This is a genomic window from Microbacterium sp., assembly GCF_040394595.1.
GTDB lineage: Bacteria > Actinomycetota > Actinomycetes > Actinomycetales > Microbacteriaceae > Microbacterium.
In genome coordinates this window covers 55,946-111,828 of record NZ_JBEBSA010000006.1, presented here as the reverse complement: position 1 = coordinate 111,828, position 55,883 = coordinate 55,946, and the positions used below count along the sequence as shown (strand labels likewise).

General features: G+C 71.4%; 50 protein-coding genes (2 of these 50 running past the window's edge). 27 read left to right on the top strand and 23 right to left on the bottom strand.

Annotated features, from left to right (window positions below):
* The 3 genes from xylB to ABWO84_RS09225 form a co-directional block, all read right to left on the bottom strand.
* Positions 1 to 475, bottom strand: partial view of a xylulokinase gene (xylB, locus tag ABWO84_RS09235; RefSeq protein WP_353114234.1) — the 5' portion only. Its footprint begins 1,016 nt before the window's first position; the window shows 475 of its 1,491 coding nt (coding positions 1-475); its start codon is at positions 473 to 475; its stop codon lies off the left edge, out of view.
* Positions 476 to 484: 9 nt separating this feature from the next.
* On the bottom strand, positions 485 to 1,060 hold the full coding sequence (locus ABWO84_RS09230; protein ID WP_353114233.1) for a glucose-6-phosphate isomerase family protein: 576 nt from the start codon (positions 1,058 to 1,060) through the stop codon (positions 485 to 487).
* Between the two features lie 167 nt (positions 1,061 to 1,227).
* Positions 1,228 to 1,791 (bottom strand): CGNR zinc finger domain-containing protein, encoded by a 564-nt coding sequence (locus tag ABWO84_RS09225; protein ID WP_353114232.1) that lies wholly within the window; start codon positions 1,789 to 1,791, stop codon positions 1,228 to 1,230.
* A 48-nt stretch (positions 1,792 to 1,839) separates the two neighbouring features.
* Here ABWO84_RS09225 and ABWO84_RS09220 point away from each other — a divergent pair, with 48 nt between their 5' ends.
* The 5 genes from ABWO84_RS09220 (at position 1,840) to ABWO84_RS09200 (ending at position 7,296) form a co-directional block, all read left to right on the top strand.
* Positions 1,840 to 2,814 carry an EamA family transporter gene (locus ABWO84_RS09220; protein ID WP_353114231.1) on the top strand — a complete coding sequence of 325 codons (975 nt, stop codon included), beginning with the start codon at positions 1,840 to 1,842 and terminating at the stop codon, positions 2,812 to 2,814.
* Between the two features lie 75 nt (positions 2,815 to 2,889).
* Positions 2,890 to 3,543, top strand: coding sequence for a GntR family transcriptional regulator (locus ABWO84_RS09215; protein WP_353114230.1), 654 nt, complete (start codon positions 2,890 to 2,892; stop codon positions 3,541 to 3,543).
* 24 nt (positions 3,544 to 3,567) lie between these two features.
* On the top strand, positions 3,568 to 5,094 hold the full coding sequence (locus ABWO84_RS09210; RefSeq protein WP_353114229.1) for an MmgE/PrpD family protein: 1,527 nt from the start codon (positions 3,568 to 3,570) through the stop codon (positions 5,092 to 5,094).
* 71 nt (positions 5,095 to 5,165) lie between these two features.
* On the top strand, positions 5,166 to 6,065 hold the full coding sequence (gene prpB / locus ABWO84_RS09205) for a methylisocitrate lyase (protein WP_353114228.1): 900 nt from the start codon (positions 5,166 to 5,168) through the stop codon (positions 6,063 to 6,065).
* A gap of 43 nt (positions 6,066 to 6,108) precedes the next feature.
* On the top strand, positions 6,109 to 7,296 hold the full coding sequence (locus ABWO84_RS09200; RefSeq protein WP_353114227.1) for a bifunctional 2-methylcitrate synthase/citrate synthase: 1,188 nt from the start codon (positions 6,109 to 6,111) through the stop codon (positions 7,294 to 7,296).
* A gap of 61 nt (positions 7,297 to 7,357) precedes the next feature.
* On the opposite strand, the gene ABWO84_RS09195 is transcribed toward ABWO84_RS09200, so the two are convergent.
* The 6 genes from ABWO84_RS09195 to ABWO84_RS09170 form a co-directional block, all read right to left on the bottom strand.
* A complete protein-coding gene (locus ABWO84_RS09195) occupies positions 7,358 to 8,179 on the bottom strand; it encodes an HpcH/HpaI aldolase/citrate lyase family protein (protein ID WP_353114226.1) in 822 nt (273 codons plus the stop codon).
* A complete protein-coding gene (locus tag ABWO84_RS09190; RefSeq protein ID WP_353114261.1) occupies positions 8,176 to 8,664 on the bottom strand; it encodes a MaoC family dehydratase in 489 nt (162 codons plus the stop codon). Before ABWO84_RS09190 ends, ABWO84_RS09195 begins: the two co-directional genes overlap by 4 nt.
* Positions 8,665 to 8,666: 2 nt before the next feature.
* Complete coding sequence (locus tag ABWO84_RS09185) at positions 8,667 to 9,815, bottom strand: acyl-CoA dehydrogenase family protein (RefSeq protein ID WP_353114225.1); 1,149 nt, start codon at positions 9,813 to 9,815, stop codon at positions 8,667 to 8,669.
* Between the two features lie 19 nt (positions 9,816 to 9,834).
* Complete coding sequence (locus ABWO84_RS09180; protein ID WP_353114224.1) at positions 9,835 to 11,901, bottom strand: ATP-binding protein; 2,067 nt, start codon at positions 11,899 to 11,901, stop codon at positions 9,835 to 9,837.
* Between the two features lie 2 nt (positions 11,902 to 11,903).
* Positions 11,904 to 13,511 carry a carboxyl transferase domain-containing protein gene (locus ABWO84_RS09175; protein ID WP_353114223.1) on the bottom strand — a complete coding sequence of 536 codons (1,608 nt, stop codon included), beginning with the start codon at positions 13,509 to 13,511 and terminating at the stop codon, positions 11,904 to 11,906.
* Positions 13,512 to 13,640: 129 nt separating this feature from the next.
* On the bottom strand, positions 13,641 to 13,982 hold the full coding sequence (locus tag ABWO84_RS09170; RefSeq protein ID WP_353114222.1) for an ArsR/SmtB family transcription factor: 342 nt from the start codon (positions 13,980 to 13,982) through the stop codon (positions 13,641 to 13,643).
* Between the two features lie 123 nt (positions 13,983 to 14,105).
* On the opposite strand from ABWO84_RS09170, the gene ABWO84_RS09165 reads away from it, so the two are divergent.
* Positions 14,106 to 14,342, top strand: coding sequence for a TFIIB-type zinc ribbon-containing protein (locus ABWO84_RS09165; protein ID WP_353114221.1), 237 nt, complete (start codon positions 14,106 to 14,108; stop codon positions 14,340 to 14,342).
* A gap of 52 nt (positions 14,343 to 14,394) precedes the next feature.
* Complete coding sequence (locus ABWO84_RS09160) at positions 14,395 to 16,368, top strand: heavy metal translocating P-type ATPase (protein ID WP_353114219.1); 1,974 nt, start codon at positions 14,395 to 14,397, stop codon at positions 16,366 to 16,368.
* A gap of 51 nt (positions 16,369 to 16,419) precedes the next feature.
* On the opposite strand, the gene ABWO84_RS09155 is transcribed toward ABWO84_RS09160, so the two are convergent.
* Entirely contained in the window at positions 16,420 to 17,193 is a 774-nt protein-coding gene (locus ABWO84_RS09155) for a thioesterase family protein (RefSeq protein ID WP_353114218.1), read from the bottom strand.
* Between the two features lie 141 nt (positions 17,194 to 17,334).
* Here ABWO84_RS09155 and ABWO84_RS09150 point away from each other — a divergent pair, with 141 nt between their 5' ends.
* Both ABWO84_RS09150 and ABWO84_RS09145 read left to right on the top strand, forming a co-directional pair.
* Positions 17,335 to 18,195 (top strand): helix-turn-helix domain-containing protein, encoded by an 861-nt coding sequence (locus ABWO84_RS09150; protein ID WP_353114217.1) that lies wholly within the window; start codon positions 17,335 to 17,337, stop codon positions 18,193 to 18,195.
* A 105-nt stretch (positions 18,196 to 18,300) separates the two neighbouring features.
* Positions 18,301 to 19,434, top strand: a complete 1,134-nt coding sequence (locus tag ABWO84_RS09145) for a bifunctional 2-methylcitrate synthase/citrate synthase (RefSeq protein ID WP_353114216.1) — start codon at positions 18,301 to 18,303, stop codon at positions 19,432 to 19,434.
* Between the two features lie 9 nt (positions 19,435 to 19,443).
* Here ABWO84_RS09145 and ABWO84_RS09140 read toward each other — a convergent pair whose 3' ends face one another.
* On the bottom strand, positions 19,444 to 21,924 hold the full coding sequence (locus ABWO84_RS09140; protein WP_353114215.1) for a CDP-glycerol glycerophosphotransferase family protein: 2,481 nt from the start codon (positions 21,922 to 21,924) through the stop codon (positions 19,444 to 19,446).
* 56 nt (positions 21,925 to 21,980) lie between these two features.
* Positions 21,981 to 22,568, bottom strand: coding sequence for an antibiotic biosynthesis monooxygenase (locus ABWO84_RS09135; RefSeq protein WP_353114214.1), 588 nt, complete (start codon positions 22,566 to 22,568; stop codon positions 21,981 to 21,983).
* A 122-nt stretch (positions 22,569 to 22,690) separates the two neighbouring features.
* On the opposite strand from ABWO84_RS09135, the gene ABWO84_RS09130 reads away from it, so the two are divergent.
* The 6 genes from ABWO84_RS09130 (at position 22,691) to ABWO84_RS09105 (ending at position 29,119) form a co-directional block, all read left to right on the top strand.
* Positions 22,691 to 23,869 carry a thiolase family protein gene (locus ABWO84_RS09130; RefSeq protein WP_353114213.1) on the top strand — a complete coding sequence of 393 codons (1,179 nt, stop codon included), beginning with the start codon at positions 22,691 to 22,693 and terminating at the stop codon, positions 23,867 to 23,869.
* 268 nt (positions 23,870 to 24,137) lie between these two features.
* Positions 24,138 to 25,637 (top strand): CoA-acylating methylmalonate-semialdehyde dehydrogenase, encoded by a 1,500-nt coding sequence (locus ABWO84_RS09125; protein WP_353114212.1) that lies wholly within the window; start codon positions 24,138 to 24,140, stop codon positions 25,635 to 25,637.
* Between the two features lie 41 nt (positions 25,638 to 25,678).
* Entirely contained in the window at positions 25,679 to 26,821 is a 1,143-nt protein-coding gene (locus ABWO84_RS09120; protein ID WP_502915407.1) for an acyl-CoA dehydrogenase family protein, read from the top strand.
* Positions 26,821 to 27,708, top strand: a complete 888-nt coding sequence (gene mmsB, locus ABWO84_RS09115) for a 3-hydroxyisobutyrate dehydrogenase (protein WP_353114210.1) — start codon at positions 26,821 to 26,823, stop codon at positions 27,706 to 27,708. The genes ABWO84_RS09120 and mmsB overlap by 1 nt, the downstream gene beginning before the upstream one ends.
* Before the next feature lie 188 nt (positions 27,709 to 27,896).
* A complete protein-coding gene (locus ABWO84_RS09110) occupies positions 27,897 to 28,673 on the top strand; it encodes an enoyl-CoA hydratase-related protein (protein WP_353114209.1) in 777 nt (258 codons plus the stop codon).
* Positions 28,670 to 29,119: a putative immunity protein gene (locus ABWO84_RS09105; RefSeq protein ID WP_353114208.1), complete on the top strand. Its 450-nt coding sequence runs from the start codon at positions 28,670 to 28,672 to the stop codon at positions 29,117 to 29,119. Before ABWO84_RS09110 ends, ABWO84_RS09105 begins: the two co-directional genes overlap by 4 nt.
* A 78-nt stretch (positions 29,120 to 29,197) precedes the next feature.
* Here ABWO84_RS09105 and ABWO84_RS09100 read toward each other — a convergent pair whose 3' ends face one another.
* Both ABWO84_RS09100 and ABWO84_RS09095 read right to left on the bottom strand, forming a co-directional pair.
* Positions 29,198 to 29,638, bottom strand: coding sequence for a DUF1905 domain-containing protein (locus ABWO84_RS09100; RefSeq protein ID WP_353114207.1), 441 nt, complete (start codon positions 29,636 to 29,638; stop codon positions 29,198 to 29,200).
* A 112-nt stretch (positions 29,639 to 29,750) separates the two neighbouring features.
* The gene (locus ABWO84_RS09095; protein ID WP_353114206.1) at positions 29,751 to 30,284 is read right to left on the bottom strand and encodes a MarR family winged helix-turn-helix transcriptional regulator; all 534 of its coding nucleotides are present in this window, start codon (positions 30,282 to 30,284) and stop codon (positions 29,751 to 29,753) included.
* A gap of 108 nt (positions 30,285 to 30,392) precedes the next feature.
* Here ABWO84_RS09095 and ABWO84_RS09090 point away from each other — a divergent pair, with 108 nt between their 5' ends.
* The 5 genes from ABWO84_RS09090 to pntB all read left to right on the top strand — a co-directional run bounded on the left by ABWO84_RS09090 (position 30,393) and on the right by pntB (position 36,766).
* Positions 30,393 to 31,166, top strand: a complete 774-nt coding sequence (locus tag ABWO84_RS09090; protein WP_353114205.1) for an electron transfer flavoprotein subunit beta/FixA family protein — start codon at positions 30,393 to 30,395, stop codon at positions 31,164 to 31,166.
* Positions 31,167 to 31,168: 2 nt separating this feature from the next.
* A complete protein-coding gene (locus ABWO84_RS09085) occupies positions 31,169 to 32,137 on the top strand; it encodes an electron transfer flavoprotein subunit alpha/FixB family protein (RefSeq protein ID WP_353114204.1) in 969 nt (322 codons plus the stop codon).
* 2 nt (positions 32,138 to 32,139) lie between these two features.
* A complete protein-coding gene (locus tag ABWO84_RS09080; RefSeq protein WP_353114203.1) occupies positions 32,140 to 33,663 on the top strand; it encodes a cytochrome b/b6 domain-containing protein in 1,524 nt (507 codons plus the stop codon).
* Positions 33,664 to 33,827: 164 nt separating this feature from the next.
* A complete protein-coding gene (locus tag ABWO84_RS09075) occupies positions 33,828 to 35,369 on the top strand; it encodes a Re/Si-specific NAD(P)(+) transhydrogenase subunit alpha (protein ID WP_353114202.1) in 1,542 nt (513 codons plus the stop codon).
* Positions 35,366 to 36,766 carry a Re/Si-specific NAD(P)(+) transhydrogenase subunit beta gene (pntB, locus tag ABWO84_RS09070; RefSeq protein WP_353114201.1) on the top strand — a complete coding sequence of 467 codons (1,401 nt, stop codon included), beginning with the start codon at positions 35,366 to 35,368 and terminating at the stop codon, positions 36,764 to 36,766. Before ABWO84_RS09075 ends, pntB begins: the two co-directional genes overlap by 4 nt.
* Positions 36,767 to 36,837: 71 nt before the next feature.
* On the opposite strand, the gene ABWO84_RS09065 is transcribed toward pntB, so the two are convergent.
* Positions 36,838 to 37,344 (bottom strand): GNAT family N-acetyltransferase, encoded by a 507-nt coding sequence (locus tag ABWO84_RS09065; protein WP_353114200.1) that lies wholly within the window; start codon positions 37,342 to 37,344, stop codon positions 36,838 to 36,840.
* 119 nt (positions 37,345 to 37,463) lie between these two features.
* Here ABWO84_RS09065 and ABWO84_RS09060 point away from each other — a divergent pair, with 119 nt between their 5' ends.
* The 4 genes from ABWO84_RS09060 (at position 37,464) to rocD (ending at position 44,010) form a co-directional block, all read left to right on the top strand.
* Entirely contained in the window at positions 37,464 to 38,024 is a 561-nt protein-coding gene (locus ABWO84_RS09060; protein WP_353114199.1) for an acyl-CoA thioesterase, read from the top strand.
* Between the two features lie 71 nt (positions 38,025 to 38,095).
* A complete protein-coding gene (locus ABWO84_RS09055; protein ID WP_353114198.1) occupies positions 38,096 to 41,776 on the top strand; it encodes a proline dehydrogenase family protein in 3,681 nt (1,226 codons plus the stop codon).
* Positions 41,777 to 41,950: 174 nt separating this feature from the next.
* Positions 41,951 to 42,826, top strand: a complete 876-nt coding sequence (ddaH, locus tag ABWO84_RS09050; RefSeq protein WP_353114197.1) for a dimethylargininase — start codon at positions 41,951 to 41,953, stop codon at positions 42,824 to 42,826.
* On the top strand, positions 42,823 to 44,010 hold the full coding sequence (gene rocD / locus ABWO84_RS09045; protein WP_353114196.1) for an ornithine--oxo-acid transaminase: 1,188 nt from the start codon (positions 42,823 to 42,825) through the stop codon (positions 44,008 to 44,010). Before ddaH ends, rocD begins: the two co-directional genes overlap by 4 nt.
* A gap of 43 nt (positions 44,011 to 44,053) precedes the next feature.
* Here the strand turns inward: rocD and ABWO84_RS09040 are convergent, their stop codons facing one another.
* From ABWO84_RS09040 to ABWO84_RS09005, 8 genes are all read right to left on the bottom strand, one after another.
* Positions 44,054 to 45,913 carry a BCCT family transporter gene (locus ABWO84_RS09040; RefSeq protein WP_353114195.1) on the bottom strand — a complete coding sequence of 620 codons (1,860 nt, stop codon included), beginning with the start codon at positions 45,911 to 45,913 and terminating at the stop codon, positions 44,054 to 44,056.
* Positions 45,914 to 45,962: 49 nt separating this feature from the next.
* Complete coding sequence (locus ABWO84_RS09035; protein ID WP_353114194.1) at positions 45,963 to 46,472, bottom strand: GbsR/MarR family transcriptional regulator; 510 nt, start codon at positions 46,470 to 46,472, stop codon at positions 45,963 to 45,965.
* A 41-nt stretch (positions 46,473 to 46,513) separates the two neighbouring features.
* Positions 46,514 to 48,118 carry an ABC transporter permease gene (locus ABWO84_RS09030; RefSeq protein ID WP_353114193.1) on the bottom strand — a complete coding sequence of 535 codons (1,605 nt, stop codon included), beginning with the start codon at positions 48,116 to 48,118 and terminating at the stop codon, positions 46,514 to 46,516.
* Positions 48,115 to 49,074 (bottom strand): ABC transporter ATP-binding protein, encoded by a 960-nt coding sequence (locus ABWO84_RS09025; RefSeq protein ID WP_353114192.1) that lies wholly within the window; start codon positions 49,072 to 49,074, stop codon positions 48,115 to 48,117. The genes ABWO84_RS09030 and ABWO84_RS09025 overlap by 4 nt, the downstream gene beginning before the upstream one ends.
* Before the next feature lie 71 nt (positions 49,075 to 49,145).
* Entirely contained in the window at positions 49,146 to 50,702 is a 1,557-nt protein-coding gene (locus tag ABWO84_RS09020; RefSeq protein ID WP_353114191.1) for a molybdopterin-dependent oxidoreductase, read from the bottom strand.
* Positions 50,703 to 50,761: 59 nt separating this feature from the next.
* Positions 50,762 to 51,955 carry a multidrug effflux MFS transporter gene (locus ABWO84_RS09015; RefSeq protein WP_353114190.1) on the bottom strand — a complete coding sequence of 398 codons (1,194 nt, stop codon included), beginning with the start codon at positions 51,953 to 51,955 and terminating at the stop codon, positions 50,762 to 50,764.
* 4 nt (positions 51,956 to 51,959) lie between these two features.
* Entirely contained in the window at positions 51,960 to 53,297 is a 1,338-nt protein-coding gene (locus ABWO84_RS09010) for an MFS transporter (protein ID WP_353114260.1), read from the bottom strand.
* 5 nt (positions 53,298 to 53,302) lie between these two features.
* The gene (locus tag ABWO84_RS09005) at positions 53,303 to 53,761 is read right to left on the bottom strand and encodes a MarR family transcriptional regulator (protein ID WP_353114189.1); all 459 of its coding nucleotides are present in this window, start codon (positions 53,759 to 53,761) and stop codon (positions 53,303 to 53,305) included.
* A gap of 92 nt (positions 53,762 to 53,853) precedes the next feature.
* Between ABWO84_RS09005 and ABWO84_RS09000 the strand changes: the two genes are divergently transcribed.
* The 3 genes from ABWO84_RS09000 to lplAB form a co-directional block, all read left to right on the top strand.
* Positions 53,854 to 54,582 carry a copper homeostasis protein CutC gene (locus tag ABWO84_RS09000; protein WP_353114188.1) on the top strand — a complete coding sequence of 243 codons (729 nt, stop codon included), beginning with the start codon at positions 53,854 to 53,856 and terminating at the stop codon, positions 54,580 to 54,582.
* A gap of 108 nt (positions 54,583 to 54,690) precedes the next feature.
* A complete protein-coding gene (locus ABWO84_RS08995) occupies positions 54,691 to 55,554 on the top strand; it encodes an alpha/beta hydrolase (RefSeq protein WP_353114187.1) in 864 nt (287 codons plus the stop codon).
* 95 nt (positions 55,555 to 55,649) lie between these two features.
* Positions 55,650 to 55,883, top strand: partial view of a lipoate-protein ligase LplAB gene (gene lplAB / locus ABWO84_RS08990; RefSeq protein WP_353114186.1) — the start only. It continues 816 nt past the right edge of the window; the window shows 234 of its 1,050 coding nt (coding positions 1-234); it begins with the start codon at positions 55,650 to 55,652; its stop codon lies beyond the right edge, outside the window.

Sequence of the window (55,883 nt, the reverse complement as noted above, 5' to 3'; positions counted from 1 at the left end):
AATCCTTCGCCACGCACACCCGGCGCACGCGTGCCCAGGTGTCCGGCTCATTGTCGCGCACCCACATGATCTTCTCGAGGGAATAGGTGGGGTTGAGGCGGTGGCCGAGCACTTCATAGGCGTGCTCGGCGCCGAGCACCGCCTCGAGCTCGCGCTGCTGCGCGCCCGACCGGGTGTCCGCCCAGATGATCGCGGGACGGGCCGGCTCGCCGTCGGCGTCGAGCAGTACCGCGCCCATCATCTGGCCGCTCACCACCAGCCCGGCGACTGCGGCGGCGTCGGTCGCCGTGCGGTCGAGCAGCGTGCGGGTGGCCGAGACGACGGCGTCCCACCAGTCGGCGGGGTTCTGCTCCGCGATGCCGCCCGCGGCGAAGTGCGCCGGGTACGGGACCGTGACGGATGCCACGAGGCGACCGTCGTCGTGGTGCAGCGAGGCCTTGTCGCCGGTGGTGCCCAGATCGTGCGCGATGATCACAGCCGGAGCCTATTCCGCGTACGGACGCAGCTCGAAGCCGGACTCCGTGCGGAACGCGCGCGAGCCCATGCCGTGCTCGAGCACCCAGCCGTAGTCGTGGCCGGCGCCGCCGGGGTAGACCGCGAGGAAGGCGTACGGGTCGTCCCCGGTGTTGACCGAGCGGTGCGCCCAGCCCGGCGGGATGTAGCCGATGGTGCCCGGCAGCATGTCGAGCCATTCGGTGCGCTCGCCGTCGAACATGAGCAGGCCGCCGGTGCCCTTCAGCGCCAGGTAGATCTCACCCTGGTGGTTCGGATGCTGGTGCCCCTTGGTCATCCAGAGCTCGCCGCCCGTGGTGCCGGGGAGGATCGTGGTGATCGACTGCGGCAGCTCGCGGTCGACCTCGGGCACGGGGGAGCTGGTGACCGTGTAGACGACAGGATCGTCGCCGGCGGCGGATGCGGCCCAGGCGTCGCGGTCGCGGAACAGGCCCTCGAGGTCGGACATCCGGCGCGTGAGCGTGGGGCCCTCGGGGGAGAGGGTCAGGTTCTCGGCGTCGAAGGCGATCGCCATGGGCGCGAGCGGCGGGGTGTGGAACGAGGGCATCGCTGGTCTCCTGGATCGGGCGCCTCCGAACGGCACCTGTAATAACAAGTTAGCGTACCTGTTGTTACAGGTCGGAGTCCAGTGGGTGGGAGGGGTGGTCTGCGGGGACGTTCTGCATCCGCGGGGACGTTCTGCACCCGTTTTGGTGGATTTCGGGATGCGGAGTGTCAGGACGAGTGCGGATCGTCCGGGGTGTCGACGACGGCGCGGCGGGCGCGGTACGCGGCGACCGCGTTGCGGTTGGCGCAGGTCGTGGAGCAGTAGCGCTTCGAGCGGTTGCGGGAGAGGTCGAGGGCGATCGCCCCGCAGTCAGCGTCGGCGCACACGGTGATGCGGCTTCCCTCATCGGCGCGGATCACATCGATGAGGGCCATCGCGGTCTCCACCAGGATCCGCTCCGCAAGGGGCCGGTCGTCGGCGACGGCGTGCAGGTGCCAGTCGACATCGCCGTGGCGTGCGAGCCGCGGGGCCAGCGTCACGGCGGCGAGGGCATCGTTCACCCGCTCGGCCATCTCGTCGCGGGGGGCGAGCAGCATCGCGCGCAGGCGGGGGCGCATCGCGCGGAGAGCCTCCCGCTCCGCCGCGTCGCGATCGATCCGCCCGGTGTAGGGGTGTGCGGCGAGGAAGGCCTCGACGTCGGATGCCGAGACCAGCGTGTCCGGATCCTCGGCGCTGTTGGCGAGGAGCACGGCGGCGCGCAGGGCTTCTTCCGTGTCATCGGTGAAAAGCATGTTGACACCTTACACGACGCGAGGATACTGTCATCGATCATGAGCAGTATGGCCAGTGACATCCCCCGGCGCCCCGGCATCGGCGCCGGGCTGCTCGTGGCGATCGGCGCGGCATTCTCGTTCGGGATGTCGGGGGCCTGGGCGCGCGGCCTGATCGACGCCGGCTGGACTCCGGGGGCCGCGGTCACCGCCCGCGTCTGGGTCGCCGCGATCGTGCTGCTGATCCCGACCCTGATCGCCCTGCGCGGGCGCTGGGCGGCGGTGCGCCGGCACGCCGGCATGATCGTCGCCTACGGGCTCCTCGCGGTCACCGCGACGCAGCTCTGCTACTTCCAGGCGGTCGCCGTGATGGACGTGGGCATCGCCCTGCTCATCGAATACACCGCGCCGGTCGCCGTGGTGCTGTGGCTCTGGATGCGGCGCGGGGAGCGCCCGAGCGCACGCAGCATCCTCGGTGCGGTCGTGGCCTTCGCGGGTCTCGTCCTGATGCTCGACATCGTCACCGGGGCGCACGCGAACGTCGCGGGGATCCTCTGGGCGCTCGCCGCGATGGTCGGCGCCGCCACCTATTTCCTGCTGTCCGGGCGCGGCGACACGGGGCTGCCGCCGATCGCGCTCGCCGGTCTGGGCCTGCTGCTCGGCGCGATCGGCCTCACCGTCGCAGGCGCCGTGGGCGTGCTGCCGATGCGGTGGGCGTTCGGCGACGTGGCGTATCGGTTCGGCGCGGTGCCGTGGTTCGTGCCGGTGCTCGCGATCGGCGTGCTCGCCACGGCGCTCGCCTATGTGCTCGGGATCGCGTCGACTCGGATGCTGGGCTCGAGGCTCGCGTCGTTCGTGGCGCTCGCCGAGGTGGTGGCGGCGATGCTGTTCGGGTGGATGCTGCTCGGGCAGCTCCCGGACCTCCTGCAGGCGCTCGGCGGCGTGCTCGTGCTGATCGGGGTGATCGTCGTGAAGCTGGGCGAGCCCGCGGCGCCGGAGTTCGTCGAGCCCCTGCCCGAGCCGCTCTCGGACTCCGCGGTGTGAGCGTCGGTGTATACGAAAAGAGCATGATCTCCCCACGATGGGGCGCAGTGAGGCTTTTATGTATACACTAAAGGCATGCGTGCGAGTGATCGCGCCTACACGGCGCTGCTGGAGGAGATCCAGTCCGGTGCGCTCGCCGCCGGGGCCGTGCTCGGCGAGGTGGAGCAGGCCGACCGTCTCGGCGTGAGCCGCACCCCGTTGCGCGAGGCGCTGCGCCGCCTCGTCGCCGACGGGCTGGTCGTGCAGCAGTCGCCCCGGGTCACGGTGGTCGCCGACCTCGACGTGGACGACATCCGCGCGCTGTTCGAGATCCGCCGCGCGCTGGAGGAGACAACAGCCCGGCTGGCGGCCGTCCGCGGCGACGCCGCGCTGTTCGCCGCGCTGGCCGCCGAGTTCGCCGCAGTGGACCTGTCCGGCGACGCGGGGCGCGACGCCTACTACGCCCTCATCGCTCGTCTCGACGCCGCCCTCGACGCGGCGGTCGCCAACGACTACCTGTCCTCCGCTCTGCGCACCGTCCGCACCCACCTCGTGCGCGTGCGGCGGATGGCACGGGACAAGCCCGAGCGCCTGACCGCCTCCGCCGCCGAGCACCTCACGATCGCCGAGGCCCTCGCCGCCCGCGACGGCGACCTCGCGGCGCACGCCACCCACGTCCATCTGCACAATGCGCTGACCAGCATCCTCGCCTCGCTCGGCGACGGCGCGGTCCGCGTCGCCGCCCCCTGAGCCGCCGAGATCGAAGGAAACGCCATGACCGTCACCCATCACGTCCGCGTGTACCGCTCCGAAGAGGACCTGCCCCGCGAGGAGCAGCTGGCCTGGAAGATCGCCCAGGTCGCCGCCGACCAGGTCGAGGTCGAGCCCGAGGTGGTCGACATGATCATCAACCGGATCATCGACAACGCCTCGGTCGCGGCCGCCTCGCTCACCCGTGGGCCGATCAACGCCGCCCGCGCCCAGGCCTTCAGCCACCCGGTGTCGACCGGCGGCGCAGGGGCGACGGTCTTCGGCGCCGAACTCGACCACCGCACCAGCCCCGAGTGGGCCGCCTGGGCCAACGGCGTCGCCGTGCGCGAACTGGACTACCACGACACCTTCCTCGCCGCCGAGTACTCCCACCCTGGGGACAACATCCCGCCGATCCTCGCGGTCGCCCAGCACGCGGGCAAGGACGGCCGCGCGCTCGTGCGCGGCATCGCGACCGGGTACGAGATCCAGGTCGACCTGGTGAAGGCGATCTCCCTGCACAAGCACAAGATCGACCACGTCGCCCACCTCGGCCCGTCCGCGGCGGCCGGCATCGGCACCCTGCTCGGTCTTCCCGTCGAGACCATCTATCAGGCGATCGGCCAGGCGCTGCACACCACCACCGCCACGCGCCAGAGCCGCAAGGGCGAGATCTCCACCTGGAAGGCCCACGCACCCGCCTTCGCCGGGAAGATGGCGGTCGAGGCCGTCGACCGCGCCATGCGCGGGCAGACCTCCCCTTCGCCGATCTACGAGGGCGAGGACGGCGTGATCGCCTGGATGCTCGACGGCAAGGACGCCTCCTACGACGTGCCGCTGCCCGCGCCCGGCGAGGCCAAGCGGGCGATCCTCGACTCCTACACGAAGGAGCACTCGGCCGAGTATCAGGCGCAGGCCTGGATCGACCTCGCCCGCAAGCTGCACAACGAGCGTCCCGAGCTCGCCGATCCGGCGAACATCGCGGGCATCGTGCTGCACACCTCGCACCACACGCACTACGTGATCGGCTCGGGGGCGAACGACCCGCAGAAGTACGACCCGGCCGCCAGCCGTGAGACGCTCGACCACTCGATCCCCTACATCTTCGCGGTCGCCCTGCAGGACGGCGCGTGGCACCACGTCGACTCCTACGCCCCCGAGCGCGCCGCCCGCCCCGACACCGTGGCGCTGTGGCACAAGGTCACCACCCTCGAGGACCCGGAGTGGACACGCCGCTACCACTCGAACGACATCGCCGAGAAGGCGTTCGGCGGCCGCGTGGAGATCACGCTCACCGACGGCTCGAAGGTCGTCGACGAGATCGCCGTCGCGGATGCCCACCCGCTCGGCGCGCGTCCGTTCGCTCGCGAGAACTACGTCGCGAAGTTCCGGATGCTGGCCGAGCCGGTGCTCGAGCCCGCCGAGGTCGAGCGGTTCCTCGACCTGGTGCAGCGCCTGCCCGAGCTGACCGCCGCCGAGGTGGCCGAGCTCTCCATCATCGCGAAGCCGGGTCTGCTCGAGGCCGCCCCGGCCCCGGCCGGACTCTTCTGACACATCCCGGTCGTCGAGCGAGCTCCTTCGCCGCCCGCTCGACGACCGGGGCCAGACCCGAGGAGGATCTGATGCTGTACTCCACCACTCCCGCGCACGAGAAGCGCCGTCTGTTCCGCGAGCGGCTGGCCTCGGGCGAGCTGCTGCGCTTCCCCGGCGCCTTCAACCCGCTCTCCGCACGGCTCATCGAGCGCAAGGGCTTCGACGGCGTCTACATCTCCGGCGCCGTGCTCTCGGCCGACCTCGGCCTGCCCGACATCGGCCTGACGACGCTCTCCGAGGTCGCCGGCCGCGGCGGGCAGATCGCCCGGATGACCGACCTCCCGGCGATCATCGACGCGGACACCGGATTCGGCGAGCCGATGAACGTCGCCCGCACGATCCAGACGCTCGAGGACGCGGGCCTTGCCGGCACCCATATCGAGGACCAGATCAACCCGAAGCGCTGCGGCCATCTCGATGGGAAGAGCGTCGTCGACGAGGACACCGCCGCCAAGCGGATCCGCGCGGCGGTCGACGCACGCCGCGACCCGAACTTCCTCATCATGGCGCGCACCGACATCCGCGCGGTCGAGGGGCTGGACGCGGCGGTCGACCGCGCCAAGGCGCTGGTGGATGCCGGGGCCGACGCGATCTTCCCGGAGGCCATGCGCACGCTGGAGGAGTTCGCGGCGATGCGCGCGGCGCTCGACGTGCCGATCCTCGCGAACATGACGGAGTTCGGCAAGAGCGACCTGTTCACGACCGATCAGCTGCGCGACGTCGGGGTGAACATGGTCATCTGGCCGGTCTCGTTGCTGCGCATGGCGATGGGCGCCGCCGACCGGGCGCTCGACACCCTCCTCGACGAGGGCGGCCTCACCTCCCGCCTCGGGGAGATGCAGCACCGCGCCGACCTGTACGACCTGCTCGACTACGAGCAGTACAACCATTTCGATCAGGGCGTCTTCAACTTCACCGTCGGGCGCTGATCCCGCCGCGGCCCGGAGCCCGTCACATGCGAAGGAGCACGATATGACCGATTCTGGCATCAGGAAGGGTCTTGCGGGGGTGGTCGTCGATAGCACGGCGATCTCGAAGGTGAGTCCGGAGACGAACAGTCTGTTGTATCGGGGGTATCCGGTGCAGGAGCTCGCGGCGACGCAGTCGTTCGAGGCGGTGGCGTATCTGCTCTGGCATGGTGAGTTGCCTGACGCGGCGCAGCTTGCGGGGTTGCGTGCGATGGAGCGTGCGCATCGGGTCCTGGCTTCGGAGGTGCGCGCGGTGATCGATCTGTTGCCCCTGGACGCGCATCCGATGGATGAGGTGCGCACGGCGGTGAGTGTGATCGGTGCCTCCGATCTGTCCGGTTCGGGTTCGGTGCTCGATGCGGCGGGGTCGCCGGAGGAGAACCTCGCGCGCAGTATCCGGTTGTTCGCCGTTCTTCCTGCGATCGTGGCGTATGGGCAGCGGCGGCGGCGGGGGCAGGAGTTGGTGGCTCCGCGGGATGATCTCGGTTATGCGGCGAATTTCTTGTGGATGACGTTCGGGGAGTTGGCGGATCCGGTGGTGGTGGATGCGTTCAATCGGTCGATGATCCTGTATGCGGAGCATTCGTTCAATGCGTCGACGTTCACGGCGCGGGTGATCACTTCGACGCTGAGTGATCTCTATTCGGCGGTGGTGGGGGCGATCGGTGCGTTGAAGGGTCCGTTGCATGGTGGTGCTAACGAGGCCGTGCTGCATATCTTCGACGAGATCGGGTCGGCCGACCGTGTGGAGGGGTGGCTGGATGACGCTCTGGCGAACAAGCGGAAGATCATGGGTTTCGGGCATCGCGTGTATAAGCGGGGGGACTCGCGGGTGCCCACGATGAAGGCGGCCCTCGACACCCTCGTCGCCCACTACGACCGCCCCGAGGTCGCGGAGCTGTACTCCGCCCTGGAGGATGGGTTCGTCGCGCGTAAGGGGATCTACCCGAACCTCGACTACCCGTCGGGCCCGGCCTATAACCTGATCGGTTTCGATACCGTCACTTTCACGCCGTTGTTCATCGCCTCGCGTGTGACCGGCTGGACCGCGCACGTGATGGAGCAGCTCGGCGCGAACTCCCTCATCCGACCGCTGTCGGCCTACGACGGCGTGCCGGAGCGACACGTCGCCGGCTACGTGGCCGGCGCGGACGAGCTCTCGACCGCCGACCGCGCGGAGGAGCAGGCCTGACCCGAGACGGCGGGGCCCGGGTGCTTCGCGCACCCGGGCCCCGCCGGTCCTCGTCTCCTTCTCAGCGGGCGCGGGCGAGCACCGCGCGGGCGTGCCGCAGCACGGGCTCGTCGACCATCCGCCCGTCGAGGGCGAAGACGCCGCGCTCTCCGCGGGCCGCGTCGATCACGCGCGACGCCCAGGCGACCTCCTCGTCCGAGGGGCGGTAGGCGGCGCGCACGACCTCGACCTGCGAGGGATGGATGCAGGCGGTCGCCGCGAATCCGGAGGCCACGGCGTCGGACGCCTCGGCCCGCAGCCCGTCGACGTCGGCGATGTCGAGGTGCACGGCGTCGATCGCCGCGGCTCCGTACGCGCCGCAGGCGAGCAGCACCCGGCTGCGCGCCGCGCGGGCGACATCGCGGTAGCGGCCGTCGGGGAACCTGCTCGAGGAGCCGCCGAGGCTCGCCACGAGGTCTTCGGCGCCCCACATCAGCGCGACGACGCGATCGAGACGCGCGAGCTGCTCCGCCTCCGCCACGCCCCGGGCCGTCTCGCAGAGTGCGATGATCTCGTAGCCGGAGGGCAGGGCGGCGATCGCCGGGGTGCTCTCCGACTTCGCGACCATCAGGGTGCGGAACGGGGTGCCCGCGACGGCGTCCAGATCGCGGGCGTGGTCGGCGGTGCCGATCGGGTTCACCCGGACGATCACGCGGTCCGGGTCGAGTGCCGCGGTGTTCGCCGCGTCGCCGAGCGCCGCGCGGGCGGCCTCCTTGGCGTCGGGCGCGACGGCGTCCTCGAGGTCGATGATCACGGCGTCGGAGCGCTCGGCGGCCTTCGCATACCGCTCGGGACGGTCGGCCGGGCAGAACAGCAGCGCCGGGCCGAGCCCGAACGCGGTCACGACGCGCTCCCCGGGCTCATCCGCATCAGCGCCGTGCGCGTGGCCCGTGCGACGATCACGCCCTCCTGGTTGCGCCCGGTGTGCGACATCACCACGATGCCCTGACCCGGTCGCGACTTCGAGGCGCGCTTCGAGACGACGACGGTCTCGACGGACAGGGTGTCGCCGGCGAAGAGCGGATGCGGGAACTCGATCTCCCCGAGTCCGAGCTGTGCGATCAGCGTGCCCTGCGTGAGGTGCCCGACCGAGAGGCCGACCATGGTCGAGAGCGTCCACATCGAGTTGATCAGCGGCCGCCCGAACTCGGTCGCGGCGGCGAAGGCGGCGTCCACGTGCAGGGCCTGCTGGTTCATCGTGAGGGCGCTGAACAGCGTGTTGTCCGCATCCGAGACCGTGCGGCCCGGGGTGTGCACGTAGCGCACCCCCTCCTGCAGCTCGTCGTAGTAGAGGCCGCGCTGGGTGACGACGGGCTCCTCTCCGGGCATCGTCACACCAGTCCCAGGCTGCGGGCGATCACGAGGAGCTGCACCTCGGTGGTGCCTTCGCCGATCTCGAGGATCTTCGAATCGCGGTAGTGGCGCGCCACGGGGTACTCGTTCATGAAGCCGTTGCCGCCGAAGATCTGCGTCGCGTCGCGGGCGTTGTCCATCGCCGCATCGCTCGCGGTCATCTTCGCGATCGCGGCCTCGACCTTGAAGGGCTCGCCCGCGCCGCGCAGCCGGGCCGCGTGCTGCCAGGCGAGCCGGGCGTTGTGCACCCGCGCCTGCATCCGGGCGATCGTGAACTGGGCGTTCTGCCGGGTGGCGAGCGGCGCCCCGAACACGGTGCGCTTCTGCGCGTAGTCGATCGATGCGTCCACGCAGCCCTGCGCCGCGCCCGTCGAGAGGGCCGCGATCGCGATGCGCCCCTCGTCGAGGATGTGCAGGAAGCCGGCGAAACCACGGCCCCGCTCGCCGAGCAGGTTCTCCTCGGGCACCCGCGCATCGACGAAGGTCAGCGGGTGGGTGTCGGAGGCATGCCAGCCGACCTTGTCGTACGCGGGCTCGACGGTGAAGCCGGGGGTGCCGTGCGGGACGATGATCGTGGAGATCTCCTTGCGGCCGTCCTTCTCGCCGGTCACCGCGGTGACCGTGACGAACCGGGTGATCGGGGTCCCCGAGTTGGTGATGAACTGCTTGGCGCCGTTGACCACCCACTCGCCGTCCTCGAGACGCGCCGTGGTGCGGGTCGCCCCCGCGTCGGACCCGGCATCCGGTTCGGTGAGCCCGAAACCGGCCAGCGCCCTCCCGGCGAGCAGATCGGGGAGCAGCTCGGCCTTCTGCCGGTCGTCGCCGAACAGGAAGACCGGCATCGCGCCCAGGCTCACGCCGGCCTCGAGGGTGATCGCGATCGACTGGTCGACGCGTCCCAGCTCCTCCAGGGCGATGCCCAGGGCGAAGTAGTCGCCGCCCTGTCCGCCGACCTCTTCGGGGAAGGGCAGCCCGAACAGGCCGAGGTCGCCCATCTGCGCGACGACGTCCATGTTCAGGGTGTGGGTGCGGTCGGCCTCGTATGCCTGGGGCGCGACGACCTCGTCGGCGAACTCGCGCACCATCGAGCGCAGTTCGCGCTCCTCTTCGGACAGTTCCAGGGTCATGCTGTTCTCCTCGAATGGATCACGGGGTCTCGGCTGCCGTCACGACGGCGAGCAGCTGGTCGCGGCGCACCTGGTCGCCGGCGGCGACCTCGATGCGGATGGTGCCGTCGTGCGCGGCCACCACGGGGTGCTCCATCTTCATGGCCTCGATGGTCACGATGCGCTGCCCGGCGGTCACCGTGTCGCCGTTCGCGGCGTGCACCGCGACGACGGCTCCGGGCATGGGTGAGCGGAGCTCGGGGGAGGCGGCCCCCGCTTCGCGCTCCCGGTCGGCGAGGCGCTTCGCGGCGGCTTCGCGGCGGGTGAGCGGCCGGAGTGCGGATGCCGTGCCGTCGGCGTGCACCCAGATCGTCCCGTCCGGGGCCTCGGCGAGGGCGACGCCTCCGGGCAGGGCGCGGCCGAGCGGGAGCGAGCTCTCCGCCCGGGCGCCGGCCGACGCGAGGGGCTCGTCGTCGGCGACGTCCACGCTCACGAGATCCCCGTCACCGGTCGTGAACCAGGCGGTGCGGGGCTGCGGCTCCCCGCCGAGCCGCCAGCCCGACTCCGCGCGCCAGAGCGCCGAGGCATGCCCGCGCTCCCGTGCGCTCGCATCCCCTGCGTCTATTCGTCGCAAAGTGCCGTTATCCGGCCCGGATACCGGCACTTTGCGACGAATAGACGCCGCCGCGCGCAGTGCGACGGGGGAAGGAGCGGGATCCCGGAAGGGCGGCAGCCGATCGATCAGGCCGGTGTCGAGATCGCCCGACTGCACCGCGGGCTCGGCGATCAGCCCGCGCAGGAAGCCGATGTTGCTCTCCACCCCCAGCAGCACCGTGTCGGCGAGGGCGGCGTCGAGCCGGTCCAGCGCCTCGGCGCGGGACTCCCCGTGGGCGATGACCTTCGCGATCATCGGGTCGTAGTCCGCGGTCACGACGCTGCCGCTCTCCACCGCGGCGTCGGAGCGGGCCCCGGCGGACGGCCGCCACGCCAGCACGTCCCCGATCGCGGGGAGGAAGCCCCGCGCGGGGGACTCGGCGTAGACGCGCGCCTCGACCGCGTGCCCGTCGAGCCGCAGATCGTCCTGTGCCATCCCGAGGGGTTCGCCGGCGGCGATCCGCAGCTGCTGCTCGACGAGGTCGATCCCCGTGACCATCTCGGTGACGGGGTGCTCGACCTGCAGGCGGGTGTTCATCTCGATGAAGAAGAACTCGTCGGGCCGGTCGCCCGCGACGAGGAACTCGACCGTGCCGGCGCCGCGGTAGCCGACGCTCGCCGCCGCCGCGCACGCCGCCGCCCCGAGCCGCGCGCGGGTCGCCTCGTCGACCACCGGGGACGGGGCCTCCTCGATCACCTTCTGGTGCCGCCGCTGCAGGGTGCACTCGCGCTCGCCGAGGTGGATGGTTCCGCCGTGCGCGTCGCCGAGCACCTGCACCTCGATGTGGCGCGGACGCTCGATGAGCCGTTCCAGCAGCAGGGTGTCGTCGCCGAACGCGGTCCGGGCGACTCGCCGCGCCGTGGCCAGCGCCTCGTCGAGCTCGTCCCGCGAGCGGACGACCTGCATGCCCTTGCCGCCGCCGCCCGCGGACGGCTTGATGAGCAGCGGGAAGCCGGTCTTCTCCGCGGCGGCCGCGATCTCGGCGTCCGACATGCCCGCCGCGCTGAAGCCCGGGACCGTCGGAACGCCGTGCGCGGTCACATGATCCTTGGCGCGGATCTTGTCGCCCATCACGTCGAGGGCGCGCTCGTCCGGGCCGATGAACACGATCCCGGCCTCGGCGCAGGCGTGCCCGAAGGCGGCGTTCTCGGAGAGGAAGCCGTATCCGGGGTGGATCGCCTGCGCACCGGTCGACTTCGCGGCCTCGATCACGGCGTCGATCGAGAGGTACGACTCGGCGGCCGCGGCGGGCCCGATCCGCACGGCCTCGTCCGCCTCGCGGACGTGCGGTGCCGTGACGTCGGCGTCGCTGTAGACGGCGACCGAGCGGATGCCGAGCCGGCGCAGCGTGCGGATCACACGGCGCGCGATCTCGCCCCGGTTCGCCACGAGCACCGTGGTGAAGGGCAGCGCGGTCGTCGCGGGGACGGGGGTGTCGGTGGAGTCGGTCATGATCACATCCGGAAGACGCCGAAGCGCGGCTCGGGCAGGGGCGTGCGGGCGACGACGTCGAGTGCGAGCCCGAGCACGTCGCGGGTCTGCAGGGGGTCGATCACGCCGTCGTCCCAGAGGCGGGCGGTGGCGTAGTAGGGGCTGCCCTGCTCGTCGTAGCGGGCGCGGATCGGCGCCTGGAAGGCGGCCTCCTCCTCGGCGCTCCAGCTCTCGCCGGCGGCCTCGAGCTGGTCGCGCTTCACCGTGGAGAGCACCGACGCGGCCTGCGGCCCGCCCATCACCGAGATGCGGCTGCCGGGCCAGGTCCACAGGAACCGGGGGGAGTAGGCGCGGCCGCACATCGCGTAGTTGCCGGCGCCGAACGATCCGCCGATCACGACGGTGAGCTTCGGCACCCGCGTCGTGGCGACGGCGGTGACCATCTTCGCGCCGTCGCGGGCGATGCCGCCGGCCTCGGCGTCGCGGCCGACCATGAAGCCGGAGATGTTCTGCAGGAAGAGCAGCGGGATGCCGCGCTGATCGCACAGCTCGATGAAGTGCGCGCCCTTCTGCGCGGACTCGCTGAACAGCACGCCGTTGTTGGCGAGGATGCCGACCGGATGCCCGTGGATGCGGGCGAACCCGGTGACGAGGGTGTCGCCGTACTCCTTCTTGAACTCGTGCAGCTCGCTCCCGTCGACCAGGCGGGCGATCACCTCGCGCGCGTCGTAGGGCTGGTTCACGTCGACGGGCACCACGCCGTAGAGCTCGGCGGCGTCGACTGCGGGCTCCATCGTGTCGTGCACCTCCCACGCGGCCTCGGCGGGAGCGGGGAGGGTGGCGACGATGTCGCGCACGAGCTCGAGGGCGTGCTCGTCGTCCTCGGCGAGATGGTCGGCGACGCCCGATCGGCGGGCGTGCAGCTCTCCGCCGCCGAGCTCCTCCGCGGTGACGACCTCGCCGATCGCGGCCTTCACCAGCGGCGGCCCGCCGAGGAAGATGGTGCCCTGGTTGCGCACGATCACGGTCTCGTCGCTCATCGCGGGCACGTAGGCGCCGCCGGCCGTGCAGGATCCGAGCACGGCGGCGATCTGCGGGATGCCCTCGGCGGACATCCGCGCCTGGTTGTGGAAGATGCGGCCGAAGTGCTCGCGGTCGGGGAAGACCTCGTCCTGCATGGGCAGGAACGCCCCGCCGGAGTCGACCAGGTAGATGCAGGGGAGGCGGTTCTCGAGGGCGATCTCCTGCGCGCGGAGATGTTTCTTGACCGTCATCGGGAAGTACGTGCCGCCCTTGACGGTGGCGTCGTTGCAGACCACCATCACGTGCCGGCCGTGCACCAGGCCGATGCCGGCGATCACCCCGGCGGCCGGAGCCTGGTCGTCGTAGAGCCCGGACGCCGCCAGCGGGGCCACCTCGAGGAAGGGGCTGCCCTCGTCGAGCAGTCGGTTCACCCGGTCCCGGGGGAGCAGCTTCCCCCGGGCCACGTGCCGCTCGCGGGACCTCTCGGGCCCGCCGAGGGCCGCGGTCGCCAGGCGCTCGCGCAGATCGTCGGCGAGGTCAGCCTGGGCGCGGAAGGTCTGCTGATAGCCGTCGTCGACGGTCGCTGCGGCGCTCGCGAGCTGCGTCATCGCATCTCCATTTGAGTTAGTGATCATTCACTGAATTCACTCAGGGTACCCCGGATCGGGGTCGATGACAACGCCCGCGTCTCGGCGGGCCGGCGGGTGGCATCGCGGTCGCCGCCCGGGGTGAGGGCGTCAGCGGTGCGAGGCGTGGACGCGCAGCTGGCGGATGACCGTGGCGATGTGGTCGTCGATGAGGGAGTAGCGCACGTTCCGTCCCTCGCGATGGCCGGCGACGACCGCCATGTGCCGGAGCAGGCGCAGGTGGTTCGACACGGTGGGCTGCGACATCCGGAGCTCGTCGCTGATGGCGGCAACGGTGCGGCTGCCCCGCTCCAGGAGGTCCACGATGCGCAGACGAGCGGGAGCGCTGATCGCCTGCAGGAGCTGCGCGAGCACCTCGGCCTCGCCGCTGCCGAGCGGGGTGTCGATGTCGGCCGCGGTCTCCCCGGCCGCATCGGCGCTGGTCGTCTTCATGGATGCCTCCATGAGAACAATACTCACGATCAATTAACATCATGATATTCAAATATCATGATGTGTCGATTATCGTGAAAGAACCGGACACGGAGCGAGAGGAACGGAATGATGCAATGCCCGATGGACGCGACCACGCTCGTGAGGATCGATCGGCTGGGGGTGGACATCTCCTACTGTCCGATGTGCCGCGGTTCCTGGCTCGATCCCGGCGTGCTCGACACGATGATCGCCCGTGCGGAGGCGAGCGCCGCGCGCGGCATGCCGGCGGAGAGCAGCGCACGGGGGAGCTTCGACTGGCGGAACATGCTGGGTGGCGGTCGCGGAGGCCATCACGGAGACGGCCGCGGGCATCGCTGACCGTTTCGTCGGAGCCGGCTCCGATCCAGAAGGCACGAGAAGAGGGGGACGGATGAGTGATGGAGCGCACACGCATCGAGGGCATGTGAACGTGGAGCTGATCTTCGCGATCAGCGCATGCGCCTGCTACCTGCTGGGCTTGTTCGCGGAGCTGGTCCGCGTCGACGCGGTGCTCGCGACGGCGTTGTTCGCGTGCACCTACTTCTTCGGAGGGTTCTTCGCGGTGAGGAGCGCCGTCGGGTCTGTCAGGAGGGGGCGGTTCGAGGTCGACTTCCTCATGCTGATCGCCGCACTCGGCGCCGCGGCGATCGGGCGATGGGCGGAGGGGGCCGTGCTGCTGGCGCTGTTCAGCATCGGGCACGCGCTCGAGGAGCACGCGATGAGGAGGGCGAAGAGATCGATCGAGTCGCTCGCCGACCTCGCACCGACGCTGGCCACCGTGCGGCGCGACGGCCGCGAGCGGGTGGTGCCGGCGGAGGAGGTGGTCGTCGGCGACCTGGTGGTCGTGCGGCCGGATGCGAGGTTCCCGGTGGACGGGACGGTGGTGGCGGGGCGGTCCGCCGTCGATCAGTCCCCGATCACGGGCGAGAGCATCCCCGTGGAGAAGCAGCCGATCGCCGAGGGCGAGGAGGCGCGCCCGGGGAGGTCCGTCCCTCCCGCCTCGCACGTGTTCGCAGGGACCATCAACGGTCCCGGCCTCCTGGAGATCGTCGCGACGGCGAACACGGGAGACTCGACGCTCGCGCGGGTCGTCCGCCTCGTGCAGTCGTCGGAAGGGCGTCGATCGTCCACACAACTGCTGCTCGACCGATTCCAGCGGCGATACGTGCTCGTCATCGTCGCGATCGTGACGGTGACCTTCCTGGCCGGGCTGTTCCTCGGCGAGGCGTTCCCCGATGCCTTCAGCCGGGCGATGGTCGTGCTGGTGGCGGGAAGCCCCTGTGCGCTCGCGATCGCCACTCCGGCGGCCATCCTCGCCGGAGTGTCCCGCGCCGCCCGGGCCGGTCTTCTGGTGAAGGGCGGCGCGCCCCTCGAGCTCATCGGGCGGGTGCAGGCGATCGCGTTCGACAAGACCGGGACGCTCACGCAAGGCAAGCCGGTCCTCGCCGAGACCGTCCTGCTCGCCGGGGCGTCCCGAGCGATGGTGGAAGAGGCCGCGTTTGCCGTCGAGACCGCGAGCGATCATCCTCTCGCCGGCGCCGTCGTGCGCGGGCTGGAGGGCAGGATCGGCGCCGTCCCTGCGGCGAGCGACGTGCGCTCGGTGACGGGCCGCGGCGTCCGGGGGATGGTCGACGGACGCACGGTGCTGGTCGGGAGTGCGCGTTTCCTGGCGGACGAGGGCATCGCCGCCTCTGAGGAGCTCGACGCCGCGGTCGCCGATCTCTACGCACGCGGCATGACCGTGCTCGTGGTCGCGATCGACGCGCGCCCGCAGGCGGTGCTGGGCCTGCTCGACGCGCCGCGGGCGGAGGCTCGCGAGGTGCTGACGATGCTCCGCGCTCAAGGCATCGGCGATCTGGTGATGCTCTCGGGCGACAACCAACGGGTCGCGGACGCCGTCGCGGGGAGCATCGGCGTCGACCGTGCGATCGGAGGCCTGCTGCCCGAGGGCAAGGTCGTGGAGATCGAGCGCCTCGGGACGGGCGGGCGGACGACCGCGATGCTCGGCGACGGGGTGAACGACGCCCCGGCGATGACCAGGGCCTCGGTGGGGATCGCGATGGGGGCCGCGGGTTCCGCCGTCGCCCTGGAGACCGCCGACGTCGCGGTGATGTCTGATGACATCGGCCGGATCCCGTATCTGATCCGTCTGAGCCGCGCCGTCAACCGAGTGGTCCGTCAGAACCTCGTGATCTCCTTCGCGGTGGTCGCGGTGCTCGTTCCGCTGAGCGTCCTCGGGCTGGCCGAGATGGGGCCCGTCATCTTCATCCACGAGGGCTCGACCGTCCTGATCATCGCCAACGCGCTCCGGCTGCTCCGCTACGAGGCCGGGAACGAGCACGCCGGAGTCGTCCATGAGCCGTAGCCGCGGAGGCGGGATCGCCGGACGCGTGCGCGGAGCGGAGTCGGGCCGAGCCTAGGCGAGAGGGCGCACGGTGAGTGACTGCACCGAGGTGCCGAGCGGGCCGTTGTCGTCGTGCAGCACGGTGTGGGTGATGCCGAGCCCGGTCGGCCCCACGCTCATCGTGGTGTCGAAGCCCAGCCACTCGCCCTCGGGGGCCCGCAGGAGGTGCGCAGTGAGGTCGAGGTTGGGGAACGCCACCTCGCTCGGGGACACCCTCGGCGTGAGCCCGTTCGCGATGTCGACCAGTCCCATCAGGCGTGCGGTCGGACTCGCGCTCTCGCCTTCGACCAGCGGGACACGGGGGCGGAGCCACGACCGCGCACGGCCGGGGGCCTCCTCCGCCCGGAGGATCTCCGGCGTGCGGACGAACTCGCCCGGCCAGGCGTCGGCGGCCCAGGCGGGCATACCCGTGCGCGGCGGCATCGGGGCGAAGTCGCTCCCCGCGATCCCGGCGGTGTCGTGGGTCTTCATGAACCAGCCGCGCGCGGTGGCGGCGGCGCGGCCGCCGTGGCTCACGGTGGCCTCGACCAGCTCGATCGTTCGGCCGGGGCGGATGACCCGCGCCTCGACCTCGACCTCGCCGATCGGGATCACGCCGAGGATGTCGAAGGACACCCGGGCCAGCGGCAGCGGATGCTCATGCCGGGGCGCATGATCACGCTCGAGCGTGTGCGTCAGCAGGCCGAGCACCGGAGCGATGTGCTGCTCCTCGATGTTCCACGCGCCCTGAGTAGCATCGGTGGCGCGGTAGGTGTTCTCGTCGAGTCGTTCGAAGTAGGCGGCCATGCCGGAAGCCTACGCAGTCCCGGCCGTCCGGCGCCGCGGATCAAACGTCCGGTGATCCCCGGTCGCCGCCGCGCCGGCCGTGGCGGCTGGGGATACTGGGCTTCCGGGAGCCGAGGGGAGGTTCGCGGGGCAGGGGGTCGCATGAGCACGGCGGAAGCCGAGGGCGAGGGAATCGGGAGAGCGGGATGGACGGCGGCGACAGCCGTCCCCCGCTCCGCGGTCGACGTCGCCGCAGGGGCGGGGTGGCTGGTCGCGCGGGTGCGCGCCGGCGGGCTCCGTGCGCGGAGCGCGGACATCGGCGCATCGACGTGCCGCGTGCTCATCGGCGTGGCCGGGCACGCGGAGTGCGACCTCGGCGACGAGGCCTTCGCCCTCCGCCCGAAGACGATGCTCGTCGTCAGCGGCGACCGGGCCCTCGCGATCGACGCCGATGCGGGGTGGGCGCACTGGGAGTGGCAGCTGACGTCGCCGCCCTCCGGCCTCGTACGCGCGCGGATGCGCCGTCCGACGCCCTTCGACGTGGAGAAGGGCATGCACCAGCTGATGGGCGGCATGACCTCGTCGTTGATCGACGCGCCCCCGGGGTCGGATGCTCGCGCCCAGACGTTCGTGTACCGCGCCCTGTCGCAGGTCGTCGTCGCGGTGATCGCCGACTCCCTGCGACTGGGCAGCACCCGGCAGCGGCTGTTCGAGCGCGCGCAGTTCCTCATCGAGGAGAGCTTCGCCGATCCGGGATTCTCGGTGGGGGTGCTGGGGCGGCAGCTGAGCACGTCCCGTTCCCACCTCTACGAGGTGTTCGCCGAGTTCGGGACGAGTCCGCGTCAGGAGATCGAGCGGCGCCGTGTCGACTCCGTGCTGGCGCGCTTCGACCTCGAGACGCTCGCGGCGCCGGCGCTCTCGGCTGAGGTCGTCGGGGTCTCGGGGTTCTCCTCGGCGAAGCAGCTGCGCCGCGCCCTCGTCCGCCGCCAGACGGCGGATGACGAGGGTCGGGCGGGCGGCTGACCGAGCGCGGCGGGCGGATTTCGCGTCGGGCGCGCGATGTGCGAGCATCCTGCGTGGGAGCCCTGCGCGCCACCTGCGCCGGACCTCGATGCGAAGGAGCACGATATGACCGATTCTGGCATCAGGAAGGGTCTTGCGGGGGTGGTCGTCGATAGCACGGCGATCTCGAAGGTGAGTCCGGAGACGAACAGTCTGTTGTATCGGGGGTATCCGGTGCAGGAGCTCGCGGCGACGCAGTCGTTCGAGGCGGTGGCGTATCTGCTCTGGCATGGTGAGTTGCCTGACGCGGCGCAGCTTGCGGGGTTGCGTGCGATGGAGCGTGCGCATCGGGTCCTGGCTTCGGAGGTGCGCGCGGTGATCGATCTGTTGCCCCTGGACGCGCATCCGATGGATGAGGTGCGCACGGCGGTGAGTGTGATCGGTGCCTCCGATCTGTCCGGTTCGGGTTCGGTGCTCGATGCGGCGGGGTCGCCGGAGGAGAACCTCGCGCGCAGTATCCGGTTGTTCGCCGTTCTTCCTGCGATCGTGGCGTATGGGCAGCGGCGGCGGCGGGGGCAGGAGTTGGTGGCTCCGCGGGATGATCTCGGTTATGCGGCGAATTTCTTGTGGATGACGTTCGGGGAGTTGGCGGATCCGGTGGTGGTGGATGCGTTCAATCGGTCGATGATCCTGTATGCGGAGCATTCGTTCAATGCGTCGACGTTCACGGCGCGGGTGATCACTTCGACGCTGAGTGATCTCTATTCGGCGGTGGTGGGGGCGATCGGTGCGTTGAAGGGTCCGTTGCATGGTGGTGCTAACGAGGCCGTGCTGCATATCTTCGACGAGATCGGGTCGGCCGACCGTGTGGAGGGGTGGCTGGATGACGCTCTGGCGAACAAGCGGAAGATCATGGGTTTCGGGCATCGCGTGTATAAGCGGGGGGACTCGCGGGTGCCCACGATGAAGGCGGCCCTCGACACCCTCGTCGCCCACTACGACCGCCCCGAGGTCGCGGAGCTGTACTCCGCCCTGGAGGATGGGTTCGTCGCGCGTAAGGGGATCTACCCGAACCTCGACTACCCGTCGGGCCCGGCCTATAACCTGATCGGTTTCGATACCGTCACTTTCACGCCGTTGTTCATCGCCTCGCGTGTGACCGGCTGGACCGCGCACGTGATGGAGCAGCTCGGCGCGAACTCCCTCATCCGACCGCTGTCGGCCTACGACGGCGTGCCGGAGCGACACGTCGCCGTCTGAGTCGCGGGATCAGCCCTCGAGCAGCGCCTCGAACTCGGCCATCACCTCGGCGCGATAGGCGTCGACGTCGAGGTGGGCCGGCGGCACGTCACCGTCGAGGAAGGCCGTCAGGCCCGCCGCGAGGGCGTCGTCGTCCTGATCGACCACCCGGATCGCCCCCTCGGGGAGCGCGCCGACGACCGAGCCGAACGACGTCGAGACGACGGGCAGCCCGCACACGGCGGCCTCGATGAGCACCATCGGCTGTCCCTCGTAGAGACTCGACAGCACGAAGCAGTCCGCAGCGGCCATGAGCGCGTAAGGGTTGCGCTGGCGACCGGTGAGGAAGGCCACGTGCTCGGCGCCCGCCTCGACGATCTGTCGCTGCAGCTCTCCGTGCAAGGGGCCGCCGCCCACGATCAGCAGACGGGTCTCCGGATGCTCGGCGTGCACCGCGAGGAATGCGCGGATGAGGCGCGCGTGGTTCTTCTCCGGGGAGAGGCGGCCGACGCTGATGAACCAGCGCAGATCGCCCTCATCCTCCTGCAGGGCCGTGAACCACTCCGGATGCAGCGCATCGTCGTCGTAGAACTCACCGAGCGGCCGGCGCATCCCGCGCGTGACGTTCTCGACGTTCGGGAAGTTGCGCACCGTGCGGAAGCGCTCCGCGGGGGCGTAGTCCGAGAGCTCCTCGCGGTTCAGCTCGGTGAGCTGGTGCGAGACCGAGACGAGCTGGTCGTACTCGGGGTACAGCGAGAACACCGCGCCGAGGTCGCGCTTCATCCGCGGCTTGCCGTTGATGAGGCGCTCGCGGTCTGAGGCCATCTCGTTGTGCATCCAGATCGCGCGGGTCGCCGCGGGGGAGTGCAGCAGCAGCGACGTCCAGATCGGGCCATAGCCGCTGAAGTCCGCGACCCAGTCGTACTCGGAGCCGCCGAAGATGCGCGCCCACTCGTCGTTCCAGAGGCTCTCGTGCCAGCGCTGCTCGCCCGGGCGGCGAGGCGCGCTGCGCCAGTCGTCGAAGCGCCGCATGAGGTGGACCGCCTTCGAGCCGTTCATCCCGCCGATGCGGAACACCTGGCGCACCTGCGCGGGGATGAGTGCCTGCGTCGCCGGATCGGTCGACAGCCGGCGCTTGGGCAGCAGCGCGGTGACGTCGTACCGCGTGTGGTCGATCGCGTTCAGGAGGTTGACCGCCGAGGTGGTGATGCCGTTCGGCTTCATCCCGCCCAGATAGATCAGCAGGCGCTTGCGTCCGTCCTTCGCCGCCGGACGCACCCGGTAGCCGTCGCGGGCACCGCCGAAGACGATGTCGACGATGCGCGCGGATGCTCCGCCGTCTTCGTAGGGGGTGAAGCGCTCGGCCCAGGAGGCGTACTGCGGATGCGGGGCCGCGCCTTCGGCGAGCAGCGCCGCGAGGGCCCGGCCGGTCTCCGCCGCGTCGTCCGCCACCGGCCCGGGAAGGCTGTCGAGCGGCATGTAGGTGCCCCGGCCCTCGGCGTACAGGTCGGCGTCGGGCGTGAAGAAGGCGATCGGTCGCCCGGTCGCCAGATAGTCGAAGAAGATCGAGGAGTAGTCCGTGACGAGACCGGCCGAGGCGCCGAGCAGGACGTTGGTGGGGATCGTGTTCGGCGCGAGCGCACGGGCCAGCGTGGGCCGTCCGGCGGCGCGGGCGTGCACCACCTGGTGCGTCTTCAGCACGACCGCGTAGCCGTCGCCGACGCCCGCCTGCAGCTGCGCCAGCTGCTCGGCGAGCTCGTCGATGTTGTCCTCGGGGTTGTCGAAGGACGAGCCGCGCCAGGTGGGCGCGAACAGCACGATCGGCTTGCCGTCGAGCGCGACGCCGGATCGTTCGAGCTCGGCGCGGGTCTCGGCCTCGGTGCGTCCGTCGAGGCGCTGCCGGTCGATCCGGGGATACCCCTCCTCGACGATGAGCCCGGTGAAGACGTTGTCCAGCCGGTACGCGCCCTCGTACATCGTCTCGGCCATGAACGGGTTCGCGGCCAGGACGTAGTCGGACATCAGGAAGTTCCGCAGCGTGTTCGCCGACTGGGGCGCGCCGTTGGGCATGTCGAAGCCCATGAGCTTCAGCGGGGTGCCGTGCCACGTGTTGAGGTAGACCTGGCCCTCGCGCTTGCCGAACCAGGAGGGGAAGGTGGCGTTGTTCACCAGGTAGCCGCTGACCGCGAGCGCCTGCCGGTAGGCGGAGGATCCGCGGCGCACCGCGGAGACGCGGGGGTGGCGGCCGAACTCCTCGTCGAAGCGCGCGGCGGCCGCGTCGTCGGCGATCACCCACACGTGCTCCAGGTGGGCATAGCGGGGGTCGTCCAGCAGGGTGCGGAAGATCGCCTCGGGGTTGCAGAGCACGCCGTTCCCGGCGAACGACTCGTAGAGCACCTGGTCCGCGCGGACCGGCCGGGAGCGCCAGAAGGCGATGCGCTCCGCCTCGGTCGCGCGTTTGACCCGGCGGGCGAACGTGCGGAGACGCCGCTTGTAAGAGGAGAGTGCCACCGACCTAGAATATTCGACCCGTCTGTGGGTGGTCCCCGCAGGGGCGCGGGCGCGCGTCAGCGGTTCAGCCAGGGGCGCAGCATCCGGGTGACCCAGGGCAGCACCCAGTAGGTCATTATCGGCGTGAGCACGATCGTCGAGAGGATGCTGCGCAGCCAGATCGGCAGGCCGTCCCAGCCGGGCACCGGGCTGACCGCATAGTTGAACGCCAGGTTCACGGGGAAGAAGCCGAGCCAGATCGAGATCGCCTGCTTCCAGCGCGGCGGCGTGAGCACGACGGCGACGGTCGTGGTCCCGGTCCCGTCCGGCGTGGGGATCGCGATCGTCCCGGTGGTGGGCTCGTCGAACCATCCCTCGATGCCGGTGCGGCGCCTCGTGCGCTCGCTGCGCACGAACTTCTCCCCCATCGACAGCCACCACTCCCGCTCGGCGGAGGTCTCCCAGGCGACGAGGGCGTCCTCGCTCGCGAACCGGTAGAGCATGTGCCAGATGTGCGACTCCTCACCGTCCCGCACCCATCCCGACCCCAGGAAGCCGGGGTAGCGCTGCGCCATGTTCACCCCGGTCTGCACCCAGGCGGTGGCCTCGGGGATGCGCTCGGGGTCGACGTCGCGACGGATGGACACGGTGATGGGCTCGGACATGGTGGGTCCTCGGGGGAGTGCGGTGCTCGGGTCTGAGCGGGGCGGGTCGGCGGTCGGCCGCATACGAGTGTAGGCGAGGCGGACGCGACCCGAGTCCGCCCGGGCGGAGGCACAATGGGAGCATGAGCGCCGAAGCCGTCGTGATCGATGTCGTCCGTACCCCCGTCGGGCGGGGCAAGCCCGGGGGAGCCCTGTCGGAGGTGCATCCCGTGGACCTCGCCGCGGGGGTGCTCACCGCGATCCTGGAGCGCAGCGGCCTGGAATCGGAGCAGATCGACGACGTGCTGCTCGGCTGCGTCAGCCAGGTCGGCGACCAGTCGTCGAACATCGCCCGCCAGGCCGTGCTCGCTGCCGGTTTCGCGGAGACGGTGCCCGCGACCACGATCGACCGGCAGTGCGGGTCGAGCCAGCAGGCGGTGCATTTCGCCGCGCAGGGCATCGCCGCCGGTGCCTACGACGCCGTCATCGTCGGCGGGGTCGAGTCGATGAGCCGGGTGCCGCTGGGCTCGTCGGCCGCGGGCGGCACGCCGATGTCGCCGCGTCTGCGCGCCCGCTACCCCGAGGGGCTGGTCAACCAGGGGGTGAGCGCGGAGCTCATCGCCGGGAAGTGGGGACTCGGGCGCGAGGAGCTCGACGCCTTCGCGTCCGAGTCGCACGCCCGTGCCGCGGCGTCCTGGCGGGAGGGGTTCTTCTCGCGTTCGGTGATCCCGGTGGCCGAGGCGCCGGAGGCGCTGACCGATGAGACGGTGCGCGAGGGCACGACCGCCGAGAGACTGGCCGGGCTGCCCGCGTCGTTCCGCACCGACGCGCTCGCCGCACGCTTCCCCGGCCTCGACTGGCGGATCACCCCGGGCAACTCCTCCCCGCTCACCGACGGGGCCTCCGCAGCCCTCCTCATGAGCGCGACCCGCGCCGCGGAGCTCGGCCTCCGTCCGCGCGCGCGTTTCCGCGCCTTCGACGTGGTCGGCGACGATCCGCTCATGATGCTCACCGGGCCGATCCCGGCCACCAGGCGCGTGCTCGCGCGCGCCGGTCTCTCCCTCTCCGACCTCGACGCCTATGAGGTCAACGAGGCGTTCGCCTCGGTGCCGCTCGCGTGGGCGGCCGAGCTGGACGCCGACCCTGCCCGTCTCAACCCCCGTGGCGGAGCCATCGCGCTCGGCCATGCGCTCGGCTCGTCCGGCACCCGGCTGCTCGGCACGCTGCTCGACCACCTCGAGGCGACGGGCGGGAGCCTCGGGCTGCAGACGATGTGCGAGGGCGGCGGGATGGCCAACGCCCTCGTCCTCGAGCGCCTCTAGCGACCAGATGGGAAGAGACCCCCGCCGACCCGATTCGGCGGGGGTCTTCGCGGTTCATGACCGCGGCGGGAGCCCAGCTCACCGCGACGCGAAGGAGAGCACCATTTCCGGTCGAGCCTTCGTTCGCGTCCTCCTGTTGTACGTGGCGATGGTGACGCGGAGGTGAACGAGGGTCGAACATCACATTTACTAGGAACCCCTAGTACTTTGTCGGGATCCGGAGTATCCTCTTCTTTGTGCCAAAGAGGTCGCAGAGGAGCGTTGCACAATGACCCGTATCATCCCCCATTTCGTAGGCGGATCGCTTCAGGAGCCGACCGAAGGGCGTTTCGCTGACGTGTTCGACCCGAGCACCGGAGCCGTGCAGGCCCGCGTGCCGCTCGCCACCGCTGACGAGGTGCGCGAGGTCATCGCGAACGCCGAAGCGGCTCAGCCGGCCTGGGCGGCGACGAACCCGCAGAAGAGGGCGCGCGTGCTGATGCGCTTCGTCGACCTCGTGAACCGCGACATGGACGACCTCGCGCGCCTGCTCTCCCGCGAGCACGGCAAGACCTTCGAGGACGCCAAGGGCGACATCATCCGCGGGCTCGAGGTCATCGAGTTCTGCATCGCCGCGCCGCACCTGCTCAAGGGCGAATATTCCACCTCCGCGGGCACCGGCATCGACGTCTACTCGATGCGCCAGCCGCTCGGCGTCGTGGCCGGCATCACGCCGTTCAACTTCCCCGCCATGATCCCGCTCTGGAAGTGCGGCCCGGCGATCGCCAGCGGCAACGCCTTCGTGCTCAAGCCGAGCGAGCGCGACCCCTCCGTGCCGGTGCGCCTCGCCGAGCTGTTCATCGAGGCGGGTCTCCCCGCGGGCGTCTTCAACGTCGTCCACGGCGACAAGGAGGCCGTCGACACCATCCTCACCGACCCCCGCATCCAGGCGGTCGGCTTCGTCGGCTCCACGCCGATCGCGGAGTACATCTACCGCACCGCCGCGGCGCACGGGAAGCGCGCGCAGTGCTTCGGCGGCGCGAAGAACCATCTCATCGTCATGCCCGACGCGGACCTCGACCAGGCCGCCGACGCGCTGATCGGCGCGGGCTACGGATCGGCGGGGGAGCGCTGCATGGCGATCTCCGTCGCGGTGCCGGTGGGCGAGGAGACGGCCGATGCGCTGGTCGCCAAGCTCACCGAGCGGGTGAAGGATCTCACCGTGGGGCCGGGGCTGGACGCCGGGGTCGACTACGGACCGCTCGTCACCGCCGCGGCGAAGGCCCGCGTCGAGGACTTCATCCAGCAGGGCGTCGACGCAGGGGCGACCCTCGTCGCCGACGGCCGCGGGCTGGTCGTCTCCGGCCACGAGAAGGGCTTCTACCTCGGCCCGACCCTCTTCGACCACGTCACCACCGACATGTCCATCTACCGCGAGGAGATCTTCGGGCCGGTGCTCTCGGTCGTGCGCGCCGCCGACTACGAGGAGGCGCTGGCGCTGGCGTCCGACAACCCCTACGGCAACGGCGTGGGCATCTTCACGCGCGACGGCGACGCCGCACGCGACTTCGCCGCGCGCGTGAACGTCGGCATGGTGGGCGTCAACATCCCGATCCCGGTGCCGATCGCCTACTTCACCTTCGGCGGCTGGAAGGCCTCCGGCTTCGGCGACCTCAACCAGCACGGCACCGACGGGTTCCGCTTCTACACCAAGACCAAGACGGTCACGAGCCGCTGGCCCTCCGGCATCCGCGAGGGCGCGAGCTTCGTGATGCCCACGATGCACTGACCGTCGGACGACGCAGATCCCACAAGGAGAGACCGATGACCATGGTGACCACCACCGCCGAAGAGCGCGAGGCGATCCTCGGCGCCGTCCGAGAGTTCGCCGAGACCGAGCTCGCGCCGTTCGCCGCCGAGCGCGACGAGAAGCACCTTTTCCCCCGGGAGAGCCTGCGGAAGGCCGGCGAGCTGGGGCTCGGGGGCATCTACGTGCGCGAGGAGTTCGGCGGATCGGAGTTCGCCCGGGTCGACACCGTCGCGATCTTCGAGGAGCTGGCCAAGGGCGACCCGACGGTCGCCGCCTACATCTCGATCCACAACATGGTCGCCTGGATGATCGACACCTACGGCACCGAGGCGCAGCGCGCGGAGTGGCTGCCGCGGCTGACCGGGATGGAGATCTTCGGCGGCTACTGCCTCACCGAGCCGGGCGCGGGGTCCGACGCGGCGGCGATCGCGACCAGCGCGATCCGGGACGGCGAAGACTACGTGCTCACGGGGGTGAAGCAGTTCATCTCCGGCGCCGGCGAGGCGGGCGTCTACGTGGTGATGGCGCGCACCGGGGAGCCCGGATCGCGCGGCATCAGCGCCTTCGTCGTGCCCGCCTCCCTCGACGGGATCTCCTTCGGCGCCGATGAGAAGAAGATGGGCTGGCACGCCCAGCCCACCCGTCAGGTGATCTTCGACGAGGTGCGCGTCCCCGCCGCGAACATCCTGCAGGGGGAGGGGCGCGGCTTCTCGATCGCGATGTCGGCCCTCAACGGCGGGCGCCTGAACATCGCCGCCTGCTCGATCGGCGGTGCGCAGTGGGCCATGGAGCGGGCGGTGCGGTACGTGCACGAGCGGTTCACGTTCGGCGAGCCGCTGGCGGACAACCCCACGATCCAGTTCGCTCTCGCCGACATGCGCACCGAACTGCACGCCGCCCGCCTCATGGTGCGCGACGGCGCGGAGGCCGTCGACGAGAAGGCGCCCGACATGGCGATGCGCTGCGCGATGGCCAAGAGGTTCGCCACCGACGCCGGCTTCGAGGTCGCCAACCGCGCCCTTCAGCTGCACGGCGGATACGGGTACCTTCAGGATTACGGGATCGAGAAGGTGGTGCGCGATCTGCGCGTGCACCAGATCCTCGAGGGCACGAACGAGATCATGCGCCTGATCGTCGGGCGCGAAGTGCTCAAGGAGGCATGATGACGAAGATCGCATTCCTCGGACTGGGCCACATGGGCCTGCCCATGGCGAAGAACCTCGTCGCCGCGGGCCATGAGGTGACCGGATTCGATCCGATGCCGGCGGCGGTCGCCGCCGCCGCGGACGCGGGCATCCCCCTCGCCGCGTCGGCGGTGGACGCGGTGGCGGGCGCCGACGTGGTGCTGACGATGTTCCCGAGCGGGAGGCACGTGATCGATGCCTATCGCGACGGCCTGCTCGCGGCGGCGCCGGCGGCATCGCTGTTCATCGACTCCTCGACGATCGCGGTCGACGAGGCGCGCGAGGCGCACGAGCTCGCGATCGCGGCGGGGCACCGCAGCATCGACGCCCCGGTGTCGGGCGGTGTCGTCGGCGCGGAGAACGCCACCCTCGCCTTCATGGTCGGCGGTTCGGAGGAGGACTTCGCCGCAGCGCTGCCGCTGCTCGAGGTGATGGGCAAGCGCATCGTGCACTGCGGCGGTCCGGGGCTGGGCCAGGCCGCGAAGGTGTGCAACAACATGATCCTCGCGGTGTCGCAGATCGCCGTCGCCGAGGCGTTCGTGCTCGGTGAGCGGCTCGGTCTCGAGCATCAGGCGCTCTATGACGTGGCGTCCAACGCCTCGGGGCAGTGCTGGGCGCTGAGCACGAACTGCCCGGTGCCGGGCCCGGTGCCGACCAGCCCCGCGAACCGCGACTACCAGCCCGGTTTCGCCGGCGCGCTGATGGCGAAGGACCTCGGGCTCGCGCTGAAGGCGATCGAGCAGACCTCGACGGATGCCCGGATGGGCATGCTCGCGCAGCAGATCTATGCGGCGTTCGCCGCGGGCGATGGCGCGGGGCGCGACTTCTCCGGCATCATCACGGACATCCGCGCCGGCGACGTCTGATCCGTTCCGGCCCCGCTGCGTCCGGGGTATGTCCGTGGTGCGTTCCGACCGCGTCCGAACCGTCTATTCGTCGCGAAGTACCGGAATCCGGGGCGGAAAACGGGACTCTGCGACGAATGGATCGGGGCGGCCGGGGTCGCGGTCCTGGGATAATGGAGTGCCGCGATGACGCGGCGGAGGGAGATGCCATGACCGAGTACGAGACGATCATCGTCGAGCAGCGAGGACGGGTGGGCTGGATCACCCTCGACAGGCCCCAGGCCCTGAACGCCCTGAACGGCCGGGTCGCCGAGGAGGTCACCGCCGCCGCCGTCGCGTTCGACGAGGACGAGGGCGTCGGGGCGATCGTGGTCACCGGCTCCGAGAAGGCCTTCGCCGCCGGCGCCGACATCAAGGAGATGGAAGGGATGTCGGCCGCGGAGATGGTCGCGACCGACCACTTCGGCGCGTGGACGCGCTTCGCGGCCGTGCGCACCCCCGTCATCGCCGCCGTCTCCGGCTACGCCCTGGGCGGCGGATGCGAGCTGGCCATGATGTGCGACATCATCCTCGCCGCGGACACCGCCAAGTTCGGCCAGCCCGAGATCAACCTCGGGGTCATCCCCGGAATGGGCGGCTCGCAGCGCCTCATCCGCGCGGTCGGCTACTACAAGGCCGCCGAGCTTGTGCTCACCGGCCGCGTGATCGGCGCGGAGGAGGCCGAGCGCATCGGCCTCGCCTCGCGCGTGGTCCCCGCAGCCGCCCTGCTCGACGAGGCGACGGCGCTCGCCGAGACGATCGCGTCGAAGTCGCTGCCCTCGGTCTACGCCGCGAAGGCGGCGCTGGACGCGGCGATGGAGACCTCGCTCGCCGACGGGCTCGCCTACGAGAAGCAGGCCTTCGCCGCGCTGTTCGACACCGTGGACCAGAAGGAGGGCATGGCCGCCTTCCGCGAGAAGCGCGCGCCCAACTTCGTGCACCGATGAGCACCGGCACCGAGGCGCTTCCCGACGACGCCGACCTGACCCTGCCGCTCGACGACCGGCGCGAGCTGGTCGAGTGGACGATCGCGTGCGCCGAGAGGATGCTGCCGTTGTTCCGCACGGAGCGCCCGGACGACGAGCGTCCGCGGGAGGCGCTGGAGGCCGCCCGGGCCTTCCTCCGCGGGGAGCTCGGGATCGGCGAGGTGCGCGAGCGCGCGTTCGCCTGCCACGCCGCGGCGCGCGAGGCGATGGATCCCGCCGCGGTGGCCGCCGCGCGGGTGTGCGGTCAGGCCGCGGCGGTGGCGCACATGGCGGGGCATGCGCGCCAGGTGCCGCGCTACACCGCGAAGGCCTTCCCCGGCGATCGGGTGCGCCGGGACGAGGAGCTGGCCTGGCAGCGGACGCAGGTCCCTCCGCGTTTCGACCACTACGTGTACGACGGCGACTGAGTATCGGAGCCTGGCGGTCCCACGCGTCGGTGTTCCCCTGCCCGTGGGGGAGAGGGGGCGGCAGCGCCTCCTGCGGGGTCAGGCGCGGAGGTCGGCGAGCGCCTTCTGCAGGCGCCGCTCGCGGGTGGCATCCTGTTTCGCGTCCGCGATCGAGCGCGCGATCTCCTTGCGGCGCGTGAAGGACAGCGCCTCGTAGGCGGCCTTCGCCGCGGCATCCGCCTCGAGCGCCTCGGCCAGCGCGGCCGGGACCTCGACGGTGCGCTCGGCGCCGTCGAGCGCGATCTCGGCCTCGAACTCGTCGCCCAGCTCCACCTGCAGCTCGGCCCGCGTGGCCTTGCTGAAGCCGATCATGTTCTTCCCTCCCATGCGGGAGAGCCGCAGGCGGGCGCGGCGTCCGTTGATCGTCACGACGACGGGGAACGCCTTCGCCGCGGTGAGGGAGGCGACCTGCTCGTCGGTGAGCACGATCGCGCCGGCGGGGCCGAAGGGCTGGAGCGCGGTGCGGAGCGTCAATGCCATGGCGACAGCCTAGGCCGGTGCCGGCCGCTGCGGAGATCGAATTCGCATCCCCGGAGGGCTCCCGGGATGCCTTTTCGCACATCCACCGGGCCTCCCGCCGGACCTGCCGCCATCAGAGCGGATCGGGCGTGGGGCGGGGATCCGCGAAGTCGCCGGCGTTCTTGCGCAGCCGGGCGACGATCGACACCAGGTCGGAGGCGTCGTGGGACGAGATCCCCGGCCGGGCGAACACCTGCTCGTTCAGCGCGCGCGTCGCGGTGTCGGCGAGCTCGCGCCCGGCCGGGGTGAGCGTCAGCAGTGCGGCACGGCCGTCGTGGGGATGCGGTTCGCGCAGCACGAGCCCGTCCCGCACCAGGCGGTCGGCGGTGCTCGACAGGCTGGTCGGATGCACCTGGAGCCGCGCGACCACGCTCGAGAGCGGCAGGGAACCCGCACGGCTGAAGGCGAGGAGGCGCAGCACCTCGTAGCGGGCGAAGGTCAGCCGGAACGGCTTGAGGGCGGCGTCCACGCGGGCCAGCAGCAGCTGCTGCGCGCGCATGACCGAGGTCACCACGGCCATGCCGTCCGCGGCGTCGGTCCATCCGTGCGCGATCCACTGCCGCCTCGCCTCGGCGAGCGGATCGATCGGAAGGGGGCGGTTCGCCATGGTTCCAGGGTAGCCACCCGCTCTTGTTAACGATTCGTAACTGAAATCCGACCGCGTCGGTGGCGGCTCTGCGCGCCGGATAGACTCGTGACGGCGTGAGGAGGCTCGATGAAGATCTACGTCCTGGTGAAGGAAGTCCCCGACACCTACGGTGACCGCAAGCTCGATCTGGAGACAGGCCTGGCGGAGCGCGGCGGGGAGGTCGTGCTCGACGAGATCACCGAGCGCGCCCTCGAGGTCGCCCTCTCCTACGCCGACAAGAACCCGGGGACCGAGGTGGTCGCCCTCTCGATGTCGCCGGAGTCGGCCACGGCCTCGGTGCGGAGGGCGCTCGCGATCGGCGCCGCCTCCGCGGTGCACGTGGTCGACGAGCAGCTGCTGGGCGCCGACCTCGGGCTCACCGCCGAGACGCTCGCCGCCGCGATCCGCCGCGGCGAGCCCGATCTGGTGATCACCGGGAACCTCTCCACGGACGGGTCGGGCGGGATGATCCCCGCGATGCTCGCCGAGCACCTCGGATTCGCGCAGGCCACCGCGCTCAGCGCCGTCGAGATCGCGGAGACCGGCATCACCGGCACCCGCGCCGCCGATGCCGGCACGCAGCAGGTCACCGCGCCGCTCCCCGCCGTCATCTCGATCACCGAGGCGCTCCCCGACGCCCGGTTCCCCAACTTCAAGGGCATCATGGCCGCGAAGAAGAAGCCCCTCGAGGTGCTCTCCCTCGCCGACCTCGGTGTCTCGGCAGACCCGGCCGCTGCGCCCCGCACGATCATGACCACGGTGTCGGAGAAGCCTCCGCGCGCCGCGGGCGTGAAGATCGTCGACGAGGGCGACGCCGCCGCGCAGCTGGTGGAGTTCCTCGTGCAGAACAGGCTGGTGTGACCATGGGCTACCCCGCGAACCCGATCCTCGTGCTCGTCGACGTCGACCCCTCGGGTGCCGTCGCGAACAGCACGGCGGCGCTCATCGGCGCCGCCTCCACGATCGGCGCTCCCGTCGCGCTGATCGTCGGCGGGTCCCCGGAAGCGGCGGAGGCGGCCGCGGCCGTGGGCGCGCAGGCCGTGCTGACCGCTGAGGGCGACGCCGCGGCGCTGACCGTGCCGGTCGTCGACGCGCTGCAGGCGGCCTACGCCCAGGTGCGGCCGGACGCCGTGCTCGTCTCCCACTCGATCTCCGGGCGCGACGCCGCCGCGCGCTTCGCGGCGCGCGAGAGGCTCGCGGTCTCGGCCGACGCGGTCGGCGTCTCCCGTGACGACGAGGGCATCGTGGCCCACCACTCCGTGTTCGGCGGCTCCTTCCTCACCGATTCGGCTCCGACCTTCGGCGCCCCGGTGGTGACGGTGCGCCAGGGCGCGGTCGACACTCGTGCCGAGGCCGCTCCGCTCGCGGCCGAGACGCTGACCGTCGCTCCGTCCGGCGCGGCCGCCGCGACGGCGGGCCCGGTGGACGCGGTCGAGCAGACCTCGTCGCGACCGGAGCTGCGCGGGGCGGCCCGGGTGGTCTCCGGCGGTCGAGGACTCGGCTCGAAGGAGCAGTTCGCGCTCGTCGAGCAGCTCGCCGACGTGCTCGGCGCGGCGATCGGCGCCTCGCGCGCCGCGGTCGACGCCGGCTACATCCCCTACGCCCACCAGGTCGGGCAGACCGGCGTCTCGGTGTCTCCGCAGCTGTACATCGCCCTCGGCATCTCCGGCGCGATCCAGCACCGCGCAGGCATGCAGACCGCGAAGACGATCGTCGCGATCAACAAGGACGGCGAGGCCCCGATCTTCGACGTGGCCGACTTCGGCATCGTCGGCGACCTCTTCACGGTCGTGCCGCAGCTGATCGAGGCGCTCGAAGCGCGGAAGAAGTAGTCATGGCCGAGCGGATGCTGCGCCGGGGCCTGCCGCGTACGCGCGGCGGCGAGCCGTGGCCGTCGGGCGGGGTCGCCGTCGCCGTCGAGAACGACGTCGTGACGGAGGAGGTCCCCGAGCCCGCGGAGTCCGTCCCTGCCCCTGCCGCGGCTCCTGTTCCTTCCGCCGCGGCCCCCGTCGCTGCGGCCCCCGCGGCGGGCGTCGCGCTGCGCCGCGGCCTGCCGCGCACCAAGGGCGGCGAGGCCTGGCCCGCCGCGACGGCATCCGCACCGGCGGTCTCCGCTCGGTCCTCCGCAGCGGAGGCCGCTCCGGCCGCATCCGCTGCCCCGTCCGCCGGGGCCGCGACCGACATCCCTTCGCCATCCGTTGCGGCCCCCGCCGCCGCCTCGGGCGCGCAGATCTCGCTGCGCCGCGGACTGCCGCGCACGAAGGGCGGCGAGGGATGGCCCCCCGAGGGAGCCGCAGCGGTCGTCGAGCAGGTCGCCGCGGAGCACGTGCCGGCCACGGCGGCGCCGGGCGATCGGATCGTCCCCGCATCTCCGAAGGCCGACGTCTCCACGCCGCTGCCGTTCACCCGCACCGTCTGGAAGGGCGTGGCACCGCGTCATGCGGCGGCGGCCGCCCCCGAGCCGTCGCGCTTCCGTCCGACGTGGACGCAGGCGATCGCGGGACTCTTCGGTGCCGCGGGTCTCGGGCTCCTCGCCGTCGCCGGAGTCTTCCTGGTGCGCGCGTTCCTCAGTCTGCCGTTCATGAGGGACTTCCTGCAGGCCTACCCGGGGGAGTACCACACGCCCGCGGAGCCCGGCATCGCGCCCTGGATCGGGTGGCAGCACTTCTTCAACATGTTCCTGATGATCCTCATCATCCGCTCGGGGCTGCGCGTGCGCACCGAGAAGCGGCCGACCGTGTTCTGGACGCCCCGCGGCAACTCCAAGGGCAAGATCAGCCTCACACTGTGGTTCCACCAGGCGCTCGACATCCTCTGGCTGGTCAATGGCGCGGTCTTCGTCGTGCTGCTGTTCGCGACCGGTCACTGGGCCCGCATCGTGCCCACCAGCTGGGAGGTCTTCCCCAACGCCCTCTCGTCGCTGCTGCAGTACGTCTCGCTCGACTGGCCGTCGGAGAACGGCTGGAACAACTACAACAGCCTGCAGCAGCTCGCCTACTTCACCACCGTGTTCCTCGCCGCGCCGCTGGCCGCGGTCACCGGATTCCGGATGTCGGGCCTGTGGCCCAAGAAGGCCGAGAAGCTGTCGAAGGCCTACCCCGTCGAGTGGGCCCGTGCGCTGCACTTCCCCGTGATGCTCTACTTCGTGGCGTTCATCATCGTGCACGTGGCGCTGGTCGTGCTCACCGGCTTCCTCCGCAACCTGAACCACATGTACGCCTCGCAGGATGCGGCGGGATGGACGGGCTTCTGGGTCTTCGTGGCCTCGGTCGTGGTGATCATCGCCGGATGGATCGCCGCCCGCCCGCTGGTGCTCGCGCCGATCGCGAAGCTGTTCGGACAGGTCTCCGGCCGCTGATCCGTCCCCGTGCGGGGTTATGAACGCGGAAAGAACAGGGATTCTTTCTCGTCACAATCGGGGATCGCGAGATCGATCCTGCCGAGCCCGTCAGTAGTGTGAGCGATGGCGCCGCCACCCGAGTGCGGCGCCATCATGCTGACGGCGTCGTCGGAGGGATCGCAATGACGCAGATCGGAGTCGTCCGGGAGGGCCCGGACGAGGCGCGGGTCGCCGCAACACCCGCCACAGTGAAGACCCTGCGAGGGCTCGGCTACGAGGTCGTCGTGGAGGAGGGGGCGGGAACCCGCTCGTCCTATCCCGACGAGGACTACCGCGCGGCCGGCGCCGGGATCGTGCCGAGGGATGATGCCTGGGCGAGCGCGCTCGTGCTCAAGATCGACGCGCCGACCGACGAGGAGATCGCAGCGCTCGCGGACGGTGCGACGCTCATCGCGCTGCTGTCTCCGGCGCTCCGCCCCGACCTCGTCGAACAGCTCGCGCAGCGCGGGATCACCGCCCTGGCGCTCGACGCGGTGCCCCGGATCTCGCGCGCCCAGTCGATGGACGTGCTCAGCTCGATGGCGAACATCGCCGGCTACCGCGCGGTGGTCGAGGCGGCGCACGAGTTCGGTCGCTTCTTCACCGGGCAGGTCACCGCAGCGGGCAAGGTCCCGCCCGCGAAGGTGCTCGTCGCCGGTGCGGGCGTCGCCGGCCTCGCCGCCATCGGCGCCGCGTCGAGCCTCGGCGCGATCGTGCGCGCGACCGACCCGCGGCCCGAGGTCGCCGATCAGGTCTCCTCGATCGGCGGCTCCTACCTGCCCGTCGACGTCGAGGTGGCGTCGTCGACCGACGGCTACGCCAAGGCCACCAGTGCGGACTACGACCGCCGGGCCGCGGAGATCTACACGGAGCAGGCCGCCGACGTCGACATCATCATCACCACGGCGCTCATCCCCGGGCGCGCGGCGCCCCGCCTCATCACGGCCTCCGACGTCGCGCTGATGAAGCCGGGGAGCGTCATCGTCGACATGGCGGCGGCCCAGGGCGGCAACGTCGAGGGCTCGGTCGCGGGGGAGCGGATCGTCACCGCCAACGGCGTCGTCATCCTCGGATACACCGACCTCGCATCGCGCCTGGCCGCCCAGGCCTCGCAGCTGTACGGCACGAACGTCGCGAACCTCGTCGCCCTGCTCACCCCGGCCAAGGACGGCCGGACGTCGATCGACTTCGATGACGTCGTGCAGCGCTCGGTCACGGTCGTCCGCGACGGCGAGGTCACCTGGCCGCCGCCGCCCGTGCAGGTCGCCGCCGCGCCGAGGCCGGTCACGCCCGCCGCCGCGGCCCCCGCGACCCCGCCGCCGGCCCGGATGTCCGCCGGGCGCAAGGCGCTGCTGATCGTGGTGGGCATCGCCGCGCTGTTCGCGGTGAACGTCTTCGCTCCCGCGCCGCTGCCGCAGCACTTCACGGTGCTCATGCTGTCCGTCGTGATCGGCTTCTACGTGATCGGCAAGGTGCACCATGCACTGCACACGCCGCTGATGTCGGTGACCAACGCGATCAGCGGGGTGATCGTCGTGGGCGCGATGCTGCAGATCACCGACGCCAACCCCGTCGTGCAGGTGCTCGCCGCCGTCGCGGTGCTCGTCGCCAGCATCAACATCTTCGGCGGATTCGCCGTCACCCGCCGAATGCTCGCCATGTTCACGAAGGGCGGCCAGAAGTGACGGTCGACGCCATCGCCGGAGCCGCCTACATCGTCGCGGCGCTGCTGTTCATCCTGAGCCTGGCCGGCCTCAGCAAGCACGAGACCGCCCGTGCGGGCGTGGTCTTCGGGATCGCCGGCATGGCGATCGCCCTCGCCGCCACGCTCGCGCTGACGATCGCGGGCGCCTGGGGCGGCGCAGGGTCGGTCCTCGGGCTCTCCCTGCTCGCCGCCGCCGTGATCGTCGGCGGTGCGATCGGACTCTGGCGGGCCCGGGTGGTGCAGATGACGGGGATGCCCGAGCTCATCGCCCTGCTGCACAGCTTCGTGGGCCTCGCGGCCGTGCTGGTCGGCTGGAACGGCCACCTCGCGCACCTCGCCGTTCCCCCGCAGCTCGTCGGCATCCACAACGCCGAGGTCTTCATCGGCGTCTTCATCGGCGGGGTCACGTTCACCGGGTCGATCGTCGCGTACCTGAAGCTGTCCGCGAAGATCTCCTCGCGGCCGCTCGTGCTGCCGGGCAAGAACGTGCTCAACGTGCTCGCTCTCGTCGCCTTCCTCGCCCTCACGGTGTGGTTCGTGATCGACCAGCAGCTCTGGCTGCTCATCGCGGTGACCCTGCTCGCGTTCGCGCTGGGCTGGCATCTCGTCGCGTCGATCGGCGGCGGGGACATGCCGGTGGTCGTGTCGATGCTCAACAGCTACTCCGGATGGGCGGCCGCCGCAGCCGGCTTCCTGCTGAACAACGACCTGCTGATCGTCACCGGCGCTCTCGTGGGATCCTCGGGCGCCTATCTGTCGTACATCATGTGCAAGGCGATGAACCGGTCGTTCCTCTCGGTGATCGCCGGCGGATTCGGGATCGTCGCCTCGTCGTCCTCCGACGAGGAGCAGGGCGAGCACCGCGAGATCACCGCGGAGGGTGCGGCGTCGATGCTCGCCGACGCGCGGAGCGTGGTCATCACCCCGGGCTACGGCATGGCGGTCGCGCAGGCGCAGTATCCGGTGGCCGACCTCGTCGCGAAGCTGCGCGACCGCGGGGTGGACGTGCGCTTCGGCATCCATCCGGTCGCCGGCCGACTGCCCGGGCACATGAACGTGCTGCTCGCGGAGGCGAAGGTGCCCTACGACATCGTGCTCAGCATGGAGGAGATCAACGACGACCTCGCGTCGACGTCGGTGGTGCTCGTGATCGGGGCGAACGACACGGTCAACCCCGCGGCGGCGGAGGATCCGGGCAGCCCGATCGCCGGGATGCCGGTGCTGCGGGTGTGGGAGGCCGAGAACGTCATCGTGTTCAAGCGCTCGATGGCGGCCGGCTACGCGGGCGTACAGAACCCGCTGTTCTTCCGCGACAACGCGCAGATGCTGTTCGGCGACGCGAAGGAGCGGGTGGAGGACATCATCCGCGCCCTCTGAGGCTCGCGCACACCGCCGAGACGACGGATGCCCGGGAGCAGCTGCTCCCGGGCATCCGTCTGTCGTCGGCGTCAGCGGACGAAGCGCACCTCGGTGAGGGTCTCGCCCAGGAAGGGCTCGGTGTGGCTCTCGCCGTCGAGCGCGAAGCCGTTGCGCACGTAGAAGCGGTGCGCGCGGGGGTTGTCCTCCGCGACCCACAGGTACAGGGGCTCGCCGCCGTCGACCGCGGCGTCGAACATGCGCTGGCCGAGGCCGGTGCCGTGCCACTGGTCGAGCAGGTAGATGAAGTACAGCTCGCGCACCGCGGGGGCGTCCTTGTCGCGGGCGGGGCCGGAGCCCACGAAGCCGACGATCTCCCCGTCGACGAGCGCGGCGCTCATCCGGAAGTCGTCGCCCTGACGGGCCCAGTTGACCCAGAGCTCGGCGAGGCGCTTCGGAGAGATCTTCTCGAGGGCCGCCTTGCTGATGAGGTGGTCGTAGGTCTCGTGCCAGCACTGTGCGTGCACACGGCCGAGTGCTTCCGCATCCGCATCGCGAACCGGACGGACGATGATCTCGGGGTGGGCTTCGGCGCTCATGCCGCGACTCTACGCGGGGTGACCGCGGAGGTGAAATCGAGCAGGTCACGGTGTCGACACCTGTGCGCACCCGACAATCGAATTGGCGCGAAGGTTGCCGATAGCTACTGTCATTCCTCGTGAACGTGATCTGGCGCACTCTCCTCGTGATCTGGCAGGCCCGTCGTCGCGTGCGTCGCGGCGAGAACCTCGAGCCCACGGCCGTCGGCCGCGTGAGACTCACCACGCTCCCCACCGACCTCGACATCCTGCGGCACATGAACAACGGGCGCTATCTGTCGCTGTTCGACCTCGGGCGCTGGGACCTGCTGATCCGCACCGGGCTGTTCGACGCCATGAAGGACCGCGGCTGGTACGCCGTGGTCTCGAGCGAGACCGTCACCTTCCGCAAGTCGCTCGAGCTGTGGCAGCGGTTCGACATCGAGTCGCGCTTCACCGGGCACGATGACAAGGCGCTGTTCATGGAGCACCGCGCCGTGGTCGATGGCGAGGTGTACGCCCGTGTCATCGTGCGCGCTCGGATGCTGCGCCGGAGCGGCGGCACCGTGCCGCACGACGAGCTGTTCGGGGCTCTCGGGCGCCCGGACAGCCTCCCGGGTGTGGACGACTGGATCCACGACTGGGCCGGGGCATCCGCCCTGCCCCCGACGAAGGCGCCGGCGCCGAGCCTCTGGGACTGACGCGCCCGGGCTCGCTCGCCATTCGTGCAGACCTCCCGGCAGGTGCGCCCCTGCGCGCCTAGGCTGGACGCATGTCTGAGCTGTCTTCCCCCGAGAGGACGCGCATCGCCGACGCGGCCGTCGAGCTCGCCCGCCGCTGGGTCGCCGAGGAGGCCGCGGAAGAGGTCGATCCCGCCGCCGCCCGGCTGGCCGGCGTGCTGCAGGACCGCAACGGCCTCCCCTTCACGCTGGGCTTCGTCGACGGGGTGATGCGGCCGGAGAGCCTCGGCGCGGCGGCCTCGACGCTCCGCCGGGTGGCGCCCCTCGCCCCGGACTTCCTGCCCTGGTACCTGCGCGGCGCGGTGCGCGCGGGCGGTGCGATCGCCCCGGTGCTCCCGGTGCCCACCGTGCCGATCGCCCGGCGCGTGCTGCGCGAGATGGTCGGCCACCTCATCGTCGACGCCCGCCCGGAGAAGCTCGGCCCGGCGATCGAGAAGCTGCGGGAGTCGGGGTCGCGGCTCAACCTCAACCTGCTGGGGGAGGCGGTGCTCGGCGAGGGTGAGGCGAAGCGGCGTCTCGACGGCATCCACGACCTGATCCGCCGGTCCGACGTCGACTACGTCTCGGTCAAGGTGTCCGCCGTGACGAGCCGCATCTCGATGTGGGCCTTCGACGAGGTGGTGGACGACACGGTCGAGCGGCTGCTCCCGCTGTACGTCACCGCGGCGGACGACGGCACCTTCATCAACCTCGACATGGAGGAGTATCGCGATCTCGACCTCACGATCGCCGTGTTCACGCGCATCCTCGAGGACCCCCGTCTGAAGGGGCTCGAGGCGGGCATCGTGCTGCAGGCCTATCTGCCCGACGCCCTCCCGGCGCTGCGGGAGCTCACCGCGTGGGCGCGGAACAGGGTGGAGCACGGCGGCGCGCGCATCAAGGTGCGGCTCGTGAAGGGAGCGAACCTGGCGATGGAGCACGTCGACGCGGCGATCCACGGATGGACGCCGGCGCCCTACGACTCCAAGCTCGACACCGACGCGAACTACCTGCGCTGCCTCGACGAGGCGCTGCACGCGCGGAGCACGTCGGCGGTGCGCATCGGCATCGCCGGCCACAATCTGTTCGACATCGCCTATGCCTGGCTGCTGGCCGGGGAACGAGGGGTGCGCGCGGACATCGAGTTCGAGATGCTGCTCGGCATGGCGCAGGGCCAGGTCAAGGCCGTCTCGCGCGAGGTCGGAGGCGTGCTGCTCTACGTTCCGGTCGTGTCGCCCGCCGAGTTCGATGTGGCGATCAGCTATCTGGTGCGGCGTCTCGAGGAGAACGCCTCGACGGAGAACTTCCTCTCCGCGGCGCTCGAACTCGGCACGGAGGAGCGGCTGTTCGAGAGGGAGCGCCTGCGCTTCGTGGACTCCGTGACCCGATCGGCCGACCACTCGCTGCGGACCGGACCCCGCCGCCGGCAGAACCGGTTGTCGCCGCCGCACGAGTCGGTGCGTGCCACGCACGCGGCGCCGGCCGCGGAGGCCGACCTCACCCACGTCGTGCTCGGCATCGCCCGCGGCTCCGACGGCGGCGACGGGGACGCCCCCGGACCGGACGACGGCATCACCGAGACCGCGGTGTACGCGCGGCAGGAGAACGGGCACCGGCCCGCGGGCGGCGCGGCGGCGCCGACGGGTGGAGCGCCCGGTTTCGCGAACGCCCCGGACAGCGACCCCTCGCTCCCCGCGAACCGCGAGTGGGCGCGCGGCGTGTTCGCGCGCATCGCGGCGGCCGGGGTGTCGACGCGCGGGATGGGCACCCTGCGCGCTGCGCGGATCACCGACCCCGAGGTCCTGGACGACGCCGTGCGGAAGACGAAGGAGGGCGGCGCCCGCTGGGGCGCGCGGCCGGCCTCCGATCGTGCGGACATCCTGCTGCGGGCCGCCGCCGCGCTCGAGGCGCACCGCGCGGACCTCATCGAGGTCGCCGCGATCGAGACGGGGAAGGTGTTCGCGGAGGCGGACGTCGAGGTCAGCGAGGCGGTGGACTTCGCCCGCTACTACGCCGCGAACGCCCGGGAGCTGGACGCCGTGGCCGGCGCGGTGTTCGAGCCCGCGGCGGTGACCGTGGTGACTCCGCCGTGGAACTTCCCGCTCGCGATCCCGTCCGGAGGGGTGCTGGCGGCGCTCGCCGCCGGATCCGGCGTGGTGTTCAAGCCCGCGCCGCAGGCCCGGCGCTGCGCCGCGGTGATCGCCGAGGCGCTCTGGGAGGCCGGCGTTCCGCGTGATGTGCTCACCCTCGCCGACATCGAGGAGGGTGAGCTGGGCCGGCGCCTCGTCACGCATCCCGACGTCGACCGCGTGATCCTCACCGGCTCCTGGGACACGGCGGCGCTGTTCCGGTCGTGGCGCCCCGACCTGCCCCTGCTCGCCGAGACGAGCGGCAAGAACGCGATCATCGTCACCCCGACCGCGGACATGGACCTCGCGGTCGCGGACGTGGTCAAGAGCGCCTTCGGACACGCCGGGCAGAAGTGCTCCGCGGCATCGCTCGCGATCCTCGTCGGCCCGGTCGGGCACTCCAAGAGGTTCGCGCGTCAGCTGGTGGATGCGACGCGGTCGCTGCACGTCGCCTGGCCCGCCGACCCCCGGGCGGAGATCGGGCCGGTGATCGAGCCGCCGCAGGGGAAGCTCGCCTGGGCTCTGGGCACCCTGGAGGGCGACGAGCGCTGGCTGGTCGAGCCCGTGCCGCTCGACGACTCGGGCCGGCTGTGGAGTCCGGGTATCCGCGTCGGCGTGCAGCCCGGATCCCGGACCCACCTCGAGGAGTTCTTCGGCCCCGTGCTCGGCGTGATGCACGCGCCGACCCTGGCCGCGGCGATCGCGCTGCAGAACGCGGTGGCCTACGGGCTCACGGCCGGGTTGCACACGCAGGACCCGGACGACCTCGCCCTGTGGCTCGACCGGGTGCAGGCGGGCAACCTCTACGTGAACCGCGGGATCACCGGGGCCATCGTGCAGCGCCAGCCGTTCGGCGGGTGGAAGCGCTCCGCGGTGGGCCCGGGGGCGAAGGCCGGCGGTCCGAACTATCTGATCGGTCTCGGGTCCTGGCGGTCGCGTCCACGGGGGAAGACCTCGAGCACGTTGCACCTTCGAGGCCTGGACAGCAGGATCTCGGCCCTGATCGAGGCGGCGCAGCCGGCTCTCGACTTCGAGTCGTTCGAGTGGCTGCGGCAGTCGGCGCTCTCCGACGCGGTGGCCTGGGACCGCGAGTTCGGCCAGGTGCGCGACGTGTCGCAGCTCGGCGTGGAGCGCAATCTCTTCCGGTACCGTCCGGTGCCGCTGAGCGTGCGAGCGACGGACGGCGCCGCGCTGCACGACCTGCTGCGCGTGGTGCTCGCCGCGATCCGCTCGAACGCGGACGTGTTCGTCTCGGTCGCCGAGGGGCTGCCGGGCGGGGTGCGCCGGGTGCTCGGCGATCTGGAGATCCCCGTCGCGGTGGAGAACGATGCGGAGTGGATCGAACGATTCACCTCCCGCGACGACGACACCGGCGACGCGCCTGCGCCGCCCCGGGTGCGTCTCGTCGGTCCGCGCGACGCCGTCGCCGCCCTGCACGCCGCGCTCGCCTCCGCCGTCGGCGGGGACCCGGACCTCGCGGTGTACGACGGCGAGGTCACCTCGGCGGGACGCGTCGAGCTGCTGCCGTTCGTGCACGAGCAGGCGATCTCGATCACGGCGCACCGCTTCGGCAACCCGGACCCGGTCTTCGAGGGCGTGATCTGACCCGGTCTCGCCGGATCGCCCGCGGCTGAGCGCGTTCCTGGCGTCGCGGGGGTGCGAGGTGTCAAAATGGATCCGGCGTGCCCGAGTCGCATCTTCCCCGCGCACAGTGAAAGGGTCGAAGGACCGCCGGGCCCCTGGACAGCGTCCGCCGCATCCTGATTCAGAGGAGCACCCATGTCGACGCCTGAGACCTCGACGATCGCCACGCCGGCCCGCACCGCGCACCACCGCCGCTATCTGATGTGCCGCCCCGAGCACTTCACCGTGAGCTACACGATCAACCCCTGGATGGAGCCGGCGAACCCGACGGACACCGCGAAGGCCGTCGCGCAGTGGCAGACGCTCCACGACCTCTACATCGAGCTGGGGCACGAGGTCGAGCTGATCGAGCCGCTGGCCGGATACCCCGACATGGTGTACACCGCCAACGGCGGCTTCGTGATCGGCGGACGCGCCTACGTGCCGAAGTTCCGCTTCATCGAGCGTCAGGGCGAGGCCCCCGCCTTCGCCGACTGGTTCCGCGCGAACGGCTTCGACACGGTCGAGCCGGAGGAGGTCAACGAGGGCGAGGGCGACTTCCTGCTCGCCGGAGACGTGATCCTCGCGGGCACCGGGTTCCGGTCGACCGGCGACAGCCACCGCGAGGTGGGCGAGGTCTTCGGCCGCGAGGTCGTCTCGCTGAACCTCGTCGACCCCCGGTTCTACCACCTCGACACCGCGCTGACGATCCTCGACCCCGTGGTCGGCGTCGGGAACGGCGGTCCCGAGCGAGCGAACATCGCCTACCTCCCGCACGCCTTCGACGAGGAGTCCCAGCGGATCCTCGCCGAGCGCTTCCCCGACGCGATCCGCGTGGCCGACGCCGACGGTGCGGTCTTCGGGCTGAACTCGGCCAGCGACGGCTACAACGTCATCATCTCGCCGCGGGCGACGGGCTTCGAGAAGCAGCTGCGCGAGCGCGGCTACAACCCCATCATGATCGACCTGTCCGAGCTGCTGCTCGGCGGCGGCGGCATCAAGTGCTGCACGCTGGAACTGCGCGGCGCATGATGGGCGCCGCACTCGAGCCGCACGTCGCGGAGAACTACCACCCGCTGCCCGTCGTCGTCGCCCGCGCGGAGGGCGCATGGGTGACGGACGCCGACGGCCGGCGCTACCTCGACCTGCTCGCCGCCTACTCGGCCGTGAACTTCGGCCACCGGCATCCGGCGGTCGTCGCCGCGCTCACCGAGCAGCTGGGCCGGGTGACCCTCACCAGCCGCGCCTTCATGAACGACCGGCTGGAGCCGTTCGCCGAGGCGCTCGCCCGTCTCTGCGGCAAGGAGCTGGTGCTGCCGATGAACACCGGCGCTGAGGCGGTGGAGACCGGCATCAAGGTCGCACGGGCCTGGGGCTACCGCGTGAAGGGCGTCGAGGAGGGGCGGGCGCGCATCGTCGTCGCACACGGGAACTTCCACGGCCGCACGACCACGATCGTCGGCTTCAGCGACGACGACAGCGCGCGGGCGGGCTTCGGCCCGTTCACGCCCGGATTCGACCCCGTGCCGTTCGGCGATGCCGAGGCGATCGCGGCCGCGATCACCGACGACACGGTCGCGGTGCTCGTCGAGCCGATCCAGGGCGAGGCCGGGGTGATCATCCCTCCGGAGGGATACCTCCGTCGCATCCGCGAGATCTGCGACGAGCGCGGCGTGCTGTTCATCGCCGACGAGATCCAGTCGGGGCTCGGGCGCGTCGGCGAGACCTTCGCCTGCGACCGCGAGGGCGTCGTGCCCGACCTCTACCTGCTCGGCAAGGCGCTCGGCGGCGGCATCCTCGCGGTCTCCGCGGTGGTGGGCGACCGCGACGTGCTGGGCGTCATCCGTCCCGGCGAGCACGGCTCCACCTTCGGTGGAAACCCCCTGGCCGCGGCGGTCGGCCTGCGCGTGGTGGAGATGCTGGAGACGGGCGAGTTCCAGGAGCGCGCCCGTGCCCTCGGCGCCCACCTCGGTGAGGCGCTCGCCCCGCTGGTCGGCGCGGGCGTCACGGAGGTGCGCATCGCGGGGCTCTGGGCGGGCGTCGACATCGACCCCGCGAAGGGGACGGGTCGCGAGGTCGCCGAGAAGCTCATGGAGCGCGGCGTGCTCGTGAAGGACACCCACGGGCAGACCATCCGCATCGCGCCGCCGCTGGTCATCCGCGCCACCGAGCTCGACTGGGCGGTCGATCAGCTCCGCCTCGTGCTGGAGGGCTGAGGCGGGCGGTCGTCGAGGGAGCGCAGCGCTCGCCCGACGACCGTCAGTCCTTCAGGAACGGGCCGGCGTCCTGCGGCGTGGCATCCGGGTCGTCCAGCCCGCGGAGCTCGTCGTCCGAGACGAGCTCGTCCACGTCGAGGGTCGCCGGCGCCGGATCGCTGTGCAGCTCGGCTGCGAGGATCTCGGGAGGGATGCGGATCGGCGCGGTCGGCGCGACCGGGAGCCCGAACCGGCGCTGCAGATTGCGCAGCCACCGGGGCTGTGCGCCGATCACCCCGCGTTCGTCGTGGGCCTCCACCTCCAGCCCGTAGTACTCGCCGATGCGGTCGATGAGCTGCGCGCGTTCCGCCCGCGCATAGGCGCGTCTCTCACGGGTGAAGGCGACGACCGTCGACCAGCAGATCAGCAGCAGCACGATGCTGAACGGAAGGGCGATCGTGATGGCCGCGGTCTGCAGCGCCGTCAGCCCGCCCGAGAGGAGCAGGGCGATCGCGAGCGCGGCGGTGACCGCGACGAAGAAGGTGCGCACCCAGCGCTTCGGCTCCGGCTGCCCGCCGGTCGCGATCATCCCCATCACCAGCGCGCCCGAGTCCGCGGAGGTGATGAAGAAGATCGCGATGAGCAGGAGTGCGCCGACGCTGATGATCGCCGACCCCGGAACGTGCTGCAGCAGCTCGAACAGCGCGCCCTGCAGGTCGACCGAGCCGTCTGCGGCGACCAGCGTGCCCGGGTTCGCGAGCTCGATCGCCAGGGCCGAGCCGCCGAGCACCGAGAACCAGAGCACCCCGAGCAGGGTCGGTACGAGGATCACCCCGATGACGAACTCCCGCACCGTGCGGCCCTTCGAGACTCGGGCGATGAAGATGCCGACGAACGGCGCCCACGAGATCCACCAGCCCCAATAGAAGGAGGTCCAGGAGGCCTGCCAGGCTTCTCCTGCCTCTCCCTGGAAGGCGCTCACGTTGAAGGACATCCCCACGAAGTTCTGGATGTAGAAGCCCAGCGACTGCACGAACTCGCGCAGCAGGAAGCTCGTGGGTCCCATCACCAGCAGGTAGATCACCAGCACCGCGGCGAGGGCGAGGTTGATGTTCGAGAGCCATTTCATGCCCTTGGACACCCCGGAGAGCACCGACATCAGCACGAACACCGAGATGATGAGGATGAGCACCACCTGGGTGCCCTCGTCGGGGTCGGCGATGCCGGCGGCGTTGAGCCCCGCACTCATCTGCAGCACGCCGAGACCGAGCGACGTCGCGACGCCGAACAGGGTGCCGACGAGTGCGACGACGTCGATCGCGTGCCCCCAGCCCCCGGCCACGCGCTTGCCGAGCAGGGGCTCGAGAGTCCAGCGGATCGAGATCGGCCGCCGCCTCCGGTGGATCGCGTAGGCGAGGGCGAGGCCGATCACCACGTAGATCGACCAGGCGTGCACGCCCCAGTGCAGGTACGTCTGCCCGAGCGCCTGCTGCGCGAGCTGCTCGGGGGTGCCGCTCACGCCCGGGCGCGGCGACACGAAGTGCGAGAGGGGCTCGCTCACCCCGTAGAACACCAGGCCGATGCCCATGCCCGCGGCGAAGAGCAGGGCGAACCAGCTGGGCAGGGAGAACTCCGGCTCGTCGTCGTCGCGGCCCAGCCGGATGTCCCCGAACCGGCTGAAGCCGAGGAAGAGGCAGAACGCCACGAAGAACGCCGCGATGAGCACGTAGTACCAGCTGAACGCGTTGACGATCGTGGTCTGGACCGACCGGAACATCGCCTCCGCGATCCCCGGCGCGAGCAGCGCGAAGGCGGCGAAGGCGATCACGATCACCGCCGCGGGCCAGAAGACCCAGCGCAGCACCTGGGGCTGCGCTGTCTTCGCGGCGTCGTCCGGTCGTCGGGCCTCGCTCTGTCCGCTCATACCCTCCACGCTATCCGGGTGCGGCCCCGGCGCAACGGGGTCCGGGAGGTCAGGAGGCCGGGCGCCGTCCGCGCATCCGCTCCCACTCCTCGACGAGCTCGGGCATCCGCGCCGCCATGAAGCGGAAGAACTCGGCCATCTCCGTCGCGCGGTCACGGGCGGCGTGGTCGTCCGCGTGCGCCGCGCCGATGGCCTCGATGTGGGCGGCGAGGCGTTCGTAGATCGGCCCGTTGTTCGCCATGAGGCCGTACCAGGTGTCGGCGATGATGACGTAGCGACTGCGGCGCTCCTCGGGGCGGGACACCCGCCGGATCACCTGGATCGTCTGCAGGTAGCGCACGGCTCCCGAGACCGCCGCGGCGCTCACGCCCAGGCGCTCGGCGAGATCGCTCGCGGTGTACCCCTCCGCCGGCGCCGCGATCAGCGCCATGAGCACGCGTCCCGGCATCCGCGGGAACCCGACGGAGGCGATCATGGCCGCCGCGTCCTCCGCGGCGTCGATGCCCCGGTGCTCGGCGTCGACGGCGGGCGGCGTCCCACGGGCGTCGTCAGTCGTCATCCTCTCATCCTCCCATCCGTCACCGGTGTGGCCGGCCCCGCTCAGCTGGCGGGATGCAGCTCGCGGCGGCGCATCAGGCCGAGCGCGGCGCCCAGCCCGACCGCGGCGGCGAGCAGCAGCCACCAGAGCCCCTTGAGGTCGATGCCGCTCTTCACCACGGTCGGCGTCTGCGCGAACGGGGACAGGCTGGTGAGCCAGTCCGGGAGCGAGAACAGCGGACCGAACAGGCTGATCAGCAGCGCGAGGAGCACGATCGTCCATCCGGCGGCGATCGTCGCCCGCGGGATCAGCACGAAGATCAGCGCGGTGAGGACGAGGAACACGCATGCGGCGACGGCCTGTCCTGCGCCGGCGACGGCGGCGTCCTTCACGAGGGACCAGTCGCTCCGCGCCGCGCCGACGGCCGAGCCCGCGATCGCGGCGGCGACGATCAGCACGACCGCGAGCACACCGATCGCCAGGTATCCGCCCAGCCAGCGCACCCGGTCGACGGCCGAGGCGAGCACCGGCTCCGCCGTGCCGTGCGCCTCTTCCTGCCGGGCGCGGCAGACGGTCTGCACGGCCGCGCAGGCGGCGAGCACGCCGACGATGATGTAGAAGATTACGACCATGCCCTGGTCGAGGCTGCCGTTCTTGGACAGGGCGTCGAAGATCTTCTGCACCGAGGGAACCTTGGTGCCCACCTCGTTGATGACCGAGGCGAGGCTCGTGGCGAGAAGACCGGTCAGCAGTCCGCCGATCGCCCAGCCGAGCACCGAGCCGCGGGTGAGGCGCCACACCAGTCCGACCGGCGAGGACAGCGTCGCCGGGGCCCAGGTGCGGCCGTGCCGCTCGGGGACCACTCCGGCACCGAGATCGCGCACCGACTGGATGGCGAAGGCGACGGCGGTGGACACCACGCCCGCCGCGAGGCAGAGCAGTGCGGGCCAGGCGGCATCCTCGTCGAAGGGTCGGGTGTTCTCCGCCCAGCCGAACGGCGAGAGCCAGGTCAGCCAGCTGCTGCGCATCCGGGTGAGGTCGGAGCTGGGGGTGCCGAGGGCGTTGCCGAACCCGGCGATGACATAGGTGCCGATGAGCACCCACACCGTCAGGGCGTTCGCGCCTCGGGAGGTGCGCATGAGCTGGGCGGCCAGCAGGGCGAGCCCGAGGAAGCAGAGACCGGTCGCGGCGACCGCCAGGCCGGAGATCATCGATCCCGCCGCCGCATACCCCGATCCGATGTAGACCAGCGCCACGATCAGGCCGAGCACGATGTTCGCCGCGGCGCCGTGCACGATCGTCGCGGCGAGCGGGGCGACCCGTGCGGCGGGGGTGGCGGAGACGAGCTCGGCGCGCCCCTGCTCCTCCTCCGCGCGCGTGTGCCGCACGGCGAGGAAGGTGCTCATGAACGCGGCCAGCATCGCCAGGAAGGGCAGGATGAGGAACAGGGCGACCTGCGCCTCGCCGTCGCCGGAGGGCAGCCCGCGGAACATCAGGATCACGGGGTTCGCCATGACCGTGGCCAGCAGTGCCGCGCGATCCTGGGGGCCGCCGTACGACTGGGAGACGCCGGCGACCGCGGAGGCGGCGAGGGCCGCGGTGCCCAGGATCCACAGCAGCAGCTGCACGCGGTCGCGCCGCAGCCGCTGGCGCAGGAGGGCGATCATCGGACGGCCCTCCGTGCGCGCCGCGTCTCGGCCTCGGGCTCGCCGCTCTCCATCTCGGCGAGGTCGTCGCCGTAGTGCCGCAGGAACAGCTCCTCCAGGGAGGGCGGCTCGATGCGCAGCCCGGAGACGTTCCGCCGCGCGAGCTCGGGCAGGACCGCGGCGACCCGGTCGCTGTCGACGGTGAAGCGGGCCCTGCCGTCCTGCACCGTGCCGTCGTGCGCGTCGGCGATCCCGTCGAACGCACGGGCGTCGGAGGCCTCGAACGAGATCTCGGTGCGGGTGAGGTGGCGCAGCTCGGACAGCGTGCCCGATTCGACGATCGTGCCGGCCCGGATGATCGACACCCGGTCGCACAGCTGCTCGACCTCGGACATGATGTGGCTGGACAGCAGGACGGTCGCCCCGGCCTCGCGCACGCGTGCGACCTCGCGACGGAACATGACCTCCATCAGAGGGTCGAGACCGCTGGTCGGCTCATCGAGGATGTAGAGCTCGGCGGGCGTCGCGAAGGCGGCGATCAGCGCCACCTTCTGCCGATTGCCCTTGGAGTACGAGCGGCCCTTCTTCTGCGGATCGAACTGGAAGGCCTCCATGAGCCGCTTCCGTTCGGCGCGGTAGCCGGGGTCCCTGGTGTCGGCGCCGCGCAGACGGGCCAGAAGGTCGACGGCCTCGCCGCCGGAGAGGTTGGGCCAGACGCTCACGTCGCCCGGCACATAGGCGATGCGCCGGTGCAGGCGGGACGCCGCGTGCCAGGGCTCCTCGCCGAAGACCGACGCCTCCCCGCCGGACGCGCGGGCGAGTCCGAGGAGGATGCGGATGGTGGTGGACTTGCCTGCGCCGTTCGGGCCGAGGAAGCCGTGCACCTGCCCCTCGTCGACCTCGAGGTCGAGGCCGTCGAGCGCGGTGAAGCGGCCGTAGCGCTTGACGAGGCCGCGGGTGCGGATGATCGTGTTCATGCCGCTGAGCATACGCCGATTTCACAAATTCGTGAAGAAACTTGAAACTGTGAATTGTCCGATGGTCGGATTCAGCCTCCGACCGAGACCCGGATGCGATGCCACCCCGTCGCACCGTCCGGCGCCGGAGGAGCGGCCTGCTCGATCTGCGTCTTCCCGTCCGCGCCGATCGCGCGGCAGCGGATGTCGTGGTCGCCCTTCTCCGCGCGCCAGGGCAGCCGCCACTGCACCCAGGTGTCCCGCGAGATCGCCGAGGCGAGGTCGGCCCGCTGCCACGGTCCGTCGTCGATCTGTACCTCGACCGCCGAGACCCCGGTGCCCGGCTGCCAGGCCACGCCGGCGATCACCGTGTCGCCCGTGCCGACCGCCCGGCCCTCCCTGGGGACGTCGATCCGCGACTGCAGTTTGATCGGCCCGCGCTCCGCCCACCCGCGGTCGGTCCAGTAGGCGCGTGCCCGGTCGAATCGCGTGACCTCCAACTCGGTCACCCACTTGGTGGCCGAGACGTAGCCGTAGAGGCCGGGCACGACCATCCGCACCGGGAAGCCGTGCGCGAGGGGGAGGGGCTGCCCGTTCATGCCGACTGCGAGCAGGGCGTCGCGCCCGTCGGTGAGCGCCTCGAGCGGGGTACCGGCGGTGAAGCCGTCGACCGACCGGGACAGCACCATGTCGGCGTCGGCGGAGGGCCGGGCGCGGGCCAGCAGCTCGCGGATCGGGTGGCCGAGCCACACGGCGTTGCCCACCAGATCTCCGCCGACCTCGTTCGAGACGCAGGACAGCGTCGCGGCCGACTCCACGAGGGGGAGGGCGAGCAGCTCGTCCCAGGTGAGCGTCACCTCCTGCTCGACCATGCCGTGGATACGCAGCCGCCACTCCGAGGGGTCGACGGTCGGCACGACGAGCGCCGTGTCGATCCGGTAGAACTCGTCGTTCGGGGTGATCAGCGAGGTCAGTCCCGGCACATCCAGCGTCGCCCCGGCGGGGATCGGCGGAGCAGGGGTCGCGGGCCGCGGCAGTCGCAGCGCCTCCCGCACGGTGTTCACCGCGGTGGAGCCCGCACGACCGACGGCGCCCACGACGGTCGCGAGCACGCCCGCCGCCGCGCTGCCCGCGGCCCAGGCGAGGAAGCGCCGCCGGTCGATCCCGGCGCGAGCGGCTCCTTCTCCGTCGCCCGTCATCTCCGCACGCAGCATCCTCACGAGCCGGGATGCGGTCACCGCGGCGACGACGCCGGCCAGCAGCGCGGGCAGCCAGGCGAGCGCGGCGGCATCCGCCCGGGTGGGCGCGATGAGCGCCACGACCAGGCCCGCGGCGGCGAAGCCGGTGGCGCCGACGTGCCGCAGGCGCAGCTCGGCCAGGCCGAGGAGAGCGGAGAGCAGCAGCGTCACGATGCCGATGCCGGTGAGCAGCGCGATCTTGTCCGAGGTGCCGAACCACGCGATCGCGGTGTCCTTCGCCCATGCCGGGGCCGCATCGATGAGTGCGCCGCCGACCACCGCGAACGGGCTCGACGCCGGGGCGAGCAGCGCGGCGCCCAGCTCGCCCGCGCCCGCGCCGAGGAGTGCGGCGGCGGCGCCCGCGACGGCGGCGAGCGGGCCGCGTCGCGGCGCCTCGGCGGAATGGTCCACGGGTTCAGGTTAGGAGCGTCCGGGTGCGGCGGTGCCGGATCCTCACGAAGTCGTAAGAATCAGCCGCGCTCGCGGCGGCGGCGCACCGCCCCGGCGCCGATCGTCAGCGCCAGCGCGCAGGCGAACGCGCACGCCATGGTCGTGCCCATGAGCGTCGCGGACACCCCGCCGCCCGAGACGAGCGGGGGGATCAGCGCGCCGAGGAACAGCGTGAGCGTGCCGAGCACCGCCGACGCCGAGCCCGCCCCGTGCGTGATGCGGCCGAGCGCGAGGGCCGTGAGGGTGGGGTTGTTCACGCCGTGCGATGCGACCGCGAAGAAGAGGGGCACGAGCAGCCACGGCAGGGGCGAGCCGAGCGTCGCGGTGAGCAGCACCGCGACGGCGGCGGCGGTCGCGAGCGACAGCGACCAGAGCACCACCCGGTTGCCGGGCATCCTCCTCGCCAGCCGACGGCTGATCTGGGCCGCGGTGACGATGCCGATCGAATTGAGCGCGAAGATCAGCGCGAAGCCCTGCGGCCCGACCCGGTATCCGGACTGCAGCACGAAGGGCGACATCTGGAGGTACGAGAACATGCCCACCGAGGCGAGCGCGAGCACGACGGCGGCGAGCATGAAGCGGCCGTTGCCGAGCGTCGCCCCGATGGCGCGGAGGTCGTTGCCGAACCCGCCGGTCGTCCGCTCCGCCGGCGGATGGGTCTCCGGCACGAAGAGCGCCGCGACGGCGAGCAGGATCGCGCCGACCACCGCCAGGGCGATGAAGACACCGCGCCAGTCGGTGAAGGTCACCAGCAGTCCACCGAGCAGCGGAGCGAGCACCGGCGCCGCGCCCGCGATCGCCGCGAGCGCCGCATAGCCGCCGGTCGCCGCGGGGCCCTCGAAGACGTCGTGCACGATCGCGCGCGCGATCACCATGCCCGCCGCACCGCACAGGCCCTCGAGGAAGCGGAACAGGATCAGCAGCTGGATCGAGGGCGCGAAGGCGCAGAGCACCGAGGTGACCGCGAATCCGGCGACGGCCCAGAGCAGCGGCGTCCTCCGCCCGAAGCGGTCGCTGATCGACCCCCAGAGCAGTTGTCCGAACGCCAGCCCGATCATGCAGGCGCTCATGGTGAACTGCGCGAGCGCCTCCGGTGCGGCGAGGTCGTCGCTCAGCTCAGGAAGCGAGGGCAGATAGACGTCCATCGAGAGCGGGCCGAAGGCCGACAGTGCCCCCAGGGTGCCGAGCAGTGAGCGGCGGCGGACGTCGGCCACCGGGTCAGCCCTCTTCGGGCTTCGGCCGGACGACGCGGATCGGGGTGGTCGTGGTGGTGCGCTCGTCGAAGGTCTCCGGCTCCATGGCGCGGATGACCGACAGCGGGCGGGTCTCGTCGAGGGTCAGCAGGAACCGGGCGTCCTCCTGCCGGTGCAGTCGGCCGGACCACAGCATCCAACCGACGCCGATCCCGCAGGCGAGCAGACCGGCGATGCCGCCCACGGCGATCGAGGTGCGCGCGGAGAAGGCGTCGACGATCCAGCCGGCGATCGGCGCGCCGATCGGGGTGGACCCCATGACGACGGCCATGTAGAGGGCGAGCACGCGCCCGCGCAGCCGCGGATCGGTGGTCGTCTGCACGTATCCGTTCGCCGTCGTGAGCATCGTCACGGTCGAGAAGCCCACGAAGATCAGCACGATCGCGTAGGTCCAGTACGTGGGCATCGTCGAGGACACGAGCGATGCCACGCCGAACCCTCCCGCCGCGAGGACGAGCACCCGCACCCGGGCGCGATCGCGCCGTGCGGCGAGCAGGGCTCCGGCGAGGGAGCCGATCGCCAGCACCGAGCTGAGCAGTCCGTAGCCGTCGGCCTTGCGGCCGAACTCGAGCGCCATCGTGGACGCGAAGATCGGGAAGTTCATGCCGAACGCGCCGATGAGGAACACCATCGCGAAGACGGTGCGCAGATCGCTGCGTGCCCACACGTAGCGGAAGCCGTCGGCCAGGCCGCCGCCGCGGCCGCCCTTGGTGCGCGGGATCAGCTCGCGGCGGCGGATGAGCAGCAGGGCGACGAGCATCGCGAGGAAGGTCGCGGCGTTGGCGACGAACACCCAGCCCGAGCCGAGGGCGACGATGAGCACGCCGCCGATCGCGGGCCCGATCAGCCGCGCCATGTTGAACGACGCGGAGTTCAGCGCCACCGCGTTCGAGGCGTCCTCCAGGCTGACCATGTCGGACACGAAGGCCTGACGGGCGGGGGCGTCGAACGCGTTGGCGATGCCGAACCCGAGCGCGAAGAGGAGCATCAGCGGCAGGGTCATCACGCCGGTGAGCAGCAGCACGGCGACGCCGATCGCGAGCGCCATCAGGCTGGCCTGCGTGGTGAGCAGCACCTTGCGCCGGTCGAATCGATCGGCGACCCAGCCCGTGAGGCTGACGAGCACGAGCGGCGGCCCGAACTGCAGGGCCATCGTCACGCCCATCGCGGTGGCGTCGTTGTCGGTCAGCTCGGTGAGCACGACCCAGTCCTGGGCGGTCGCCTGCATCCAGCCGCCGATGTTCGAGACCAGCGCGCCGAGGAACCACACGCGGTAGTTGAAGGAGGCGAAGGAGCGGAACATCGCGCTCATCGCTCGACCAGCCTTCGCATCAGCGCGCTCGCCTCGCCCAGCAGGGCGACCTCGTCGGGGGAGAGGTCCAGCTCGGCGAGCATGCCGGCCAGCAGCTCGTCGCGCTCCCGGATGGTCCCGGCGACGACCTCCGCGCCCTTCTCGGTGATCTCGACCTGCACCCGGCGCCGGTCGTCCTCGTCGGGTGTGCGCTGCACGTACCCCTGCTCCTCGAGGCCGTTGACCATCGCGCTCATCGAGGGCGGCGTCACCCTCTCCCGTTCGGCGAGAGCGGTGACCGTGTGGCGGCCGTGGGTGCGGAGGGCGGCGAGCACGGCGAGCTGCGCGTCGCTCATCGCGTCGACCGCGCGGGCGCAGCGGAGGCGTCGTGCGAGCCGGAAGACCGCCAGCCGCAGATCGGTGGCGGCGGCCCGGAGCGCGGCGCCGGATTCGGGTTCGGCATCGAGTTCAGGCATTACTTAGTTAGTCTAACGAAGTTTCTCGCCGGGGAGAAGCGTCGGATCCTGTCCGGTCCGCGGGCGAGGGCGAGCCGGGGGAGAATGGAGGGATGTCGATCGCTCTCGAACTCGCCGTCCAGGACCCCGCAGGAGTGCGCATCGCCCGGGAGATCGGCGCCGCACGCGTCGAGCTGACCCAGGCGCTCGCCCTCGGGGGACTGACCCCGTCGCCCGCGACCGTCGAGCTGGCCGTCGAGGCCGCCGGCGGAGAGGTGGAGGTCCACGTGCTGGTGCGGCCCCGTGCCGGGGGCTTCCGCTACGACGACGACGAGCTCGCCGTGACGGCGCGCGACATCCGTCACATGCTCGACCACGGAGCCACCGGCGTCGTCATCGGCTGCCAGGACGACTCCGGCGCCCTCGACCGCGACGCCCTCGTCCGCCTCGTCGACGCCGCCGGCGGCGCATCCGTGACGCTGCATCGCGTGATCGACGTGACCCCGGATCCCCTCGCGGCGCTGCGCGTCGCCCGCGAGCTGGGTCTGCGGCGCGTGCTGACGTCGGGCGGCGCATCCGCCGCGATCGACGGCCTGGCCACCCTGCGGGAGCTGGTCCGCGAGGCGGACGGCCGCATCCAGGTGATGGCGGGCAGTGGGGTGGACGCCTCGAACGCCGCGGAGATCGCCGCGACCGGCGTCGACGCCCTGCACTTCTCGGCCAAGCGCGCCGTGAGCGCGTCCGGCGGGGTGCGGATGGGCTCGGCCTCCGACGGGGTCGGCGGCTACGAGGTCACCGATCGCGCCGCCGCGATCGCCACGGTGGCGGCGCTGCGCCCGTGACACGCGGCGGGGACGCCTGTCGGTGCGCGGAAACGCATCCGGGAGGGCGCCCGGGGATGCTCTTCCGCGCTCCGCACCGGCGGCGTCCGCAGCCGTAGACTCGGGGGCATGGCTGAGGCGACGACGGCGGAGTTCACCGACGCGGACGGCATCGCGATCGTCTACGACTCGTACCGGGCGGAGGGGGAGGCCCGCGGAGTCGTGCAGCTGCTGCACGGCGTCGGCGAGCACGCCGGACGGTACGGCGCGCTCATCGACGCCCTCACCGGCGCGGGGTTCCACGTCTACGCCGACGACCACCGCGGACACGGTCGCACCGGCATCCGCCAGCACGGCGGACCGGAGCGGCTCGGACGCCTGGGCAAGGGCGGGATGCGCGCCGCCGTCGCGGCGCTCTGGCAGCTCACCGGCATCATCAGGTCGGAGAACCCCGACCTCCCGCTCGTGCTGCTCGGGCACTCCTGGGGCTCGTTCCTCTCGCAGATGCTGCTCAACGAGCATCCCGAGGCCTATGACGCGGTGATCCTCAGCGGCTCCGCGTACCGCACACCCGCCGACATGAACGCCCTGCCGCTCAACGCGCGCTGGAAGACCCCGGACGCGACAGGACTGGAATGGCTCTCGCGCGACCCCGAGGTGTGGAGGTCCTTCCACGAGGATCCCCTGACGACCGAGACCGCGCTGCTCACCCTCTTCGGACCCGTCGAGGCCGCCCGGATGTACGGGCGCCCGCGCAAGCGGCTCGCCCGCGACGTGCCGCTGCTCCTCCTCGTGGGCCGGGACGATCCGGTCGGCGGGCCGAAGAGCGTGCACAAGCTCGCGGACGCCTACCGGAAGCGCTCGGGTCTCACCGACGTGACCACGCTCGTCTATCCGGATGCCCGGCACGAGATCTTCAACGAGCTCCAGCAGGAACAGGTGCGCGGCGACGTGCTCGCCTGGCTCGAGAAGCACTTCCCGTCCGGTCGCTGAGGGCGCTCGGGGCGGCGGGCGTTTCGTCTCGGGTGCGGCGCGTCCTCGCTCGACGAGCGGGCCGGAGCCCCGGGTCTTCGCTCTAGGCTGGAGCCATGCACGGTGAGTACAAGGTTCCCGGTGGCAAGCTCGTCGTCGTCGACCTCGAGGCGGTGGACGGGCGCATCCGCGGGTTCCGGCTCGCGGGCGACTTCTTCCTCGAGCCGGACACCGCGCTCGACGACATCAACCGCGCAGTCGACGGGCTGCCCGTCGAGGCCGACGCCTCCACGATCGCGGCCGCGGTGCGCGCGGCCCTCCCCGAGGGGGCGCAGCTGCTGGGCTTCTCC

Excerpts from the sequence above, each read along its gene's own strand:
- ABWO84_RS09130 (WP_353114213.1), top strand. The coding sequence starts at position 22,691 with ATGAGCGCCGAAGCCGTCGTGATCGATGTCGTCCGTACCCCCGTCGGG.
- ABWO84_RS09145 (WP_353114216.1), top strand. The coding sequence starts at position 18,301 with ATGACCGATTCTGGCATCAGGAAGGGTCTTGCGGGGGTGGTCGTCGAT.
- ABWO84_RS09080 (WP_353114203.1), top strand. The coding sequence starts at position 32,140 with ATGGCCGAGCGGATGCTGCGCCGGGGCCTGCCGCGTACGCGCGGCGGC.
- ABWO84_RS09110 (WP_353114209.1), top strand. The coding sequence starts at position 27,897 with ATGACCGAGTACGAGACGATCATCGTCGAGCAGCGAGGACGGGTGGGC.
- ABWO84_RS08995 (WP_353114187.1), top strand. The coding sequence starts at position 54,691 with ATGGCTGAGGCGACGACGGCGGAGTTCACCGACGCGGACGGCATCGCG.
- ABWO84_RS09040 (WP_353114195.1), bottom strand. The coding sequence starts at position 45,913 with ATGAGCGGACAGAGCGAGGCCCGACGACCGGACGACGCCGCGAAGACA.
- ABWO84_RS09160 (WP_353114219.1), top strand. The coding sequence starts at position 14,395 with ATGAGTGATGGAGCGCACACGCATCGAGGGCATGTGAACGTGGAGCTG.
- ABWO84_RS09035 (WP_353114194.1), bottom strand. The coding sequence starts at position 46,472 with ATGACGACTGACGACGCCCGTGGGACGCCGCCCGCCGTCGACGCCGAG.
- ABWO84_RS09165 (WP_353114221.1), top strand. The coding sequence starts at position 14,106 with ATGGACGCGACCACGCTCGTGAGGATCGATCGGCTGGGGGTGGACATC.
- ABWO84_RS09030 (WP_353114193.1), bottom strand. The coding sequence starts at position 48,118 with ATGATCGCCCTCCTGCGCCAGCGGCTGCGGCGCGACCGCGTGCAGCTG.
- ABWO84_RS09025 (WP_353114192.1), bottom strand. The coding sequence starts at position 49,074 with ATGAACACGATCATCCGCACCCGCGGCCTCGTCAAGCGCTACGGCCGC.
- ABWO84_RS09185 (WP_353114225.1), bottom strand. The coding sequence starts at position 9,815 with ATGACCCTGGAACTGTCCGAAGAGGAGCGCGAACTGCGCTCGATGGTG.
- ddaH (WP_353114197.1), top strand. The coding sequence starts at position 41,951 with ATGTCGACGCCTGAGACCTCGACGATCGCCACGCCGGCCCGCACCGCG.
- ABWO84_RS09215 (WP_353114230.1), top strand. The coding sequence starts at position 2,890 with ATGCGTGCGAGTGATCGCGCCTACACGGCGCTGCTGGAGGAGATCCAG.
- ABWO84_RS09010 (WP_353114260.1), bottom strand. The coding sequence starts at position 53,297 with ATGTTCCGCTCCTTCGCCTCCTTCAACTACCGCGTGTGGTTCCTCGGC.
- ABWO84_RS09100 (WP_353114207.1), bottom strand. The coding sequence starts at position 29,638 with ATGGCATTGACGCTCCGCACCGCGCTCCAGCCCTTCGGCCCCGCCGGC.
- ABWO84_RS09210 (WP_353114229.1), top strand. The coding sequence starts at position 3,568 with ATGACCGTCACCCATCACGTCCGCGTGTACCGCTCCGAAGAGGACCTG.
- ABWO84_RS09065 (WP_353114200.1), bottom strand. The coding sequence starts at position 37,344 with ATGAGCGCCGAAGCCCACCCCGAGATCATCGTCCGTCCGGTTCGCGAT.
- ABWO84_RS09200 (WP_353114227.1), top strand. The coding sequence starts at position 6,109 with ATGACCGATTCTGGCATCAGGAAGGGTCTTGCGGGGGTGGTCGTCGAT.
- ABWO84_RS09090 (WP_353114205.1), top strand. The coding sequence starts at position 30,393 with ATGAAGATCTACGTCCTGGTGAAGGAAGTCCCCGACACCTACGGTGAC.
- ABWO84_RS09190 (WP_353114261.1), bottom strand. The coding sequence starts at position 8,664 with ATGCCCGGAGAGGAGCCCGTCGTCACCCAGCGCGGCCTCTACTACGAC.
- ABWO84_RS09135 (WP_353114214.1), bottom strand. The coding sequence starts at position 22,568 with ATGTCCGAGCCCATCACCGTGTCCATCCGTCGCGACGTCGACCCCGAG.
- ABWO84_RS09175 (WP_353114223.1), bottom strand. The coding sequence starts at position 13,511 with ATGACGCAGCTCGCGAGCGCCGCAGCGACCGTCGACGACGGCTATCAG.
- ABWO84_RS09055 (WP_353114198.1), top strand. The coding sequence starts at position 38,096 with ATGTCTGAGCTGTCTTCCCCCGAGAGGACGCGCATCGCCGACGCGGCC.
- ABWO84_RS09085 (WP_353114204.1), top strand. The coding sequence starts at position 31,169 with ATGGGCTACCCCGCGAACCCGATCCTCGTGCTCGTCGACGTCGACCCC.
- ABWO84_RS09225 (WP_353114232.1), bottom strand. The coding sequence starts at position 1,791 with ATGCTTTTCACCGATGACACGGAAGAAGCCCTGCGCGCCGCCGTGCTC.
- ABWO84_RS09075 (WP_353114202.1), top strand. The coding sequence starts at position 33,828 with ATGACGCAGATCGGAGTCGTCCGGGAGGGCCCGGACGAGGCGCGGGTC.
- ABWO84_RS09170 (WP_353114222.1), bottom strand. The coding sequence starts at position 13,982 with ATGAAGACGACCAGCGCCGATGCGGCCGGGGAGACCGCGGCCGACATC.
- ABWO84_RS09105 (WP_353114208.1), top strand. The coding sequence starts at position 28,670 with ATGAGCACCGGCACCGAGGCGCTTCCCGACGACGCCGACCTGACCCTG.
- ABWO84_RS09005 (WP_353114189.1), bottom strand. The coding sequence starts at position 53,761 with ATGCCTGAACTCGATGCCGAACCCGAATCCGGCGCCGCGCTCCGGGCC.
- ABWO84_RS09155 (WP_353114218.1), bottom strand. The coding sequence starts at position 17,193 with ATGGCCGCCTACTTCGAACGACTCGACGAGAACACCTACCGCGCCACC.
- ABWO84_RS09095 (WP_353114206.1), bottom strand. The coding sequence starts at position 30,284 with ATGGCGAACCGCCCCCTTCCGATCGATCCGCTCGCCGAGGCGAGGCGG.
- ABWO84_RS09180 (WP_353114224.1), bottom strand. The coding sequence starts at position 11,901 with ATGACCGACTCCACCGACACCCCCGTCCCCGCGACGACCGCGCTGCCC.
- ABWO84_RS09230 (WP_353114233.1), bottom strand. The coding sequence starts at position 1,060 with ATGCCCTCGTTCCACACCCCGCCGCTCGCGCCCATGGCGATCGCCTTC.
- ABWO84_RS09120 (WP_502915407.1), top strand. The coding sequence starts at position 25,679 with ATGGTGACCACCACCGCCGAAGAGCGCGAGGCGATCCTCGGCGCCGTC.
- ABWO84_RS09220 (WP_353114231.1), top strand. The coding sequence starts at position 1,840 with ATGGCCAGTGACATCCCCCGGCGCCCCGGCATCGGCGCCGGGCTGCTC.
- rocD (WP_353114196.1), top strand. The coding sequence starts at position 42,823 with ATGATGGGCGCCGCACTCGAGCCGCACGTCGCGGAGAACTACCACCCG.
- mmsB (WP_353114210.1), top strand. The coding sequence starts at position 26,821 with ATGACGAAGATCGCATTCCTCGGACTGGGCCACATGGGCCTGCCCATG.
- ABWO84_RS09125 (WP_353114212.1), top strand. The coding sequence starts at position 24,138 with ATGACCCGTATCATCCCCCATTTCGTAGGCGGATCGCTTCAGGAGCCG.
- prpB (WP_353114228.1), top strand. The coding sequence starts at position 5,166 with ATGCTGTACTCCACCACTCCCGCGCACGAGAAGCGCCGTCTGTTCCGC.
- ABWO84_RS09000 (WP_353114188.1), top strand. The coding sequence starts at position 53,854 with ATGTCGATCGCTCTCGAACTCGCCGTCCAGGACCCCGCAGGAGTGCGC.
- ABWO84_RS09150 (WP_353114217.1), top strand. The coding sequence starts at position 17,335 with ATGAGCACGGCGGAAGCCGAGGGCGAGGGAATCGGGAGAGCGGGATGG.